This window comes from Methylobacter svalbardensis, from assembly GCF_037671525.1.
In the GTDB taxonomy this organism is placed as follows: domain Bacteria; phylum Pseudomonadota; class Gammaproteobacteria; order Methylococcales; family Methylomonadaceae; genus Methylobacter_A; species Methylobacter_A svalbardensis.
The window spans coordinates 1-57,671 of record NZ_JAWPOH010000015.1 but is presented as its reverse complement, the minus strand read 5'-3'; the positions used below and the strand labels follow the sequence as shown (position 1 = coordinate 57,671).

The window sequence follows — 57,671 nt, the reverse complement described above, 5'->3', positions numbered from 1 at the left end:
GTTTAATTAGCCAAAGGCCGGTTGTTGCGCCTGTTGCCTATCATTCAGGGCAGTATTATTCAGCAACGCAGTTTGCTAACGCGGTCAAATCCTGGGCCGATAAACTGCGAGCGCAACCGTTCCGGCATTACGCCTTGTACACCGAAGACGCCTATCCGTTTGCCGTGCTGTTGTTTGCGCTGTTGCACGCCGGTAAACAAATCTGGATACCTGGCAATAATCGCCCCGGCACCGCTGAGCAACTAGCACCAGACTGTCAGTTGTTGGGCGATTGGAAAAATGGAGAAAGTTTCGATGACTGCCTGGAAGCACCGGAGTGTTCCAGTCGGTCTTTATCGCCGTTAAATCCGTTGGATAAGCAGCTGGTTATTTTTACCTCCGGTTCTACCGGGCAGGCCAAACCGATAGTCAAATGCCTGAACCAGTTCCAGCTTGAAATCGCCACGCTGGAACAACGCTGGGGCGAACAGCTGGGCGAGGCGGCGGCACTGGCAACGGTCAGCCATCAGCATATCTATGGCTTGCTGTTTCGGGTGTTATGGCCGTTGTCGGCAGGGCGATGCTTTCATAGTCAGGCTTATATCAATCCTGAAACGCTGGTTCATGCGTTGCAACGCGAGCCGGCTTACTGGGTAGCCAGTCCTGCGCATTTAAAGCGCTTGGACCTACATTCACCCTGGGGCGGCATTGCCGAACTAAAGGGCATTTTCAGTTCCGGCGGTGCGTTACCGGAGACTGCCGCACACCAGATATTAACCGATGGCGGGCAGGCGGTGATTGAGATTTACGGCAGTTCCGAAACCGGGGGTATCGCCTGGCGTCAGCAGGATAAAGCATGGACGTTATTTCCCGGAATGAGCTTAAGTTGTATCGGTGGGAAATGGTTGCTGCATTCGCCTTATTTGCAAACAGAAAACGATTTTCAACTGGACGATAACATCACCCTGCTGGATGATGGCCGGTTTATGCTGCATGGACGCTCGGATCGCATCGTTAAAATCGAAGAAAAACGCTTGTCCTTGGTCGAGTTGGAGCAACGCTTGATGACTGCGCCGTGGATAGATGACGCTCATGCGTTGGTGATAACCAAAACCAGAGACACCGTCGCGGCGGTCGTAGTGTTAAGTTCTCTGGGTTTAGAACAGCTGGCAATCCAGGGCAGAAACCGGCTAATCAGGCAATTGCGCCAGGTACTTGAGCCATGGTTTGAGTCGGTGGTGTTGCCCAGAAAATGGCTGTTTGTCAACATCATGCCGCTAACGACTCAGGGCAAAATCAGGCAGCCGCTGTTAACAAGCCTGCTGGATTTTGATAACCGGAAACTCCCTCAGGTGCTCAATCTTGTAATAAATTCCGACGGCGTTCAGCTGGGTCTTAGAGTGCCGGAAGACTTGCTTTATTTTCCCGGCCATTTTCCCGGTTATCTGATCTTGCCGGGCGTGGTGCAACTGGCTTGGGTCGAACATTTCGGCAAACTGTTTTTTATTATCGATAAACCGTTTTCACATATGGAAGTCGTTAAATTTACCCAAGTCATCCAGCCGGACGATGAATTGACATTGTCGCTCGACTGGAACGCAACATCGGGAAAACTGTATTTTAAGTTCAGCTCAGAGCTCGGTATGCATAGTTCAGGGCGCATGGTTTACGAGGGAAATAAATGAAACCCTGCATCATAATCCCCGTTTACAACCACGAAGCCGCGATTTCCCATGTGCTTGCCAAATTAAAAAACTTCGGCATTCCGACGATACTGGTGAATGACGGCAGTTCGACGCTTTGTACTCAAGTCCTGGCAGACTGTGTCGAACGGGAACCGGATTGGCTCACGTTAATCCATCGTTTGGAAAATGGCGGCAAAGGCGCCGCCGTGCTGGACGGTTTTAAGGCGGCAGTGGCTTTGGGATTTAGCCATGCGCTCCAGATCGATGCCGATGGTCAGCACGAGGCTAACGATATTCCTGCCTTTCTTGAAGCAGGAGCGCAACATCCTGATGCGCTGATTTTGGGTCGGCCGCTGTTTGATAAAACTGCGCCCAAGAGCCGGGTTTTCGGTCGAGCCATGACCAATCTGTGGGTATGGATAAACACCTTGTCGTTCGAGATTGCGGACAGCATGTGCGGCTTTCGCTTGTATCCGTTGGCGGCAGTGGCTAGGTTAATCGGCGTTACCCACATGGCCAAGCGCATGGATTTTGATATCGACATACTGGTGCGCTTGTACTGGCAGGGCATCGATGTTGTCAATATACCCACTCGCGTGAATTATCCTTACGACGGCGTATCGCATTTCAAGTTGTGGCGGGATAATCTGATGATCTCAACAGCTCATGCCAAACTGTTTTTCGGCATGCTCACCCGCATTCCTCAATTGCTGGGCAGGCTTAGGTCATGAAAAAACCGTCGCATTGGGCAGACATGGGTGAATGGAGCCTGATTTGGGGCATACGTTTTTTGCTGCGCGTTTACCTGTTATTCGGGCGTAGGGTGTTGCAGTGGTTTTTATATCCGGTCGTCAGTTATTACTGGCTGGCGAACAAGCCGGCTAGAACGGCCAGTCAGGCCTATCTACAGCGCGTTGCAACGCTTTCGCCTGAATCCGATTTAACAGGAAATCTCCGGGACAGCTATCGACACTTCATCGGCTTTGCCAACGCCGTTATCGATAAATTGGCGGCCTGGTCAGGCGCGTTGTCGCTGGTCGACGTGGAGTATCGGGGGCGTGATGCCTTGCTGGCTCAGATCAAGACGGGGAGGGGCGCTATCCTGTTAGGTTCGCATTTGGGTAATCTTGAAGTCTGCCGCACGATTGCCGACCTGGATGGTGCGCCTCGTATTAACGTGCTGGTACACACCAAACATGCTGAAAAGTTCAATCAGCTGTTAAGGCAAACCAACGAGAACAGCGGCTTAAACCTGATCCAGGTGACCGAAATCAACGCTGCCACGGCAATGTTGCTGAACGATAAAATCGATAACGGTGAGTTGATCATTATTACCGCCGACCGGACGCCGGTCAGTCAAAGTTCGCGCGTGAGCCGGGCGGAATTTTTGGGTGCTGATGCGTTGTTTCCGCAAGGCCCGTTTATCCTGGCCGCATTGCTTAAGTGTCCGGTTTACACGCTGTTTTGCCTGAAACAACAGGGCAGGCAGGTGATCTATTTCGAGCATTTCAGCGATGGCTTAACGTTCCCCAGAAAAAACCGTGAGCAAGCCATGCAGCAAATCATTCAGCGTTATGCTCAGCGATTGGAGCATTATTGCTTAATGGAACCGTTACAATGGTTTAACTTTTTCGATTTTTGGCGGCTGGATGAATAATAAAAATACCGTGGTTTTTGATGGTCAGGCCTTGACCATTGAAGACATTTGTCAGATAGCTAAGCAATACGCGCAGATTGAATTGAGTCGGCAGCCGGACTTTATCGAACGCATCGACAAAGGCGCCCGCTTTATCGATAGCTTATTAAAGGAGGAAGGTTTTGTGTACGGCGTAACCACCGGTTACGGCGAGTCCTGCACGGTCTCGATTCCGCTGCATCTGGTCGAGCAACTGCCCAAACAGCTGTACACTTTCCATGGCTGCGGGCTGGGCGATCATTTTGATGTGGAGCAAACGCGGGCTATTTTGGCGGCACGCCTGACCAGTCTGGCGTGCGGTTTTTCGGGTGTGCGCTACAGGTTATTGCAGCAGCTGGCTGAATGTTTAAAACAGGACATTCTGCCGATGATTCCGCAAGAAGGCTCGGTCGGTGCCAGCGGTGATTTGACGCCATTGTCTTATGTGGCCGCCGTTCTGGCCGGTGAACGGGAGGTGTTTTATCAGGGCGAACGTCAACCCACGCAAAGCGTTTTTACGAAGCTTAAGATCGAAGCGCTGAGCTTAAAACCCAAAGAGGGTCTCGCGATTATGAACGGTACGGCCGCCATGACCGGCATCGCCTGTCTTGCCTATCAGCGCGCCGAGTATTTATCCCGCTTGACCACGCGCATCACCAGTCTGGCTTCGGTCGCCTTAAACGGCAATGCCTATCATTTTGATGAAAAACTGTTTTCGGTCAAGCCGCATCCCGGACAAAACCGCGTCGCCAAAAGGCTGCGGTCGGATCTGCAGTTGCAGCACAGTGCGCCGCGTCACGATACCCGCTTGCAGGATCGATATTCCCTGCGTTGCGCGCCGCATATCATCGGCGTGCTGGAAGATTCATTGCCCTGGCTGCGGCAGTTTATCGAAAATGAATTAAACAGCGCCAACGACAATCCGATTATCGATGCCGAAGGCGAACATGTCCTGCATGGCGGCCATTTCTATGGCGGACATATTGCCTTTGCGATGGATGCTCTTAAAACCGCGGTAGCCAATCTGGCCGATTTAATGGACCGGCAAATGGCGCAGTTGATGGATCCCAAATTCAATCAGGGCTTGCCCGCCAATCTGTCCGGCGCCACCGGCGAACAGGCCTTGTTGAGCCATGGCTTCAAGGCCTTACAAATAGCCGTATCCGCCTGGACCGCAGAAGCCCTTAAACTGACCATGCCCGCCAGCGTGTTTTCCCGCTCCACCGAATGCCACAATCAGGACAAAGTCAGCATGGGCACCATCGCCGCCAGGGATTGCATCCGCATTTTGGAGTTGACCGAACAAGTCGCCGTGGCGGTATTGTTAGCCGTTGTCCAGGGCGTTGAGTTGCGGGGTAATGTGGATAAGTTAAGCCCGGCTTTGCAAAAGACTGTTGAGCAACTGCGCGAACATAGCCCGTTTCTGACTGCTGACCGGGCGCTGGAACAAGAACTGCGGCTGTGTCTGGAGCTGATACGCAAGCAGCATTGGGATCTATATGACTAAAGGTAGGCATCAAGCAACTTCTCGTTCCCACGCGCCGCGTGGGAATGCAGTTCAGGGCGCGCTGCGCCCCGAGGATTAAACACGATGGGCTGTAGCCGCTACCGAATCTGCCATGAACAAGCCCCGCACTTTCTAACCTGCACCGTGCTGAACTGGATACCGTTGTTCACCCATCCGCAAACTGCAGGCATCATTTTGGACGCGCTACGATACCGGCACGAAGAACACGGCTGGAAAATATACGGCTATGTCAACCTGGAAAATCACCTTCATATGATTGTACAAGCAGAAAATTTGGCTTTGGAATTGCCGCACTTCAAATCCTACACGGCTCGCAAACTGATCGACCACCTGAAAGAATGCCGCGCCGAGCGGTTGTTGCAGCAGCTTGCTTTTTTCCGCAAGGATCATAAACGGCGGGATCGGGATTATCAATGCTGGGAAGAGGGATCGCACCCGCAGTTAATCGAAAACGAACAGGTGCTTCGGCAAAAGCTGGAGTATATCCATCAAAACCCGGTGAAACGGGGGTATGTGGATGAGCCTACGCATTGGCGGTATTCCAGTGCCAGGGATTACGCAGGTGTTGCCGGGTTGATTCCTGTTTTTAAGGGTTGGCTGTGATTCGCGGCGCAGCGCGCCTGGGCTGCATTCCCACGCAGCGCGTGGGAACGAGAGAAAAATTATGATTCACCAAACATCAATCGACCTACAAATTCCCTTCCATGATGTCGACATGATGGAAGTGGTCTGGCACGGGCATTATGCCAAGTATTTTGAAATAGCCCGCTGCGCGCTGCTGGAAAAAATCGATTACAACTATCCGCAAATGCGCGACTCGGGTTATGCATGGCCGGTGATCGATCTTAGCATCCGCTATGTGCAACCGGCGGTGTTCGGGCAGGTCATTACCGTAAAAGCACACATCGTCGAATGGGAAAACCGCTTGAAAATAAACTACCTGATCACCGATAAAAGCTCAGGCTTAAGACTGACCAAAGGTCATAGCGTTCAGGTGGCTGTAAACTTGGCAACGCGGGAAATGTGCTTTGCATCGCCTGCGGTGTTGTTTGAAAAACTCGGCCTGGAGATTGCTTGATGTTAATAAAAGCGCTGTTGCTGTTTTTATTGGCATTCGGCCAAGGCGTCGCGGGCGATATGGTATTGTCTGAGATCGCCGCACGCTTGGCGAAAACGCCGATTACCCAGGGCGATTTTCACCAGCAAAAACAGCTGAAGGTTTTGCGCAAGCCTTTAATTTCCACGGGGTCGTTTACTTACCATCAAAGCAATGGCGTTATCTGGAAGACCTTGACGCCGGTTGTTTCCTTGCTGTTGGTCAATGAATCGAAGTTGCTGACCGGGCAGGGCGAACAAGCGGTGCCGGCGGCTTTCGGCAAGGTTTTCAAGGCTATGTTGGGCGGTGACTTGGCGGCATTAAGCGACGGTTTTGTGATCACCGGAACCGATCAAAAAACGTCCTGGCAGCTGGCGTTAATCCCCAAGGATGAGATGCTGAAAAAGATCATCAGCACGATGGTGCTGTCGGGCGATACCGAGCTGCGTGATCTGGAAATACGCGAAGCAGGGGGTAATGTTACCCGCATTACTTTCGATAACATCACCCACCCGGAACGATTAAGCGATGAACAGGAAGCCGATTTTGAACGTTTATCACCCTAAGTTGACCGCAGGGCTTTGGCTGGTCGGAATGCTGGTCATCTGTATTCTCGGCAGTCAGGCTTTGACTAAAGACTGGCTGGAAACCAGTTTTTTAGCGTTATTGCCGACCAGCGAACAGCAGCCGGAAATCGCCAAAGCCACCCGGCAGCATAATCAGCTGCTGAACCGGAAAATAGTCTGGCTGGCGGGTGCTTCGACTTCCGGGGAAGCTATCAATCATGCGCAAAAACTTAAGCGGCAACTGGAACAAAGCCAGCTGTTTAACAAGGTGGTACTGGAGTTTCCCCAACAGCAATATATCCAGCAATATCAGCAGCTGTTCCCGTATCGCTATCAGCTGCTGGATGCGCAATCCCAAGAGATGCTGGTTAAAAACCCAGAAGATTTAATCAAACAAAATCTGGAGATACTGAACAGCCCTATCGGGCAGATGCAGGCGGCCGATCTGGAGCGCGATCCGTCGTTGCTATTCAGCCGTTATTTCAGCGCGCAACATCCGATCAAGTTAAATTTGGAGCAGGGTATCGTGGTGTTGTCCGACCAGCATCGGTTTTGGGCGCTGTTATTGACCGATTTGCAGGATGAAAGGTTGCAGCTGGATAAGCTGGAAACCCTGTCGAGCCTGGTTGACAGTACAACCGGGCAAGTCAAAGCGGCTGGCGGCGAGTTGCTGGCTTCCGGCATGCCGTTGTTTACCGCGCATGGCGCTGAGTCGGCCAAACAGGAAATTTCCACGGTCGGCATAGGTTCAAGTCTCGGCATTATCGTGTTGCTGTGGGTGACTTTCCGCAGCGTGCGGCCATTGCTGTTATCGAGCCTCGCAATCGGCAGCGGCCTGTTGGCCGCGTTGGTTATCTGCGTGCTGTTTTTCGGCAAGATACATATTCTTACCCTGGTTTTTGGAGCCAGCTTGATCGGCGTTGCTGATGACTATGCGCAACATTTTTTGTGCGACAGTTTTGGCGAGAAGGACTGGAATCCCCGAAAAGGCTTAAAGTTTATTCTGCCGGGACTGTCTTTAGGACTGTTAAGCAATCTGTTAAGTTACGCGGGCTTGGGATTTTCGCCGTTTCCAGGCTTGCAGGAAGTGGCGTTATTTTCCGCGATGGGGTTGCTGGTCGCCTGGCTGACGGTGGTATTGCTGTTTCCTTTACTGTTGGCGGGGTTCACATTCGATCATCAGCCGGGCATACTTAAACTAACAACCTATTGGGAGCAGCATTGGCCGCTTTGGGTAAGCAAAAACCGGCGCTGGCTAAGTCTACTGTTGACGGTTTTTATCGCGAGCGGTCTCTGGATGCTGACGCCGCAGGATGATGTACGCTTGCTGCAATCGCCACCGACCGAGTTAATCCGCACAGCCGATAAAATCCGGTCTTTGTTTCCGATGAGTCCCGACAACCAGTTTTTTCTGGTGTCGGGGAAGGATCAAAGCGACTGGCATCAAAATGAACAAAGACTGATCAAGCGTCTGGAAGCGTTAAAACAGCAAAAAGCGCTGGCTGCTTATGAAGGTTTGAGCGACTATTGGCCCGATGCGGATCGGCAGCAGCAAAATTATCAGCTGTTAAAGCACAAACTGTACGACTCAGGCTTGCTTGAGCGCTACATGACTGATCTCAGCTTTGACGAGACGGCTGTGAAAACTGAACTCAAGCAGTTTGCTGCAGCCGAGCGCAACACGCTGGCTTTGTCGGAATGGCTGGCGACTGCCGATGAAACTAAGCGGCAGTTATGGCTAGGCTGTGATTCCGGTCGCTGTCAAAGCACGGTGGCATTAATCGGGATCAGCGATGCTGGCGCATTAACGGCACTACAGGATTTGCCGGGCGTCATCTGGGTGGATCAGGTCGAGTCTTTATCATCCTTGTTTGCGCGTTATAGAATTAGGGCCAGCGGTTTGTTGCTGGTTGCGTTTTGTCTGGCATCGCTAGGCTTGGGTTTCAAGTTCGGTTGGCGCAATGGCGTAACCATCATGTCGGTGCCGGTTGCTGCGCTGGCGGTTTCGTTAGCTATGCTGGGCTGGTTCGACCAGTTATTCAGTCTGTTCAACCTGTTTGCATTGTTGCTGGTGTTGGGCATCGGCGTCGATTACGGACTGTTCTTTTTTATGGCGGGTGACAGGCGCGCCAGCACTTCTCTGGGGGTTACACTTTCGGCATTGACGACCTTGCTGGCGTTCGGCTTGTTAGCGGCAAGTTCTACCGAGATCGTGCATGCCTTTGGGTTTACCGTAACTGCCGGTATTGTAACGGCGCTGATGTGTGCGCCATTGATTGGGCTTAAGGAGTATAAAAATAAATATGACAAATAATAAAGGCGAAATTATCATTATCGGCGCCGGGCCATCCGGGAGTATCGCCGGTGCATTACTGCAAAACCAGGGCTTTCAGGTAACCATTCTGGAACGTCAGCTGTTTCCGCGATTCAGCATCGGCGAAAGCCTGTTGCCGCAATGCATGGAATTTATCAAACAGGCAGGGATGATGGACGCGTTAGTCAACGCCGGGTTTCAGTATAAAAACGGCGCGTCTTTCGCCTACCGGGACCTGAGAACCGAGTTTTCCTTTGAAGACAAATTCAGCCCCGGCATGGGCACCACGTTTCAGGTGCAGCGCGGCCGATTCGACAAACTGCTTGCCGATGAAGCCGTGCGCATGGGCGTCGACATACAGTGGCAGATGGAAGTGATAGCGGCCGATTTTGCAGCTAGCCGGCCGGAGCTTACGGTGCGCAACAGCCTGGGAGAGGTGATGACCTACCGTGCCGATTTTGTGCTGGATGCCAGCGGTTTCGGACGTATTTTGCCCAAGTTGCTGGATTTGGAATCGCCTTCCGGTTTTCCGGTCAGGCAAGCCTTATTCGGGCATATTGAAGACCGGATCGGGGATAGCCAATTTGACAGAAACAAAATCCGGATCACGGTGCATCCCGAGCATAAAGACGTCTGGTATTGGCTGATCCCGTTCAGCAATGGACGCAGCAGCGTGGGCGTGGTTGCCGAACCTGAATTTCTTCAAGGCTGGGACAATAACGATCAGGCCCTGAAGGACATCATCAATCAGGACCCCAGCTTGGCCGGCTTGCTCCAGAACGCGGTGTTCGATGAAAAAATCAATACCATTACCGGTTATTCCGCCAATGTCAAAAGCCTGTACGGCAAAGGCTATGCGCTGCTGGGCAATGCCGGTGAATTTTTAGACCCGGTGTTTTCATCCGGCGTCACTATTGCGATGAAATCGGCCAGCTTGGCGGCGGATGTTTTGGTCAGACAGTTTAACCATGAAGCCGTGGACTGGCAGCAGGATTACGCAGTACCCTTGCAGCGCGGCGTCGATACTTTCCGGGTGTTTGTCGATGCCTGGTATGACGGACGCTTTCAGGATGTTATCTTTCACTCAGGGCAGCAACCCGAAGTTAAGGCGATGATCAGTTCTATATTGGCCGGTTATGCCTGGGATGAAAATAACCCCTATGTCAAAAATGCCCAATCCAGGCTGGATACGCTGGCCGAGTTATGCCGATAAGCTTTATATTGTGGGGGCGACTTCAGTCGCCCAGTCAGTCATCACCTGCTGCTCAATACCGCATGGGTTGGGTTATGCTGATAAGGTTTCCAATGATTATTTCTTTACTATGGCTGATGTCCGGCTGTGCGCTGATGCAGCCAAAACAAGTTGCCGTTAAACCGGAATTGATGCCGGTCGCGCAGCCTTTAGGCCCGACCAGACGGATAGTGCAGCAAATAAACGCGGTGTGGGCGGATCGTGAGGAATCCCTGTTGGCGGTTCTGGAACTGGATGCGCAGCATATCGCGATGGCCGGGCTCAGTGATTCCGGCTTGAGTCTGTTCAATTTGACTTATGACGGCAGCACCGTGGTATCCGATAGGAGTCCGTTATTGCCGGAGTCGGTCAACCCGGAATTTATTATTACCGATCTGCAACTGGTTTATTGGCCGATTGCGATGTTGGAAAAAAATCTTCCGGCCGAATGGCGCTTGGAAGCCGGTCAGAACAAGCGCTTTTTATACGTCGGTGGTAAAAAACAAGTTGAAATTCATTATTTATCCGCCGATCCTGTTTGGCCTAAGGTTGTTGAATTGGTTAATTTTCGATACCACTATCGTCTACAGATTAAAACGATAAGTTATGACCTTATACCTGAATGATGTAGGTTTGTTGTGTGCGCTCGGCAATAGCAAAGCTGAGATTTTAAAGCGCTTGCTGGCCGGTGAACGGTCAGGCTTGACAGTAAGCGATGAGTTTGGGACTCGCTGTATTGTTGGTGCTGTAAGTTCCGATCTGCCTCAGATAGATGAACGTTACCGTATTTACAACTGCCGGAATAATCGCCTGCTGCTGGCCGCCTTAAGCCAGATCGAACCGACGGTGACCGACATGATCGCCCGGTTCGGCGCGGATCGTATCGGCATTGTGCTGGGCACCAGTACTTCGGGGGTGCGTAATACCGAACTGGCTTTGGCTTTTATGTCCAAAAACGGTGTATTGCCGGATCAGTTTCATTACAAGCAACAGCAAATGGGCGCCGGAGCGGATTTTCTGGCCGATTTTCTGGGCGTGAACGGCCCGGCCTACACGATTTCTACGGCCTGTTCTTCCAGCGGCAAGGCGTTTGCCTCGGCGCGGCGCTTAATCGGGCTGGATTTGTGCGATGCAGTGATAGTAGGCGGGGCCGACAGTTTATGCGGCTTGACCGTTAACGGCTTTGCGGCGCTGGAATCGATCAGTACCGGGCTGTGCAAGCCGTTCGGTCTGCACCGTGACGGCATCAATATCGGCGAAGCGGCCAGTTTGTTTGTGTTGAGTAAAGAGCCGGGACCGGTGGTATTGCAAGGCATAGGCGCAAGCAGCGATGCCTATCATTTTGCCGCGCCAGACCCGGATGCAACCGATGTGATCAGAGCCATGAAGCTTGCGCTGGACGATGCGGGCAAAACGCCGGCGCAAATCGATTATCTGAATTTGCACGGTACCGCCACGGTATTGAACGATGCGATGGAAAGCAAAGCGGTTAATGCCTTATTCGGATCGACAGTGGCCGCCAGTTCCAGCAAAGGCATGACCGGGCATACCCTAGGTGCCGCCGCCGCATTGGAATTGGCTTTTTGTTGGTTGTTACTGAGCAGTGACGATGAGCGAGGTACGCTGATTCCCAATAGTAACGACGATGAGCCGGATCCTGTTTTGTCTGCGTTACATCTGGTGAAACAGGGCGAAACATTGGGGCGTAGAATCGATATTTGTCAAAGCAACTCGTTTGCGTTTGGCGGCAATAACTTGTCTATTGTTGTGGGGCGGGCATGAACGCTATTGCCGACGACTGCATGGATGCAGGAGGTAGAGCAACGCAGGGAGCAGTTGCCGAGCTGATTCCGCATGCCGGCAGCATGGTGCTGCTGGATCGCATTATCGATTATGATGATCAGGGTTTGACTGCCGAACTTGTGGTGCGCGGCGATGGCTTGCTGGGCGATGATCAAAGCGTTCCCGCCTGGGTCGGTATTGAATACATGGCCCAAACCATAGCCGCCTATGCCGGGGTGATGGCAAAGAAAGTCAATGAGCCGATACGACTGGGTTTTCTGTTGGGAACCCGGCGTTACCGCAGTAATGTTGCCGCATTTAAGGTCGGCTCAACGTTAACGATACGGGTGAAAAACATCATGCAGGATGATAATTTAGGGGTTTTCGACTGCCGGATTCTAGGAGAGGGTGTGGAAGTTACGGCCAATCTCAATGTCTATCAACCTCCGTTAAACAATACATGAGTACATTATGAATAAAACTGTTTTAGTGACCGGCTCCAGTCGAGGTATCGGTAAAGCCATTGCGTTATATCTGGCCAAGCAGGGCTTTGATTTGGTCATCCATTGTCGCAGCCAGCATCTGCAAGTCGAGGAGGTCAAAGTCGAAATCGAGCAGCTGGGCCGGCTAGCCCGGGTTTTACAGTTCGATATTGCCGATCGCGCCCAATGCAGCGAACAAATCAATCGGGATATTGACAGCCACGGCGCTTATTACGGCGTGGTGTGCAATGCCGGTATTACGGCCGATAACGCCTTTCCGTCGCTGACCGGCGAACAGTGGGATAGCGTGATTCACAGTAATCTTGACGGCTTTTACAATGTGTTGCAGCCTGTAGTGATGCCGATGGTCAGACGGCGCAAGCCTGGGCGTATCGTCACCTTATCTTCGGTTTCCGGCTTGATGGGTAATCGTGGACAGGTCAATTACAGTGCGGCAAAAGCCGGTATTATCGGCGCGACCAAGGCGCTGGCCTTGGAATTGGCAAAGCGCGACATCACTGTCAATTGCGTGGCTCCGGGTCTTATCGAAACGGATATGGTCAGCGAGTTGCCGCTGGAGGAAATCAAAAAAATGATTCCGGCACGCAGGGTAGGGAGCCCCAAAGAAGTTGCTGCGGTCGTGGCTTTTTTAATGTCCGAGGATGCCGCGTATGTGACCCGGCAGGTCATTTCCGTCAATGGTGGTTTATGTTAAAGCGCGTGGTAGTGACCGGCATGGCCGGGATTTCGCCGATAGGCAATGACTGGACGCAGGTTGCCGAGCGCCTTAAAAACAAGGCTACCGGCATTCGCTTCATGCCGGACTGGGACAAGTACCAAGGCTTGAATACCCGCTTGGGTGCGCCCGTTGATTTCAGCAGGCCCGAGCATTATTCGCGCAAACAGATTCGCTGCATGGGGCGCATCGCCTTAATGGCGACTTATGCAACCGAATTGGCGCTGAATGACGCCGGTTTGTTAGATGATCCCTGTCTTAAAGACGGGCTTACGGGCGTAGCCTACGGTAGTTCATCGGGCAGCCCCGACGCGATTGCCGAGTTCGGCAACATGCTGCTCAACCACACTATCGACGGCTTGAATGCAACCTCGTATATCAGGATGATGGGCCATACCGCCCCGGTTAATATCAGCCTGTTTTTTGGCATAAACGGCAGGATTTACACGACCTCAAGCGCCTGTACCTCGGGCAGTCAGGGCATAGGTTATGCTTATGAGGCGATAAAATTCGGTCAGCAAAAACTGATGGTGGCGGGCGGTGCTGAAGAACTTTCGGCTATCCAGTCCGCAGTATTCGACACCTTGTTTGCAACCAGTCTTCGTAATGAGACGCCGGATAAAAGTCCCAGGCCGTTTGACCGTGATCGGGATGGTCTGGTCATCGGCGAGGGTGCCGGTACCTTGATATTGGAAGAGCTGGAACATGCCTTGGTGCGCGGCGCTCATATTCATGCCGAATTGGTGGGATTCGGCACCAATTCGGACGGCTTGCATGTTACCCAGCCTAACAGCGGCAGCATGCAGGTTGCGATGCGTCTGGCCTTGCAAGATGCCCAATTGGAAGCATCCGCGATCGGTTACATCAGTGCGCATGGCACGGCAACAAGCCACGGCGATGTCGCCGAAAGCCATGCGACCGCCGCGGTATTCGGCGATAAAACGCCGATCAGTGCGCTAAAAAGCTTTACCGGCCATACTCTGGGTGCTTGCGGTGCGCTGGAGGCCTGGGTGGCAGTCAATATGATGAATGAAGGCTGGTTTCATGCCACGGCTAATCTTGACAACATTGACCCTGAATGTGCCCGGCTGGACTACATCAAAGAGGATTTCCGCAAGATCGATTGCGACTATGTGATGAGCAACAATTTTGCTTTTGGAGGCATCAATACCTCTTTGATTTTTAAGCGTTGGGATAGCTAAACTAGAATAAGAAACCGGCAAGATCGATCAGTCAGCAAGATAGACAGGTTTTTTGTCCCACCTCTTGGCTGGATGATGGCAAAGAGTAGATGTTGTTTTGCAGTCCAAGGTTATCCACATTTTCTGTGGATAACTCTGTGGGTAAGCTGGAAATAAATGTCCTAACTATTCACTTCTTAAGCTCTTTTGTTAAATCGGTCAGATTGTAGCCAGTGTCTGGTTACATCTGATCATAATTTTAACAATCAATAGCTTAGCTTAAGTAATGGTGGTTTTATTGCCGTTTTTACATAGGTGGAATGAGGTTTTGAAGCTATGCTGCTGAAACAAATATATATTGCACTCGCCTGTGGAAAAGGCGGTGGCATGAATTTGTTGTCAAGCATTATTTTTTGAAATATGCGGGACTTGATTATTCAACCTAGGGATTGGATTTGTTGACGGGTTGAAGTCAGTGTTCGGCTAAAGGGGGCTATTTAACAATAGAAAGTGTCAGTGGAGAGATTGTAACAAGAGTCAGGATGAGGCCTAAAAATCCTGCAAATGCAAGGTCTTTGATGTTCTTGAAGGGGAGTTATTACTGCTGCTAACATTCGGGGGGGCGACCGGGTAGGCTGGTCGCCCAGATAGCTCAGCTATATTCCCGAGTCGCTGCTAAGGCAGCTGAGTAATCAGGTGGATAGTGGCTTATGTCATTAATGCTTTAATGGCGTCTGCCATTTTTGCCGGCAGTCGTATCTTCAAATTTAACCTTTAAAGGTTTTCCGCAATATAGATTGCCATCCAGTGCGGCGATCGCGGCTCTTGCTTCGTGCCCTTCCATTCCGATAAAACCGAATCCTCGGCATTTTCCGCTAAATATATCGGAAATAAGTTGAATGGAGCGAACTTTTCCGTATTCGGAAAATAAAGCCTGTACAGTTTCTTCAGTGGCTTCGCTAGGTAAGTTTCCTACAAAAATTCGTTTCAAAAGACATGTCCTAAATTAGGGGGTGAGTTGATTGACCGGGTTATCCGGTTATGCCACAACCCCGCTTATTATTAATACGCGGGGTTGTGTGTCGGAACGTAAGGCGGATTAAGCTGCGCTTACTTGTGATGCTTGTGGGCCTTTAGGGCCTGATTCTACGTCATACTTAACCGCTTGGCCTTCAGCCAATGTGCGGTAACCGCCGTCGCTTGCGATTGCAGAAAAGTGTACGAACACGTCTGCGCTACCATCGCTAGGAGAAATAAAACCGAAACCTTTAGATTCGTTAAACCACTTAACAGTACCTGTTGCCATGTAAATTACCTATATATAAATCAATGAAAATGTTTGATTGAAAATCATGCTGGGCAAATTTAAAGAGAAAAGCGAATGGAATTTCTGAAAAGTGCTGAATAACATGAAAAACTTACAGTAGAAGCCTCACGTTTGTATGGAGTGCTGTCTACTAGGAGTTGCATTATAGAGACTAATCCCCCGTATAGCCATTGAAAGTTTATAATGTGGTGTTTTCAGTAGGGATTAAGGATGCTGATTAGCAAGCTGTTTCAGCCGGGTGTGATTAAAAAATACAGGGAATTGATGGCAATATGATGTAGCGGAGACCTTGCCATTCATGCCGGTGCTGGCTGATGTTTTGTGCTAAGGGTGTTGATGCGTAACAATGTCTCATTGATCCTTTATCCAGTTTATAACTTGTTTTTTCTTACCATGAAAGACATGAAGATAATGAAGAAAAGAGGATTTGGCGATGTGTCGAATAAGGATTTCTAATCAACTTTACTGTAAATCTATTAAAGCAGGGACTAAAAAGTGTTGTTTTATAAAATCATCTCTATAGAAAACGCAGGAAGTCAATGCAGTAAATTCTTCAAACCCTTCATGCTCTTCATGGTAAAAACAAATGACATTCCCTGAAATCAAGGCCCCGTGCTAATCAGGAAAAGGTATTGATTGATAAACCGTTAATGATGGTTTCTACGGTCGGCGTTATTGTCATCGTGACGATCATTACTTCTATCGCGTTGTTGCTGATGTTTCTGGTAATTATTGCCCTGGCGGGGGATGGTATTGTGCTGATCATGACGTTCATGACGTTCATGACGTTCATGACGATCATGCTGATCATGCTGATCATGATCGTCATGATGTGGAGAATAGGCTCTGCCATGGCCTCCTTCATAATGATTTGGTCTTTCGCCGTAATAGTTTCTGTGCACAACGGTATATCCGCTGCTATAACCTCTATTATCAGGATAATACGAATGCTGCTGTGGATGATGGGCACAAGCGGAAAGCAGCAGCGCAAAACCGACGAGCAGTATTTTTTTAACGATGGTATTCATGCTTATAGTCCGTGATGGTTAATCCGAGCTAAAGAATATCCGGCATTCGATGAATGCCGAATGAACAAAAATAGTGTGATTACAGGTAATCACATGCACATAATTAAAAGGAATATCATGAAACACCAAGTAGTTGACGCAAGAATCACCCCTGAAGGCCGTCTGGATGTATTGTCCATGGCCGAAGTCACCAAATTGCTAGACACCAGTCAGGGCGGGTTGTACCGGTTGTTTCGCAATTGCTCGCTCGCGGTATTAAACTGCGGCAGCACCATGGATGACGGCAAGGAATTGCTGGAACGCTATCCCGATTTCGAGATACGCGTCGTTCAGGAGCAGCGCGGAATCAAGCTGGATGTCAAGTCTGCCCCCGCTCATGCTTTTGTAGACGGAAAAATGATCAAGGGCATCAATGAGCATTTGTTTGCGGTGCTGCGCGACATTATCTACGTCAGTGACGAGATCAATAATAATCCGAGGTTTGATCTGGACAGTTCGGACGGCATCAGCAGCGCCGTATTTCATATCTTGCGCAATGCCAATATTCTGCGCCCGATGACCACGCCAAATCTGGTGGTGTGCTGGGGTGGGCATTCAATCAGCCGTAAGGAATATGATTACACCAAGACCGTCGGTCACGAGATGGGGCTACGCGGGCTGGATGTTTGCACCGGTTGCGGGCCGGGTGCGATGAAAGGTCCGATGAAGGGAGCGACCATCGGTCACGCCAAACAACGGATAAAAAACGGCCAGTATTTGGGGATAACCGAACCCGGCATTATTGCCGCCGAATCGCCTAACCCGATAGTCAACGAACTGGTGATCCTGCCGGATATTGAAAAACGTTTGGAAGCCTTTGTTCGTACCGGGCATGGCATCGTGGTGTTTCCCGGCGGTGCAGGTACGGCGGAGGAGATACTTTATCTTCTCGGTATTCTGTTGCATCCTGATAATAAAGACATGCCGTTTCCGCTGATATTTTCCGGTCCTGACAGTTCAGCAGAGTATTTCAAGGAAATAGACCTGTTTATTGCGGGCACCTTGGGTAAATCGGCACAACAGCGTTACAAAATCATTATTGATAATCCGGTGCTGGTCGCTCGGGAAATGCATGCAGGCATCCAGCAGGTACGCCAATTTCGCAAAGAAAATGGCGATGCCTACTATTTCAATTGGCTGCTTAAGATCGACCATGGGTTTCAACAGCCGTTTATACCGACGCATGACAACATGAGAAATCTGGCCTTGCACAAGGATCAGGAAAATCATCAGCTCGCCGCGAACCTGCGCCGGGTGTTCTCTGGCATCGTGGCGGGTAATGTAAAAGACGAGGGCATACGCGCCATCGAACAATACGGGCATTTCGAAATTCGCGGCGATGAAGACATTATGGCGCTGATGGATTCGTTGTTGGCCTCATTTGTCGCACAACATCGAATGAAGTTGCCGGGGAAGAAATATTTGCCGTGCTATAAAATTGTCAAATAATGAGGGTTATTTGTAAGGTACGCTACGCGTACCTTTCCAAACAAGACGCTGCTGCATTCCCGCGTTTGAGCGTGGGAACGATACTTTTATGAAAGTCATCCTGACCGAAAAACCCTCAGTCGCTCGCGACATCGCCAAGTGCCTGGGAATCAACAATAAACGTGACGGCTATTTTGAGGGCAACGGCTATCAAATTACCTGGGCGTTCGGTCATCTGGTCGAATTGAAAGAACCGGATGAATACGACAAATCATGGAAACGCTGGTCGTTGGAATCCCTGCCCATCATACCGGAACCATTCGGCTTAAAAGCCCGAGGCGATGCCTCCGCGCAAAAACAGCTCAACATCATCAAACACTTGTTCAAAGCGGCCGATGAAATTATCTGTGCGACCGATGCGGGAAGGGAGGGGGAGTTGATTTTCAGGTACATCTTGTCCTGGACAGGATGCATCGATAAACCGTTCAAACGCCTTTGGATCAGCTCCTTAACCGACGATGCGATACGCAAAGGCTTTGCCGGCTTGCAGGAAGGTCGTGCTTACGACGGACTATATCGCGCCGCCAAATGCCGCAGTGAATCGGACTGGATAGTCGGCTTAAATGCCACTCGGCTGTATACGCTGAAGTTCGGTCAGCAAGGCAGCTTATGGACCATAGGCCGGGTGCAGACGCCGGTATTGGCGCTGATCGTGCAAAAAGATGCGGATATCAGTAGTTTTATACCCAAGGATTTTTGGGAATTGCATACGCTGTACCGGGATGCCGATTTTCAATATGTCGGCGGGCGATTCGATCACAAAACCGATGCAGAAACACGACTAAGCCAAATCGAGGGACGGGATTTTCAGATTACCGAGGTCAAAGGCAAGAAGGAAACACTCAGTCCGCCGTTATTGTACGATTTGACCGATCTGCAAAAAGACATGAGCATCCGTCATGGTCTGACTGCCGATCAAACCTTAAGCTGTACCCAGCAGTTATACGAGAAAAAACACGTCACCTATCCGCGTACCGACAGTCGTTGTTTAACCAACGACATGAAGCCGGGCATGAAACCCTTGTTAACCAAATTAAGCGCGAATTTTGGACCGCAGATTGAGCCGCTCAATCTCGATAAACTGACGCTGAGCAGCCGCATATTTAATGACGCCAAAGTCACGGATCACCATGCGATCATACCCACGACCCTATTGCCGGGTTCGTTGTCGGGTCATGAAGCCAAAGTCTATGAAGCGATAGTCCAGCGCTTTATTGCGGCGTTTTATCCGCCCTGCATCAAGCAAATTACTACCGTGCTAGGCGAGGTTTGTGGGGGCGAGGCTAGGTGTCCAGTCAGTGAGAAACCTGTTGGTCAAAGGGCGACTGAAGTCGCCCCCACAGCCGCAGTAAAATTTAAAACCACCGGCACGATCATCGAAGCGCCCGGTTGGCAGGTATTGTATAAAAACGATGCGGCTGGCCAGCGTTCCCACGCGGAGCGTGGGAACGAGATAAAAATCCTGCCCAACTTTGTCAAGGGCGAAACCGGCCCGCAACGGCCGTCGATCAGTCAGGGCAAAACCACGCCGCCAAAGCCCTATAACGAAGCGAGCTTGCTGAGCATCATGGAATCGGCCGGTAAAACCTGCGACGACGAACAACTCAAGGAAGCGTTAAAAGAAAAAGGCTTGGGCACGCCGGCAACCCGAGCCTCGATTATCGAGGTGTTAATCAAGCGCAACTATATTCAGCGGCAAAAAAAGGCCCTGTTAAGCACCGAATCGGGACGGCATTTAATCTCCATCATCGCCGACAACAGGTTAAAGTCAGCGGCCATGACCGGCGAATGGGAGGCCAAGCTCAAAAAAATAGAACACTACGATTACGACCCTGACCGGTTCATGGCCGAAATCATTCAATTTACCCAGAAAATAAAAGACGAGTCGGACAAGCCGCTTTACGATCAAAGCCGCTTCGGCGACTGCCCGTTGTGCCAAAAACCCATCATCGAAGGCAGAAAAGGCTACGGTTGCAGCGATTGGAAAGCCGGTTGCCGGTTTGTGCTATGGAAGGAGATGTATGGCGCGCCGGTTACACGTGACATGGCTTGCCAATTGTTACAAAACAGCCGAACCCTGCACAGTTACGCGATCAAGCTGGACGATGAGGTGTTTAATGCTCAATTGACGCTCAATAAACAGGGCGAAACAGGCTATGTTAAAGCCGAGTCAGGGCAGCGGCCAGTCGTAAAAGAAGCTCTTGCCGATTGCCCTCTCTGTAACGGAAAAATCATTGAAACCGCAAAAGCCTACAGCTGTAGCGAATGGCGTAGCGGCTGCAAAATGACGATCTGGAAAACCGTTGCGCATAAAAAAATCACTGTAGCGATGGCTAAAAAATTACTCGGCAAGGGCGAGACGGGGATCATAAAAGGCTTTAAGTCCGCTAAAGGCACAGAGTTTGAAGCCAACCTGAAACTGGTCGAGGGGAAGGTTGAAATGGATTTTGCGGGGCGTTAGTAACGTGCATCAAGTAAGTTGGCAATTTCAGCCAATTAAATGATGCACGTTCCTAGGAGGCTGTTCGAGCGTCGCTGGTATGCGCGTGAGTAATAACAGTTATTAAAATCTCGCTGTTTATTTATCTACTTTAATCGCCAGAAATATTGGATTGCCCTGACGCTGGATCAAAACAGCAACTGATTTACCTGCAGGGAGTTTTTTGACGGTTTTTTCAAAATCGGCTGCATCCCGGATGACGTTGTTCTGAATGCGTAAAATGACATCGCCACGCTGAATTCCGGCGTTTTTGGCGGGACCTTTAGCGACATCCTGCACTAATACGCCGTTTTTAGTCATCTGCAAAGCATCTCTTTGTGCATCGGTTAAATCAATGACGTTAACACCCAGTCGGTTACGGGGCAGTTTTGGCGCTGTTTTAGCGTCGGCCAATTTATTAATTTCATCCGGCAACAGACCGACTTTAAAGTCGATGGTTTTAATCTCACCTTGCCGGATGATTTTTAAGGTGGCTTTTTCATTAATCGGCGTTATGCCGACCATGGGCGGCAAAGCACCTGAACTGTCAATCGGCTGACCGTTAAATTCGGTAATAACATCGCCGATTTGCAATTCGGCTTTTTCTGCAGGACTGCCGGGCAGGACTTTGGAAATCAACGCTCCCAGTGGTTGTTTCATACCGAACGATTCAGCCAGTTCTCGGGTGACGTCTTGTATCTGAACACCTAGCCAGCCATGCGCCGCTTTACCGGTAGCTTTTATTTGATCGACAACATTCATCACCACGTCCATGGGTATGGAGAATGAAAGCCCCATAAAACCGCCGGTACGGCTGTAAATCTGGGAGTTGATGCCAACGACTTTGCCTTCCATATTAAACAACGGCCCGCCTGAATTACCCGGATTGATGGCTACGTCGGTCTGTATGAACGGTACATAGTTCCCGCCGGGCAAACTGCGCCCTTTGGCGCTGACGATACCGGCTGTCGCTGATTGCTCAAAGCCAAACGGTGAGCCTATTGCCAGCACCCATTCGCCTACCTGTAGTTTGTTGGGGTCACCAATGGTCACGGCGGGCAAGTCTTTAGCCTCGACCTTTAGTAGCGCAACATCGGTACGCGCATCGGAGCCGATGAGTTTGGCTGTCAGTTCTCGGCGGTCGGAAAATTTAACCACAATTTCATCGGCATCTTTTACTACATGATGATTGGTTAACACGTAACCGTCCGCTGAAATAATAAATCCCGAGCCTAAGGACGTTGTATCTCTGGGAGTATAGCCATCGCCCTGCTCATTTAAAAAACGTTTAAAAAACTCTTCCAGTTCGGGAGGTATGCCTTCCGGCAGCGGCGGCTGTTCTTCTTCAGGGGCATTTTCAGCCTCAGGCAGCGCTTTTTGGGTGGTGCTGATGTTGACCACGGCTACGCCACTGGTTTTTACCATTTCGGTAAAATCCGGTAATTGTGCTATTGCGCTTTGAGTAAACAAAACAATCAGAAAAAAATACCACTTAACATTCTTGAGCATAAAAATCTCCATTTACTACTTAATGAAATAACTTATATTAAAAAATAACGTAACTATTCAGCAGATGCTGACTTTATGAATGGAACACGGATAGCACTGCACGACGGGGTTGAATGGTTTTTTAAAAAGGCCGAAGCCAAGTTCGGCATATACTTTAATGGTGTTTCAATGATTTTATCGGTTATCGTAATGAACAGATTCTATTCTATCAGTCTACTCCGGGTCACCGGTGTACTATTTTCTAATTATTGAATAGTTGGGTATATTCTTCGCAGGAAATCCCCTTATTCCAAGTATTTGATATAAAATTGTGCTATCACACTAAAAAGCTTTATTATCCACCAATCACAACTTAAGCGTGTTAGTACATAATCTTCCTCTCATTTGCCCGGCTGGCTACCTTTAATCTCAATGCCCAATTCCCAAAATTACGATGTCCTTATTATTGGCAGCGGAGGCGCTGGCCTAAGCTTGGCTCTCAAGCTGGCGGATCATTCAATGCGTATTGCCGTGCTGTCAAAATTCGCCTTGACGGCGGGTAGCACCTATTATGCGCAAGGCGGCATATCCGCGGTTTTCGGTGCCGATGATTCTATTGAATCGCACATCGAAGATACGCTGGATGCCGGTGCCGGACTCTGTGATCCCGAAATTGTACGCTTGACTGTGACTCATGGTAAAAGTTCCATAGACTGGTTGAGGGAACAGGGTGTTGTTTTTACCGAGGAGCAGACCGCATCCGGGGAATCAAAGCTGCATTTAAACCAGGAAGGCGGGCATTCTCACCGCCGCATCGTGCATACCGCCGACGCTACGGGTAAGGCGGTGTCTTTATCGCTGATTGAACGCGCCCGGGAACACGCCAATATCGAGCTGTTCGAACACCATAATGTGGTGGAGTTAATTACCAGCTCCAAGGAAGCTAAAAAACGGATTTTGGGCGCTTATGTTTTAGACTCAACAAAGCAGCAGGTCAGGACGATAGCGGCTCGCGTCGTGGTTCTGGCAACCGGCGGCGCAAGTAAGGCTTATCTTTACAGCACCAACCCGCAAAGTGCAACCGGCGATGGCATCGCATTGGCTTGGCGCGCAGGTTGTCGCGTCAGCAATATGGAATTTATGCAGTTTCATCCGACCTGTCTTTATCATCCGCATGCACATTCTTTTCTGATCAGTGAAGCGGTAAGAGGCGAGGGCGGCAAGTTAATCCTGCCGGACGGCTCACCTTTCATGCAGGATTTTGATCCGAGAGAGGAATTGGCGCCTCGGGATATTGTGGCCCGAGCCATCGATCATGAAATGAAAAAACGCGGCATAGACTGTGTCTATCTCGATATTAGTCACAAATCAGAACAGTTTATACGCGAGCACTTTCCTACGATTTACCAGCAGTGTCTTGAGTTTGATATAGACATTACCAAGCAGCCTATTCCCGTCGTTCCGGCTGCACATTATACCTGCGGCGGCGTGTTGACCGACAGCTATGCCCGTACTGACATTGCCAATCTTTATGCGATAGGCGAAGTTGCTTGTACCGGTTTGCACGGCGCTAATCGAATGGCCAGCAATTCGTTATTGGAGTGTCTGGTGTTCGCAGAACGGGCCAGCGAGGATATTTTGCAGAACTTGCCCTGCATTTCGCCGCCACCGCCTATCCCGGATTGGGATGAGTCACAAGTTAGTGATTCCGATGAAGAAGTGGTTGTTTCTCACAACTGGGATGAATTGCGCCGTTTTATGTGGGACTATGTCGGCATCGTCAGAACGGATAAGCGCTTAAGTCGGGCAATGAATCGCGTCGAATTGCTTAAAAAGGAAATTGCCGAATATTACAGTAATTTTCGTGTGACCAGTGATTTGCTGGAATTGCGCAATCTGGTCATTGTCGCCGAATTAATCATCCGTTGCGCACAGCAGCGCAAGGAAAGCCGCGGATTACATTGCACGCTCGACTATCCTGAAACCGATAACAGCAAACCTGCACAAAATACAGTTTTGACACCGTGTCCGACTGACCGCCGTTGATGCGCTAAGGGTTCAACAGCGGTTTGATAGCCATTGCCGCTTGTTCGCAGTCGATAGCTGATTTCTCAACCCGCCGACGCAAAAAAAGCCCGCTGCTTAAGCCGTCTATATCACGAGAAACATATTCGTTGAGATCAGCGCATATCTGTTGCATATGTTGCTCAGCCTGCATCAATGCCTGGTATTTTTTGGCCTCCTCACTTTCCAGCATCATCATCACCTCACTGGTCATTCGATTTTGCAAACGGAAAATTTCTTCTACGTGATACTCAAACTCTTCAAGTGACTGACCGTTGGTGCCATACCCACTCAAAAACGGAACAGCGCAGCCTGATATTAATGAAGCAATAGTAAACAATACCAAGCTTCGATGAATAACCAAACTCTTCACATACATCATTTTATTTGTTAAACCATGCTTACAATATTCAATAATCGAACCACAATATACTATGAAATAAGCTTATTCGGGTGTAAAAAGATCAATATTTTTTAATTTTACGGCAATAGAACGCCTTATTTCCCCTCCTTGTTTTTTGTATTGCTCGCCCATTCTAGGTGTATACTTTATTAACTTTGTATCCATAAAAAATCAACAAATACGGTGTCAAACAGATGACTAAAAAGACAGCAAGCAAATATCTGCTTAACCTTGAAAAACATTTCGCCGCTGACAATCCGATATTACTGAAAGCCTCAAAAGTCTTTCAGGAGCTCGATCAAATTGAATATGATCTAGGGCTCATCGACATGGATGAAACGACTGCCAGTAAAAATTCATGGTGGCCAATAATTAGCTTCATTGGCGGCAATTCAACGGCTAAATCCCGGTTTATTAATCATTATCTGGCGGCGGATAGCCAGTTTTCCGGCATTCAAACAGCCAGCCATAAATTTACCGTGTTGCTGCATAATAATCAGTCCAACCCGACAACCTTGCCCGGTACTGCACTGGATGTAGACCATCGGTTCCCCTTTTATCAAATTAGTCATAAAGTCGAGCAGCAGCAAAAAGGCGAGGGGGACCGGATTAATTCTTATCTGGAATTAAAAACACTGAATAGCGACCGCCTGAAAAGTAAGTTATTTATTGATGCGCCCAATATCAGTGCAGCACCGCCTAATCCGGTTACGTCGCTGTTGACAAGACATATCATTGAAACTTCGGATCTGGTTTTTATTTTTACCGATGTCTTTGATTCAATATCGCCGCTGGTCGATGAGCTAATAGAAAGCATCATTTTCCATCAGGATTCCAATAAATTTGTTTATCTGATAGATAAGCCTGCAGCGATGATGAATTCGACTACAAACAGCGAAATCATCTCTTCATGGCAAAGAAAATTGGCCGGATTGGGATTAAATACCGGTCAATTCATGGTTCTGCCTGGCCAGGAAGGCAGTGTCAGTCCTCAAACCCCTGTCGACTTCTCAGCGATAGACCAGTGTATAGCCAATGTAGGGCATGACCGTACTTACCGCGTGTTGAATTCACTGGAAAAAAATATTCGTGAGATTAATGACGTGGTGATACCGGAAGTCAAAGAAGCTATCGTGAAATGGAAAGAGCGTGCAGCATTTTCCAGTCTGGTTGTGCTCGGATTTATTGCTACCCTGGCCATTTTCGCTGAAATACAAGCCGGTATTCTGGAGTTATTGCTAGATCCTATCATCGGGTCTGCAATAGTTATTACGCTGGTAGCAATCATGACGCCTATGCACATTATGTTCAGCAAGATCCATGCGAAATCAACAATCAATCAACTGAATAGACGTCAAAAAGAACTCCATTTAATGGAAAATTTAGCGGGTATTTTTGAAAAAAATATGACCTTCAGTCGCATGATGCTGCCGATCTCCGAACCCATCGGCTGGAATAAAAAAACAAAACTCCGCCTGACTCAGGTATCCAATAAAACCAAAGAACTGGTACAGTTATTGAATGATGATTTTAGTACCTATGATGGAGAATCCTTAACCAATGATTCGGATTAGGCGGGTTTTAATTAAATATGCTCATGTTCACCGGGGTATTTGTTACTCGGTGGATATAAACAGTTTGTAAAAGTAAAACTCTAGGTAGCTATGGAAGTTTTAAAGCAATACTTGCCGTTATGCTGGCTAAAAAACAACCCGTTGGAGTTGCCGAGATCACTCGGTTTTTTTAAACAGAATCTGTTGTTCTATTTCGTGATTGCGTATTTCATGCAAACCAACATGACTACCGACCCGCTGGAATCATTTGTTGAAGTTAGCATAGAGACGTTATTAGCACTGACATTTATAGGTGTGATGCTGTTCTTTAATAGGACGTTATATGCTTATATACAAGTGGCGACAGCGATTTTACTTTGTGCAAATATAGTCGCCCTCCCTCTCATACCGGTGTTGATTTGGCTAACCGTCAGCGAAGATATTTTAAGTTATTATTTTTTGGGGTTGCTTTTGTTGTGGGAATTTGTTTTGGTGACAAATATTATCAGGCGAGTTCTGTCCATCAATGTTTTCGCCAGTCTAATCTTGTCTTTGGTTTATTTTATCGTTTCTTATTTAGGTGCCTTTGGACTGGGGCAGCTGTTGTAACCAGTCTACCCCTGACTCGAAAACAGCCCGTAAGTTGGGTTGCAACTGCATGGACAGGAAATGATCCCGTCATTTCTCTGCATTCCCCACATCCCTGTGGGTTATGCAGGAGCGTTAGCCGTAACCCAACACATGGGTTACGCTAACGAGACTGTGAAAGTATTCGATATAGAAGAAATAACCATGAAGCACATGAAGAGCATGAAGATTTAATGCATTGATTGACTTGGTCTTTTCTTCATGTCCTTCATGAACTTCATGGTTAATAGTACTTTTTATGCCGTACTCATTCATTCTTTCATAGTCGCTAACGCTAACCCAACACACTACACGTCAGCGGCGTCACAAAGAAACCGGAGAAATCCCGACTGCTTTACGCAATTCCTGCATAAACGGCACGCTGACTGCGCGTGCTTTTTGAGCGCCTTCCTGCAATTGCTCTTCTATATGTTCAGGTGCCTGCATCAATGCCTCATAACGCTCTCTTGCCGGTGTGATATGTTCATTAATATACTCAAACAATGTCTGCTTCATTTCCCCCCAGGCGATGCCGTCTGCATAACGTTGGCGTATTTCAGCCACTTCGGCCTGGGTAGCAAAGGCCTGATAAATGCCGAATAAAGTGCAACCCTCGGGATCTTTAGGCTCGCCCGGTTCCAGTGAATTGGTTTTAATCTTGTTAATGAGTTTTCTTAACTTTTTTTCAGGCTCGAATAACGGGATGGTGTTGTTATAACTCTTGCTCATCTTGCGCCCGTCCATGCCCGCCAAGGTTGACGCATGTTCTTCAATGACCGCCTCCGGCAGCACAAAATGTTCACCGTAAATATGATTAAACCGTCCGGCAAGGTCTCTGGCCATTTCGATATGCTGAATCTGATCTTTGCCTACCGGGACTTTATTGGCATTAAACATCAGCATATCTGCGGCCATTAATATCGGGTAACTGAACAAGCCCATGGTGATGCCCTTGTCGGCATCGCCCTCGCCGCCCTGCTCATTTTCGGCAACCGCTGCCTTATAGGCGTGAGCTCTGTTCATTAGGCCTTTTGCCGCAACACAGGTCAACATCCAGGAAAGTTCCATGATTTCAGGTACATCCGACTGTCGATAGAAAACCGCATTTGACGTGTCCAGACCCAAAGCCAGCCAGGTTGCGGCAATTTCAAGGCTGGACTGTCTGACCCTTTCCGGCTCCTGGCATTTGATCAGCGCATGATAGTCGGCCAGAAAATAAAAGGGCGTGACATCTGCGTTCTTGCTCGCCGCAATGGCTGGTTTGATAGCGCCGACATAATTACCCAAATGCGGCGTACCTGTGGTGGTGATTCCGGTTAAAATGATTGCTTTATTCATTAGACGATACTCAGAAGTCTGTTTATTTAAGAGCTAAAAGTTGACACCATATTACCTAAATTCAGGTTAATATCCAGCGGAATAGCTCAATTTATAGCTCTATTGCAAATCATGCTCTATTATTTGCTTTTTATAGTAAACTTCGCAGCCAAGGCCATACAGCTCACCTAGTGAGCGCCATAACTGTAAATTTGACCGGAGAAATGACATGTTAGGGTATGATGAAAAACGAAATTATATTCGAATGGAAATAGACTGTGAAGTTACCTACAGACTTGCGGGTTCAGATGAGTTATATCAGGGACGCTGTTCATCCATCAGTGGCGCCGGCGTTTCATTTATTGCCGACCGTTCTTTTGATACGGGTAAAGCAATGGAAATAAACGTCGTTCCCCAAAATACACTCACTCCCTCGATGACCGCTTTTATCGAAGTTATCAGAAGTACCCAACAGGACGACGGCAGCTACGAGATTGCCGCCACCATAAAGAGTATAAAAGGGGACTAAAATTCATGTCCATTGCTTACGTTTATCTAGGCAAGGCTCCTGTTATTGATTATCACTAGAACTGCTTGTATTTTAATTATGTATACGATTACCAAAGAGGTGTATTTTTGTTATGGACACCGGTTAATGAATCATCCCGGCAAATGCCGTAATTTACATGGACATAGCGTTAAGGCCTCGATTTCCATAGAGCAGGAACAGCTTAACGACCAAGCCATGGTCTGCGATTTCTCCGATATTAAGGACTGTGTTGAGGCCTACATAGATCTACAGCTCGATCATAATTTCCTGCTGCATAAAGATGACCCGATCATCCCCATGCTCATTGCAAACAAGGAGCGCTTTCTTGCCCTTGACGAACATCCCACCGCAGAAGTCCTGAGTAAAATGATTTATCAGCATCTCAAACAGGCCGGTTTTAACGTTGCTCAGGTGGTGTTATGGGAAACCGCCAGCGCGGCAGCCTGCTACCGGGAAAGCTGATATCGATCATGAGTTTTGTCAATCCGGTCAACAAATCAATCTGCCTGGAACAAGTCTGCGAATCAAACTATCAAAAGTTATTTAAGTTAATTCCAGATTTAATGGTGTTTAAAGAAACAGCCATTGGTCTTGCCCCTCATCATACGACGCTGCATCTTGAAATCATTGAGCGTACGCCGCATACCTTAACCGTAGAACTTAGTCACTGTTTTAATAAAAACAGGGATGAATTTATGGCGCCCGCTGTAAAAATCAGGGTTTACCTGGATGCACAACTGGCCGAAGTATTAAGCGATCATGCCCGAGCCGGTGTGGCGCAAGTTTTTAAAGATCCCGGATTAAGCCGTGAAATCATGAATTACAAATGGCGATTAAATTATTTTTTGCAAAAATGGTTGGATCATTGTTTAAAAAATGACTATCTATTCAGCCCTAACGTTGCAAAGTTAGTATTAGCTTAAGCCGTTCGTGGGGTAAGCCTTGTCGAATCGCTCTTTTAAATAACTATTCGCTAATGCGCAAAAAAAACTCATCGCTCAGCCTGCTTAAATTATTGCTCCGCTTATTCAGCTTAGGCCGCAAACATCCGGTATTGCTGCTGATTATTCTTGTCATTGGCTTGGGCGGCTATGGTTATGAAGTCAAAATTGCCCGTCCCGCATTGCTTTATCAAGGCGTGCCGCAAGTCCGCGATGCCCGAAACATCGATACCTGGTTTCGTATATTGCGCAATCATGGCTTTATCCTGGGTTATTCGGATTTGCGCGGTAATCCGCTGTGGGTGGAGTATGCATTGACCACGGAAGCCAGTACGCCGTCCTTAAAGCGCCCCAATCGCTTTGAAACCGACTGGCGTGGCATCAATCGCGTCAGTCACGACAGCTATCAAAAAAGCGGTTACGACCGAGGACACATGGCACCGAATTACGCGATCAGTCATCTGTACGGCAGGGAAGGTCAGACCGACAGTTTTTTGATGACCAACATCACCCCGCAAAAACCCAAGCTCAATCAGCAACTGTGGCAGCGTTTGGAGGAGGCGGAAATAAAGCATTTTGCCAAAGTATTCGGCAAAGTGTGGGTGATTACCGGTCCGGTTTTTAGCGGGACGGTTGAGCGCTTGAGTTCGGATTGGACGGTGGAAATACCGGATGCATTTTACAAAATTTATATCACCGAAGCTGCCCCCGGAAAGCAGTCTATTGCTCTGGCCTTTTTAATCCCGCAAACGGTCAACGGCAAAGAGCCGCTGGCGCAATTTGTGACCAGCATCGATGTCATAGAAGCGCAAACCGGCCTGGATTTTTTTGCCCGACTGGATGATCGCACCGAAGCGGCTTTGGAGGCGGCAGTTAAGCCGCAGCCATGGAATTTTCAAGCCGTCAGCAAGCTGCATCCACATCATTAACGGCAGTTAGTATGCAGACCGTCAACAACACGTTCATCAAAATAAAATGGCGGGGGTTCTCGGCAACTACCCGATGTAGTCGTTCGAACCTTGTCGCAACCAATCCTTAATCCTCAGGCTGCATTTTGGGTAGAATCCAATAAACAAACATTTGTTGATCTGGCTCAATTTTTTTATTGCACACTTTGTTTAAATAGCCGCACGTTGATGCCAATCAACTGTTGTCCTTAATCAATAGATGGAGAGTTACTATGAGTGAAATACAAGAAAAAGATAATTTCTGGATTTATGTAGCCGGCCTTGTTGTAGCCGTGGTTGTTACTGTGGTTATGATTAAAAGCGGTGAGCATGATAAGTACGAATCAGCAGCAAAAGCAATCGCTGAAGATTCCTCTCATTCAGCGTATAGAAACTAAAGGGCTTTCTCCTCTTAGCCGTAGTTTTCGTTTTACCGCATATAGCGCAACTTAAAGCCTGCCTGAGTTGTGTTGCCTGCGGAAGTTTAATTAAATCCTCGTAAGTCTGGGCTGTTTAGTGATCAAGTTGTATAGAAGCTAAACAGCCCTTTTTTGTTTGTTATTTTCAATTGTTTGGATTTAACCTCTATCAGCTTCCGCGCTTGAAGGAGATGAATGATCCGGCTGACCGTTTCATGCGCGATTCCCAGATAATTTCCTATTTCTTCCCGTGACATGCTCAGGCGAAATTCCAGCTTGGAGTAGCCTCGTATTCTCAAACGATCTGAAATATGCACAATGAAGCAAGCTACGCGCTCTTCAGCAGATCGGCGACTTAGCATCATCTTTTGTACTTGAGCATCAAATTGATTACAGGATCTTTGCAGCAACACTTGGCTTAAACCAGGGGTATTGATGGCCAATATCTCTATTTTATAGGCAGGCAAATGGCAATAATTCACTGTCTCTAATGCTATAGCGGTACAGTTATGGATTTGCGACGACAAGCCGTCAAATCCAAGTAATTCTCCAGGAAGAATGAAATCAACGACCAGCTCATTGCCATTCTGGTCAAAACTCAGTAATTTGGCGCTTCCGGAACGCAAGGCAATTATTCCCCTGAATGGGCTGCCGACATGATATATAGCCTCACCCTTTTGACGTATATTGTTTCGATTGACCAACAAGGCGAGTTCACCCACTTCCGACCGAGGTAGTCCTTTAGGAATGCACAAATTATCCAAGTTACAGTTTGCGCAAGTGACTGCTGTTTTAGTGGTTGATGAAGTGGACGTTGTTGAATTTAGCATTATTTTAAAACGGGAAAGAGAGTGCTGAGATAAAAAGTAAATTAATTAAAATTTAACTTGGTCACAAGAAATCCGTATGCACTTTCTGATGACCAACTTATCGGAGGAATTCATTATCTCATCTAAAAGCATATAAATTAAATGGTATTTCTCTTGTTCGCCGCAGCATAGCGGGTATTCCGCTGCAGTTAGTGATGGCAAGCATCATCCGGCTATTTTTGCCCAAGGTGACTATTTGAGTGAAATAACGCATCCTTGTTACTATCAACGTTTTGCCGATGCTATCGATAGCGAACTTTGTAAGACCGTTAACATATGAGATGCATTTTAAATCGACAGGAAGTATTTCCTGCAGGCTATTTTTTCTGCATTGCCGCTTCAATTTGCTTGCATAAGGTTTTCAAGATCTTGATTCGTGCAAAGTTTTTGTCGTTGGCTTCCACCAGCGTCCACGGCGCAATTTCGGTGCTGGTGCGATCAACCATATCGCAGACTGCATGTTCATAGTCATCCCATTTGTCACGATTGCGCCAGTCGTCTTCGGTAATCTTGAAGCGTTTAAAACCGATTTTTTCGCGCGCATTGAAGCGCTCAAGTTGTTCATCCTTGCTGATCGCCAGCCAGAATTTGACCACCACAATATTGTGGCGCACCAACTGAGCCTCAAAATCATTGATTTCGCTGTAAGCACGCATCCAATCAGCTTTTGAGCAAAAACCCTCAACACGTTCGACCAATACGCGGCCATACCAGGAGCGATCAAAAATCAGTACCCGTCCGCGTCGGGGAATGTGCCGCCAAAAACGCCATAAATAAGGTTGGGCTCGTTCTTCCTCGGTCGGTGCGGCAACCGGAATAATATTGTAGTAACGCGCATCCAGGGCGCTGGTGATGCGGCGAATGGCGCCGCCTTTGCCGGCGGCATCATTGCCCTCGAATAGGGCTATTACGGTGATGTCCTTAAACTTGGCTTCGCGGGTCAGTAACGCGAGCTTGCCCTGATATTTTTCCAGTTCAGCTGTAAATGTTTTCTTGGTAATCTTCTGGTTGAGATCGAGTGTCTTTAAAACGTCAAGTTGGTCAATTGAGGGCAGCGGGGGCGGTGCAATAACTTCTAGCGTTTTGTTGTCGACATCGTCCAGGCGTCTGCGTATCGCGTCGAGAATCACCTTGCCTATGGTCAAGCTGCGGTAGCGCGGATCGTAGCCCTCAACGATAGTCCACGGAGCTTCAGCCGTGCTGGTGTGCCGTATCACGCTTTCATGCACGATACGGAACTTGTCGTATAGCTTGAAATGCTTCCAGTCGCGATTAGTCACACGCCAGCGGGTTTCCGGATTTTTCTCCAGCAGTTTCAAGCGTTTTTCCTGACGGTCTTTGGATAAATGCATCCAGAACTTAAGCATCAATGCGCCTTCGTCGGTCAGCATCTTTTCCAGGCGTTTGGCGCGCTCCATACTTTGGTCAAGATCAGCCGCCTTGGTGCTACCCGTCACGCGATTGAGAATCGGCCAGGTATACCAGGAACCGAGAAATACGCCGATCTTGCCTTTAGGCGGAAGCTCACGCCAGAATCGCCACATCATAGGCCGATCAAGCTCCTCATCCGAGGGTTCGCCCATGCCGTGAGTTTGGATAAAACGCGGATCCATCCATTCATTGAGCAGGTTGACGGTCTCGCCCCGTCCCGCGCCATCCAGGCCGCCAACCAAAATAATGACCGGAAATTTAGCCAGCTTTGCCAAATCAATCTGCGCTTCCAGCAGCGCCTCGCGCAGTGTGGGCACTTCCAGATCGTAAGTTGCTTTGTCTATTTTGTGTCCAAGCTCTGCCGATTCAAACATGACGATCTCCCGGGTGGTTTATCCGAAAATCAAATACAAAGATTATAGATGCTATCATTTAAGTTTATTGTTAATAAAGCAACGGCATCTCGATTGATTTTTCGACGAGCTGTTGCGGCGTTAACAGCATCATGAAGACCTCATCAAAAACCGGTTCATATCCGCGATAATATTTCTTCAATCGGTTAAACCCTCTATAATGTCTCGCATACAAGGACTACAGGGCATGCACCCATTCTATGACTGATTTGAATAACGCGCTTTCAACACGCTTGGATCAACTGAACGCAAGCGGCCAGCAGCAGTTGCTTTGCGGAGGACTTAAAGGGATAGAGAAAGAAAGTCTGCGCATAGCCAAAGACGGGTTTATTGCCCAGACACCCCATCCCAAGGCATTGGGTTCCGCGCTGACGCATCCGTGCATCACTACCGATTACTCCGAAGCGCTGATCGAATTGATTACCCCGCCGTTTGCCGATATAGAAGACTCGCTGGGCTATTTGCACCGCACACACCAATTCGTTTATCAGCATCTGGATAATGAAATGCTGCTGAGCGCCAGTATGCCTTGTGGCATTGACGGCGACCAAAGCATCCCTATTGCCGAATACGGATCGTCCAACATAGGCAGGATGAAGCATGTTTACCGGCACGGTTTATGGCATCGCTACGGCAGAACCATGCAGTCCATTGCCGGCATTCATTTTAATTATTCCGTGCCTGAAGCTTTGTGGCCGGTTTTGCATCAACAACAAAACAGCCGGTTGAATCTGGAACAGTTTACAGCCGATGCCTACTTTGGCTTAATCAGGAATTTCCAACGCATGGGCTGGTTAATTCTGTACTTATTCGGCGCATCGCCAGCCATTTGCAAAAACTTCTTCAACAGTCGCCCGGCATTAATGGCGCAATTTGAAGAATTCGACCACGGCACACTTTATCATCCTTATGCGACGTCGTTACGGATGAGCGACATCGGCTACAAAAGTAAAAACCAAGCTAACCTGAGAATCGATTACAACTCAATAGACGGCTATGTCAGCAGCTTGAGTGCGGCCATTAATACGCCTTATCCCGAGTACGAAAAAATCGGTACGCTGGTCGATGGCGAATACCGTCAACTGAATGGCAATATCCTGCAGATTGAAAACGAGTTTTACAGCACTATCCGGCCTAAACAAATTACCGAATCCGGCGAAAAACCGACCCTGGCGCTTAAACGTCGCGGGGTTCGTTACGTTGAAATGCGCTCCCTGGATTTGGATGTGTTTAATCCTATCGGCATCGATGAAGATAAAGCCCGTTTTATAGAGGCGCTGCTGCTCACCTGTTTGTTGCAGGATAGTCCGAAAACTTCAGATCAGGAACATCAAGTTAACAACGCCAACCAATTGGCCGTTGCCCATTACGGCAGAAAACCGGGGTTGGAACTTGAGCTAGGTCAGCAGAATATACCGTTGCAGGAATGGGCAACTGAAATCCTGGAATCCATGCAGCCGGTATGTGCCATTCTCGATCAAAATGATGCGGATAAATCGTATAGTTCAGCGTTGGCAAAACAGCAGCGGCTAGTCGAAAATCCAGATTTAACAGCCTCTGCACGAATACTGGAGCAGATGACGCAGCTTCAACAGCCGTTTGCCCGTTTTGCATTAAACACCTCTGCTGAACACGCGCAGTATTTTAAAAGTAATATACTGGATGAAAACAACAGCCGACAATTTAACGAAATGGCCGCAGAATCCCTTGCCAAACAGCAAGAAATCGAAAGTAAAGATCAAATACCGTTTGATGAATTTTTGAAACAGTATTTTTTGCAAGCGTAATTGGATCCAGTTACAAAGCCGTATGGCGTAGCAACAAGGAAAACATCATGACACTCTTCAACATAGAGCAACTACAAGCCGAACTGGATCATAAAAATCCGCGCGTCATACTGAAAAAGGCGTTAGAGCTGTTCGATAATATCGCCATCTCTTTTAGCGGTGCAGAAGACGTGGTACTGATCGATATGGCCTTGGCTATCAGAAAAGACATACCGATTTTTTCCCTGGATACCGGACGCTTGCATCCTGAAACCTATCGTTTCATAGAAAAAGTCAGGAAACATTATCACATCGATATTGAATTATTGACGCCGGACAGAGACGTACTGGACAGCTTCGTTAAAAACAAAGGTCTATTCAGTTTTTATGAAGATGGACATCAGGAATGTTGCGGTATCCGCAAGGTTGAACCGTTAAAACGCAAACTGGCGCAGGTAGACGCCTGGATTACCGGTCAACGCAAAGATCAAAGTCTGGATACCCGGCAAGCCGTTCCCGAAGTACAGATAGACACCGCCTTTTCCACCGCCGAGCATCAATTGGTTAAATTCAATCCCTTGCTGAACTGGAGTTCGGCGCAGGTCTGGGATTATATTGAAGCCTACCAGGTTCCTTATAACGAATTACATCAAAAAGGCTATACCAGTATAGGCTGCGAACCCTGCACCCGTGCCGTACTGCCCAATCAACATGAAAGGGCCGGTCGTTGGTGGTGGGAAGAGGGAACAAAAAAAGAATGCGGATTACATGCGGGAAATTTGAAAAAGTAATTGTCGATAGATGATTGGGTCGTTGTGGCAATAATACTGGTTAGCCAGTCAATTTGACATATGTTGAAGCAAAAAAAAAGCAACTTACCAAAGGTAAGTTGCTTTTTTTTGTATATGGCGGAGAAGCAGTCCGCCCAACTGTAATTCAGCAAGATTCAATAAGTGCTTAAATCACTATTAAATAACAGCAAGTTATAAAAAGATTGTTCAACGATATTCATTAAAATATACTGTAATCCAGCGCCAAAGGTGGGGCAAGAGGTGGGGCAAGGATTGGGGGTATAGCATGAGCAGAATTAAAAATAAGTTGACAGCGCGAACCGTCGAAACAAAAAAAACACCGGGTTATTTTTCAGACGGTGGAAATCTGTATTTAAGGGTGAGCCAAAATTTAACTAAAACCTGGGCGCTTTATTATAAAAAGGACGGTAAGCGCGTCGAGATGGGCTTGGGTTCAGTAAGTGATATGACCTTGGAACAGGCGCGAGATAAAGCGGACCTTTTGCGAAAACAGCTAAAGAGCGGCATTGCTCCATTAATCGAAAGGCAGCGCCAAGCCAACGAGGACAAAGCACAACGAGCCAAGTTTATGACCTTTCAGCAATGCGCGGATGCTTATATCAACGCGCATAGAGCTGGATGGAAAAACCCAAAACATATTCAACAATGGCAAAATACGCTTTCACAATACGCTTTCCCTGTATTCGGAGATTTGGACGTTAAAGCCATTGATACCGGATTAATCACAAAATGCCTTGAACCGATTTGGTTAACCAAGAATGAAACAGCTGGGCGGGTACGTGGGCGTATTGAATCCATTTTAGATTGGGCTACCGTTCACGAATATCGAGGGGGCGTGAACCCTGCACGATGGCGCGGCCACCTTGATAAGCTCCTGGCTAAACCAAGCAAGATTCAAAAAACCGAACATCACAAGGCGCTTCCTTATACAGAGGTCAGCGGGTTTATTGGGCAGTTACACCAGCAGAACGGAATAGCCGCTCAATGTCTTGAGTTTACTATTTTGACAGCAGCAAGAACCGGGGAAACCATCGGCGCTACTTGGGATGAAATAGATTTGGACGCGAAAACCTGGACTATTCCAGCGGTTCGAATGAAAGCAGAACGGGAACACCGGGTGCCATTAAGCGGCCATGCTCTAAATATCCTGAATGAAATGGCAGCTGTTCGCCTTAATAATTATGTTTTTCCCGGCAATAAAAAAGGCTTGAGCAACATGGCAATGCTGGCGGTATTAAAACGCATGGATCGGTCTGATATTACGGTGCATGGTTTTCGTTCAACATTCCGAGACTGGGCGGCAGAATCCACGGCATATCCTGGCGAAGTGGTAGAAATGGCGTTAGCCCATGCCATTAAAAATCTAACTGAGGCAGCATATCGACGTGGTGACTTGCTGGAAAAGCGCAGCCGGTTAATGGAAGAATGGGCGCGGTTTTGCAATACCCCAAGGCAGAGTGCTGATGTAGTGCCGATTAATAAAATGGCGCTCAGGTGATAGCGTTTAAGAAGATCGGGTAACTCATACTGATGCTGGAGCAATGCGAAAAACTGCAATCCTGATATAATTATTCAACCGGATAGGCTTAGCGGCTAATAAGTGGGATTCGTCCCCCGCTTCCGGTTATTCCCTTTCAGGACGGCTTACGCTTTGACGGAGTGTTATCTGTGGCGGATGATCTTGATACAAGCTGGTTTGATTTAAAAAATTACGAAGAATTAAAAATTAAGTCGTTTGAGGACTGGGCAATTCTGCTTAATGATCGCTGGATTTTTTATAAGACTGTAGAAAAATACGAGAATTATGTTCTTCCGAATAACATCGTGGATGGTAATTTGTTAGTGTTCCTTGACAATGCAGTAGCTTGTTTGAAGGAAGGATTTTCTTCAATTTTTATTGATGATAAGCCAAAATTTCCACGGAGTTCAGTTTGTGACTTAACACTATATGAGGTATGGGATATGGCTCAGGACGAGCGCCTTATTCATATACAGCCGGATAGATGCAAAGATGAGTTTGTAGAAACAATTGCCTTTGAGTCTTACGGCATTGACAACTGGGAGCGAAAAACAAGAGTAACTATCAATTTATCGGCAACCGACGAACAGATTAAAAACGATTTTAACCGTTGGCTGATAGATTGCCGACAGGTTACTGGTATTGAGTCACAGAAAAAGCTATTTACTCAGGATGATTTTGATTACTGGATTCGTTATGGCGTTATTCCATACCTTGATTTATTACTTATTGCAAAAATTGAACGTAAAAAAATCACCCAAAATAAATTAGCTAAACTAATTTTTCCCGATGAATATAATGTTGATATTGTTGGTCGCTTACGTCAAGTCACCAAGCCAGAGGCAGAAAGGTTAATTAGTCAGGAAATACATAGAGCGTTACAGTCTCAGTTAGACTATGAAAAAATAGGGATGAAAAATATCCAATATTATCCCGGTACGTAAAAACACTTATATTGTCCCGTTGTGAATTACCCCTAATTCCATCTCTTCAAATAGAAAAAAATATGCCTATAATGCAGAACCTTGTTAATCAACGAGGTGCAAAGCATGTCTGTAAAAACCAACCCGCAAAAACCACGAAACAAAATCACATATACTCCCGCACCGTTACCCATTGAGGGTTATGTTCGCTTGCCTTCCGTTCTTGCTGTTTTGGGTATTTCAAGAACAAGTTTTCACAACGGCATAAAAGCAAAAATATACCCGGCTGGAAAACTACTATCCCCGCGATGCCGAGTTTGGGATGTGTCGGTCATTCGTTCCTTACTGGCTTCAATTGGCGGTGCATCATGAGCCTATCTACAAAACCAAAGTATGAAGTTTTCGCCGTCAATGACATTGAAATTACCGTTGATGTTTCTTTGCTGCTAAAAAGCGAGGAGCTTTATTTTAACGCGACGGATATAGCCAAGCAGTTTGGAAAATTACCCGCTGATTTTTTACGGCTTCAGTCCACTAAAGAATATATTGAAGAGATTATTAACGATTCTGGAAACGGGATTTCCCATAACGAGAATTTAATCAGAATAACCCAAGGTGGAAAATATCAAGGCACTTGGTTGCATCAAGAGCTTGCCTATGAGTTTGCCGGATGGTTAAGCGCGACATTCCGGCGCAACCTGCACAAATGGGTTGATAGTCGCCTGAAAGAAGAGCATCAACGCCAACAACAACGGCTTGAACTAAGGACAGGATTCTTACCGCTGACCAACGCAATTCAGGCGGCGCACCCAGACCTTAAGCCTTATCATTTCAGTAACGAGTGCGACCTGATTAACCGCTTGGTGACGGGTATGTCCGCCAAGAAATTCAAACAGACTCGCGACATAGAAAACGTCCGGGACGGATTGACCTCCGCCGAGTCACAGTTGATGGATAAACTCCAGATGCATAACACCAGCTTGATTGAGCTTGGTTTTAGTTATGAAGAGCGTAAATGCTTATTTATGAAGCAGGCCGATAAACAGAGCATGGCTGACGGCAATCGGGTTAAAACTTACAAGGCATTAGGTAGCTGATATGGCAAAACCACTAATAAAGCAGCGGTACATTGCCCAGAATATCGACATGATTAGAAGCCCAGCGTATGAGTCTTTATCTGGAAATGCAGTTAAGTTAATGATATTAATACAGACTCAATGGCGACAATATGAGCCTGTAGCCTACAGCATTAGCGAAGCCCAGAAAAGGATAGGTTGCTGTCGTGGAAGTGCGCAGAAAGCTTTTCAAGAATTAGAGTCTCATGGATTCATTAAGTTGATTCTTGATGCTCATTTTCATAAGCAACTGGCTAGACGGTGGCGCATCACTTTTCGTGATTATAACGACCAGAAGCCTACCGATGATTGGAGGAAATGGGTAGCTGAAAATTAAATAGGTTGTTCGTTATATGAACGCTACGTGTCGTATAGTGAACTCTTCATGCCGTATGGTGAACAACTGTTCATATAATGAACGCTGGCTTATATGAATCAATGACTTATATATGTCAATTTTAGGTTTAGTGTTCATTATACGGGATGTACCTATTGTATTTACCATACACCACCATTATTCATTGCAGCATTATCAAGTCAGTCAGCAAGATAAATGGGGCAAGGTTGTAGCAAGGGTCGGATTCAACAATCACTAGCTCAAAACTCAACCCTGTGAACAATTTAACCCTAATGTGATACAAAGGGTACAGATTCATATTTTAAGTCTGTGAGCCAGTCCTGGCGCGGTATACTGAAGTGAATGGCTGTATACAAGACCGTTACCGAACCCCAACCACCTACAAAGCAATTATTACGTCTACGAGTGTGGCTGATGTATCCACCTACCCCTTGGTTACCACCCTAAGATAAATCACGAACGCAGATTTTGCGCCAGTAAAAAAGGTCGGGCTACCCTTACAAATCCATTGCCAATTTTAAGGTAGTAATTAGTGTAATATTCAATATTGAGTGCAAGTTGTTTCCACTGATTTTGAAAGTGATGAATACGCGGAATTACAGTGTGCCGTTGTTGGCTGATAAGATGGAACAGGAGCTGATTGTTGCCGACCTTGACTATATCCTTGAGCAGCAGCGCCTAATAGTTGAACGCCAGAACCTAAGACTTGCAGTAAGGTCGTGCCGCTACCCGCTTCATTTTGCTGCTGTACTGGTTGTTTGACAAATGATTTTCCACAAGCGATTCCCCATACAATTTCTGCTGAACTTCCATGTTCGATTGATTTCCATTGACCAGGTTGATTAGATTCGGAATGAACAATATCACCTTTACCCATGTTGCCAGATAACACTGAGCCAGCCAGTGGTCGAAATTGATCTTCCTTGCAGTCGTATTCCATTTGAATCTTAGCTGACAAAAATCTCATTCCATTAATTTCCTTGGTTTTTTTAAAGTCACCTAATGTCCACATTTTCACTAGATAACCATTTTCTTGAATAGAGCCTTGATCATAATAGACTATTTCTTCATCACTTGAACCAACCATAGTCCAATGCTCCAATGCACCATTCATTGAAGTCGAGCTGCTTGCGGGAATTTTTGGTTCAGCTTGTGCAGTCTGTTGGTTTACGTAAGCTTCTTGTTGGTCGGCTTCCTTAGCTTGCTGATTTGCAAAACGTTTCATTAATCTAAGAACACATTTCCCGTTGGCTGGTGTCTTCATCTTAAAGCCAATCTCTGCACACTGTTCTTGCAATATCCCCATGTCTACAGCATAGCTATCATTAGCTAGTAGAAATAAACTGGTAAAACAGAAAATAATCAGCTTGTTACTAGGCTTATAGTTGTTCATATTCATCAACTTATTTGGTGTCATTGAGTTGCAATACGCAATTGCCGAAATCTGTACTGCCAACCTTAAAGCCCAACTCTTTGCATTGAGCCTTAAATCCATCGAGAGGTACTCCTTGCTTTTGTCTTTCAGCTTTCAAATCCTCTTTTGCCTGTAACTCCCTGAGCTTTGATTCTTCTTTATCGCGCTTAACTTGCACGATTTTTATTCTTTCTTCCTCAGCATGGCTGGCTTTTTGGGACTCTGCCAATGACTTTTTTATTGGCCTAAAGTCATGAGTTAGCACAACATTAATTTTTCTGTCTTTATAAAGATTTTGCTCTTGTGATCCCAGCAGATCACAATCCAAACAGGTAATCTTAAGAGTTGTATTTTTGGTTAACTCAGTGTTTGATATTGCTGAACTTAGATCAATCTCGGAGGGCTTTTCCCTTCCTTTATCATCAAGAACAAATTCATAATCCTTATCAAAACCTGAAACTAGGATTCTGTGGCTCTTCTGAATATCTTTCCATTCAGATTTACCTGTTTTTACTTTTCTTGTTTTGTCTGGTTCTGAACTCAAAAAAGTACTTTCAGTACATCCAAATGTAAAAGCATTCATTGTTGTTGGATTGAACAACCACACGAATATCCCTACTGGTGTGAAAGTTCCGGTGAACGGATGCGCTTCGTATCGTGCCTGAATCGTTGAATTTACAACTGGTGCGGAATACTGCTCAAACAAACCGCTGTCAGTTATTTTTAGCGTTAAATAAACCTTATTTAAATTTGCTGATTCAATACCGCTAAAAACTTTTAATGGTGTTAGTTCATAAAACTCACTTTTTTCAGAGGTTTCTACTTTTATAACTTCTTTATCTATGCTTGTAGTCCTGCCAAATTTTCTAGTAGTTTCAGAAGAATGTTTGCAGATGTCTGGATCTTCTTTAGTATTTGTCAATGCACATCCACCAAGCAATAGAGCCATAACTGCAACATAAAATAACTTCATTTCAATTCCTTTAATTGTTAATAATGCATCCAGCCCTAGAGTGTTAATGGGCATGAAAATTATAAAAGTCACTATTATTCAGTTTTGTAATTTTTAGTCTCATAACTCTCAACCTTAGCGGTTGAATCCACTCTAATCGAAGTAGCCCATACTCCAGTCTTCAACCACACTCTCATAAAGACAACCTTTCCTTTGTCAAACACCTGAGTGGTAATTTCTCTGATCATAAAGGCAAACATGCTTACATCAGGATCAACGTATATATCGTGAGACCCAGGATCAACCAATACCTTCAATGGCGTCTTTGGAGTTACTTTACCAATCAATTGCTTATCAAGAAAGACATCACAAGACCCAGATATACATCCTTCCTCATGATAAACGATCAAAGTTGATTTATCCTGTGATAAAGATGTTGAGCCAATTGGAACTGATATGGTTGGTATACAGCCGCTCAATAGGAGCAAGATAAAAAGCAATACGGTGAGCCTTAGTCGTTTTTTCATTTCAATCCCTATAATTATTAAAAGTGCATCTAGCCCAGGTTCTTAATGGGATGAAGTAAGCAAAACTTGAGGGAGTGTAGTTCATGAAAAGGTCTAACGCCTAGACCTTTTCACATTGCAAGCGCATGATTATGCGAATTTAGCAGGCAAGATGCACGCTAAAGACTAAATTTGATCGAAAAACGCCACAGTCCAGAATGGAAATAGCAGAACCAAAGACGATGCAGGATAGCCCCCATACCCCGCTTTTCATTTTGGCAAAAGTGAAATCAGAATACCGACTTTAGACAAACTCAATTTTTAAGAAAAATGCGTACCAATGGGATTGGCAGCAGGATTAGGTAATCGGAATTGAAGATTTTGTTTGGAGTACAGGAAAAGATTAGCGCGGGGTAAGACCTGCTTTTTTGTTAAACAGTAATAAAACTGCGTAACGGATACTTTTTTTATTTGCAGTATTGGCAGATGTTGCCGTTGGATTGTTCAATGAGATTCAATACGAGCCACCGTTCAAGGTGGGGCAAAAGGTGGGGCAAGCAGGCATAAAAAAACCGATTGTCTTTAAAAAACAATCGGTTATTTCGTGTATATGGCGGAGAAGCAGGGATTCGAACCCTGGGAGGGGATAAACCCTCAACGGTTTTCAAGACCGCCGCTTTCGGCCGCTCAGCCACCTCTCCATACCCGGCGTATTATATATAATGTTATATTTATTGCAATAGTAATTCTTTATTTAAGGCAGATATTACGCTCTTTGAAGCCTGACTAAAGGAATGCATTTTGAACGGTTTCATAACAAACTCATTGTCGGCGTTTGTCTTATTGGACATGCATTGCGGTTTTCAGTTCTTGCGGTAATGAATATCAACGACTGTATACCGAGCTTCTTTAAGCTCGTTTTTAATGGCGACTTCATCATCAAAATTTTTTTTAAGTAGCGCTCTTGCCAACGGCGAATCAAGGCTAATATAGTGTTTTTTAGGATAAAGTTCGTCAGATCCGACTATGCGGTAGGTCACTTCCTCGCCCACTTCATTTTCCAAGGTCACCCAGGCGCCAAAAAAAATCCTGTCCTGATCGTCGGGGGGCAGCGAGACGATATTAAGGTCGGGCAATCGTTTCTGCAGATAATGGATGCGCCGGTCTATACCGCGTAATTCTTTTTTACGGTAGATGTATTCGGCATTTTCCGAGCGATCGCCTTCCGCTGCTGCCGCAGATAAAGCTAGAGTCACTTCTTTGCGTTTGCTCCACAGCTCTCTTAATTCACTTTCCAGCGCTTGATAGCCTTCAGGCGTGATGTAAGGGGATGACTTAGGCCCCGGCGGTTTCCAACGTGACATGATTGATTTCCTGCGGATAAATTACGATGAATTGACATATTTTTTCAGACAAAAGAGCTGCAATTCTTTATCATAGTCGGCTTTTAAATGACGAAAAAGGTTTTATCATGCAAATAGCTGACAATATGGCTGTCTCAATTCACTATACTTTGACTAACGATGATAGCGAAGTATTGGATAGTTCAACAGATGGTGAGGCTTTGGTTTATCTACACGGCACAGGAAATATCATTCCCGGCTTGGAAGATGCGTTGCTCGGCAAAGCTGTCGGCGATAAATTTAAGGTGCGCATTGCGGCCAAAGATGCTTATGGCGAACAAAATGATGAGATGATTCAGGTCATCCCGCGAGCAATGTTTGAAGGTATTGATGAAATTGAAGTCGGTATGATGTTTCATGCCGATGTCAGTTCCGGCTCCGGCGAGGTCACCATCGTTAAAATAGAGGGCGATGATATTACTATTGACGGCAATCACTCGCTGGCAGGAATGGCCTTAACGTTTGATGTTGAGGTTGTTGATGTTCGACCTGCAACTCAAGAAGAAGCCGAGCATGGGCATATCCATGGTGCGGGTTGCCATCATTAAGTTGGCTGTGGCGGCGACTTCGGCTACAGCCTACTGTTGGTAGTCGCCGCCACAATTCTGTCCATGTGTTAACTTAATGGCGGTCTTGCCTGCACTTTATCTAGCCCACAAAAACCTTCAGTAATTCAGCGGTATTCGCCATGCCTTTATGGAGATGCCGCTCAATTTCCGCCATGGTTATTTCACCTGCCGTTTTTCCTGCTGCCCAATTGGCGACTACGCTGATTGCGGCATATTCCATGTCGAGTTCTTTGGCTAACGCGGCTTCCGGCATACCGGTCATGCCGACCAGATCGCAGCCATCTTTTTCCATGCGTTGTATTTCTGCGGCGGTTTCCAGGCGCGGACCTTGGGTGCAGCCGTAGGTGCCTAGCGGGCTGATTTTTATGTTGGCATCGCGCGCGGCGCTAATTAAGCGGGAGCGCAGTTTCTGACTGTACGGATAGGTAAAGTCGATATGGGTGACTGCTTCATCGTCAAAAAAAGTATGCTGGCGGCCATAGCTGTAATCAATAATCTGATCGGGGATGGCGATATGCGCCGGTATCATTTCGCCGGTAATACCGCCTACGGCGGCAACGGCAATGATCTGTTCGACACCGAGTTGCTTTAGTCCCCAGATATTAGCCCGGTAATTTATTTTGTGCGGAGCAATGCTGTGCGGGTCGCCGTGCCGGGCCAGGAAGATAATCCGGGTATTGTTCAGTTCGCCGGTAACGAATTCGGCAGAAGGCGAACCGTAAGGCGTGCTCAGCTGTTCCCGTTTGATGATGTTTAAGTCGCTAAGTTGGGTTAGGCCGGTGCCGCCGATGATGGCTAATTGAGTCATGATGATTATTCCTTGCAGGCAAAAATGCCCGGTGCGTTGCGTAAATAGCCTTTGTAGTCCATGCCGTAGCCGAATAAATAACGGTTTTCCACGCTCAGTCCGACAAAATCGGCGGTTAAGGGTTTTTCATGGTCGAGGATTTTATCCACCAACACGGCGCTGTAGACGGCTGCTGCGCCTTGTCCCCGGCAATATTGATAGATCGCTTGAAGGGTGATGCCTTCATCAAGGATGTCGTCAATAATCAGTACAGTTCGTCCTTTAAGCGGTGTTTCCGGTTTAAGCAGCCATTCGATGCTGCCGCCCGAGGTCTGGTTTTGATAACGGCTGGCGTTGATTGAGTCTATGGTCAACGACATGGTTAAGCGGGTCAGCAATTTACCGAAGGTCGGGATGCCGCCGTTCAAGACGCAGAGTAATAGCGGGTTGCGATCCGCAAGTGCGATGTTGATTTCCTGAGCCATGTTATCGATAGCGGCTTCAACTTGCTGTTCGCTGTGCAGCAAATCGGCAGTTGCCTGGACGTGTTTTATTTCTTCAAGCATATTGATGAGTGTTGATGAGTGTTGATAGTTGCAGCCATTTCTCGTTGCGCATCAGTTGTTCGCGGTTCATCTGCGGCTTGCCTTGCATACGGCTAAGGCGCTGCTCCCTGATGGGGTCTTGGCTTATCGGCAGAGACTCAAGCACCTGTTCGGCGGCGATCGGATTGTTGCAAACCAGAATCATATCGCATCCGGCCAGTTGCGCAAGGCGGGCACGTTCCGGGAAGTCGCCGACCGATGCCGCGCCTTCCATGCTTAAGTCGTCGCTGAATACCGTGCCGTTAAAGTTCAGTTCCTTGCGTAAAATCTGCCCAATCCAGAACGGCGAGAAACCGGCCGGCTTCGGGTCGATTTTCGGATAAACCACATGCGCCGGCATAATGCCTTCCAGGCCTTCCTCGATCAATTGTTTAAAAGGCAGCAGGTCTTTTGCCCTGATGCTGTCCAGGTCTCTTTCGTCTATCGGTAAGGTCAAATGCGAATCCAGCGTGACTGCGCCGTGACCGGGAAAATGCTTGCCGGTGGCGGCCATGCCTGCTGTATTCATGCCTTTTCTAAATAAGCTGGAAAGACGGGTTGCAAGCTCAGGATCGGTTGAAAACGAACGGTTGCCGATGATGTCGCTGACACCGCAATCAATATCCAAGACCGGCGCAAAGCTGAAATCAACGCCGACAGCCAGTAATTCGGCGGCCATTAACCAGCCTGCCGGTTCAGCCAGTTCCGGCGCTTGCGCATAGCTAGCCGCAGGCGGCAGCCGAGTGAAGCCTTGTTGAAAACGTTGTACTCTGCCGCCTTCCTGGTCGACGGCAATCAATAGCTTGCCATTACGCGCGGCACGAATGCTGTTAATGAGTTCGGTAACTTGTTCGGGATTTTGATAATTGCGCGAAAAAAGAATGACCGCCCCGGTGTTGGGATGGTTTATTTTATCTTTTTCGTCTGCTGCCAGGGTTAAGCCGGCAACATCCAGCATTATCGGGCCGATCGGGAGATTGGTTGTCATTACATGGATTCGTTTTAAAATTGATGGGCTTGTGGCCTATACTAGGCCACTATTTTTTGGCTACACGGAGCCTGTTATGCGTTTATGGATTGTGGTATTAAGTTTTCTGTTCATGTCTGTTGCTGTTGCGAATGAAGGGACAAAAGAATCAGCATCAGATCCGGAATATCTGGAAATGGCTCCTAAGTTTATCGTTAATTTAGCGGAACCCAAAAAATTTTTGGTGATAAACGTGCAATTATTGGTTGAAGGCGCCGGAGCTATTGAGGCAGTAAAAAAACACATGCCTGCATTAAGACACGAATTAATTATGCTGTACAGCGGCAGGTTGTCTGATGAATTGCAAACCATGGAACAGCGCGAGGCGTTGCGGCAAGAAACGACGGCTGTTATTCGTCAGACGCTGGAGAAGATGGAAGGCGGTAAAGGGCATGGCAAGCCAGCTTCGGCCGAGGAAGGCCAGGTTGAACATACCGACGGATTTAAAGACGCTTATTTTACTGAATTTTTGGTTGACTGATTTTTTCTCAGGCTAAGGGCTAAAGCCTTGGCGTCGAGTTATATTTTTAATTGCTCTTTAACGCGGGCCAAGTTTTCTGTAATTTGCTGTTCTGTATAAGGTTCGGCAGCGAATTTCCCCCAGACTGGCGCAGGCCAGGCTTTATCGGTTTGATAGCGGACGATATGGTGGATATGCAGTTGGGGAACCAAATTCCCTATTGCGGCAATATTCATTTTATCCGCTTGATAAAGGTTGGCCAGATTTTCGGCAAGATAGCTCGATTCCTCGATCAGTAACTCACGTTCCGTTTTGCTTAGCTGGTAAATTTCCTGTAGACCCGCTCGTTCCGGTACCAGTATAAACCAGGGGTATTGGCTGTCATTCATCATCAATAAGCGACATAATTCAAAACGGCCAATAGTTATGCAATCCTGCTCTAAGCGTGGGTGCAGCTGAAAACTCATAACACTATTCATCCTAAAAAAATAAAAGCAATGCTTGAAAATGACTAAATAATCAGTTTAACTTAATAGCCAAGCTCAGAATATAACAATAATAAGAGGGTAGTTTCATGTCGGCTAGAACCTTTTCAGATCAGGCCATTTCAGTTCAAGATAGTTCTGATGATAATCAGCTGGTTATTTCGTTTCGGTTGTTGTTGGGGCTGTATGCCATCATTCCCTTGTGTTTATTGCTGCAGTTGTTTGACGGTTGGTTTTGGAACGGGGTTTTACAGCAGCATTTACCGAACAGTCCGAAACAGTTTTTATTGTTTCAAATTCTTTTTGGGACGCCGCATATCGTCGCGAGCTCCATCTTGCTGGCGAGCAATACCGAATATCTGAAAGTGTATAAACTGAAAATCATGTTCATGACGGCGGCTATCGTGATGATTTTCGGCGTGGGCAGCCTGTTCATTCCTTATAAAGTGCTTTACTTGATAGCGGCTGCCTGGACGGTATACCACGTACTTAAGCAGCAAATTGGCGTGGGGCGCGGGCTGTATCGTTTGCCCGATTGGGCTTTTTATCTGCTCTTGTGGCTGAGTGTGACGGCGGGCATTTTTGTTTATATCGGCATATTTTTAAAAAACAGCCTGGATGTGCAACAGTTGGAGTGGATAAAGCTGATTGCGGGCGGTTTATGTGTCGCGATGATTGGCAGCGCATTGCTATGTCAACGCTATGCGACCACGGCGATGGGAAGGTGGTTTTTGTGGTCGAATGTTTTATTGGTCTTAAGCAGCTTTTATCTGTTTGTTCAGCAGTATTATTTCCTCGCGATTTTGGTGCCAAGACTGGTGCATGATGCGACGGCTTATGTTTTCTACGTGGTGCATGATTACAACAAGCACCACCGGCACCCGCAGAATTTTATCTATCGCTATGCGGCGCGTTGCCATCTGCCGGTTTTTATCGTGTTGCCGATAGCGTCATTCTTGCTGGCGTTTGTGTTGCAGTCCTACGGAGACAATGCGGTCAATAGTGTCACCGAGTTGTTTTTCGGCGTAGAGATTCGCAAAGCGATTACCGTGGGCTTGCTGGGTTATCTGGCGTTAATGCATTATTATACCGAATCCTTTACCTGGAAGCACGGTTCGCCTTATCGGCGGTTTATTGCGTTTTCGAAATAGCGACTGAATCTAAAAACCGCAAGCTTTTCGTGTTTTTCGTGGACGAAATGGTTTTTCAAGGCCTAGCCAGTTCTCTGACCGCATCTTCGGTATGGAAGAATACCTTGCCGGGTTTTAGTTGCTCGATAAAATCGGTTTTTTCAAGCTTATCGAGTACCGGGCCTTTTGCTTCCGAGATATGCAAGGTCATATTCGATGCTTGCAAGCTTTGGTTCAGATTTTCCAATACCTCCAATGCCGTGGTGTCTATGTCGCTGATGGAGGTAAAAATCAGCACGATATGTTTAATGTCCTGTTGCTGTCTTAACTCGGCGTTGATGAATTCTTCGATATAATTGATGTTGGCAAAGGTGATGCTTTCATCGACACGCAGCAACAGCAACTGAGGCCAGGTTTCCACGCGATGGCGCTTGATATTGCGGTAATGTTCGCTGCCGGGTAGGCGTCCGACCACGGCAATATGCGGCTTGCTGGTTTTGCGCAAATGGCTGATCAGGGTCAGAATTATGCCCAAAGTGATGCCTTCTTCAATGCCGTAGACTAAAACGCCCAGCAAGGTAGCGATTTCGGCGATGCCGTCGCCGCGGTCGTAGCGCCAGGTGACGGCAATATTGCTGAGTTTAACCAAAGGAATGATGGCGACCAGGATAATCGCAGCCAATGCCGCTTTGGGGATGTTCTCAAACCATGGGCTGAAAAAGATGACCGCCAGCGCAAGCAGTCCGGCGGCGATCAGCATCGCCATTTGGGTGCGCGCACCGGCAGCGAAATTCACCATGGTGCGGCTAAAGCCGCCGGCTACCGGCATGCCGCCGGAAATGGCCGCTGCCAGATTAGCGGTACCCAGCGCAATCAATTCCTGATTGGGGGCGATTTTCTCGCCTCTTAAATTGGCGGTAACCTTGGCAATGGCGACGCTTTCCACATAGGCAATCAGCGCGATAAAACCGGAGTAGGGCAGTAGTAATCGCCATTTCTCAATAGAGCCGAAATTTATGTTTAACGCGGGGAAGCCCGATGGAACGTGGCCGACAACCGCCATTTCCTGATTAAAATAACTAACGGCCAGGGTTGCCAGGATGATGGTCAATAATGGCCCGCATTTGCTGATGGCGGTGATCAGGGGAACTGGAAGACCTGCTTTTTTAAGGATGAAAACGATCGGCTTGCCGAAAAATACCAGTAAACCCAATGCGCTAAAGCCGATGAGCATGACGGCGATATTAAATGTCTGAAAAATCGCGCTGAAGCACGCGGGATTAAGTCCGCAAGAGGGCATTTTTATGCCGAACAGCTGCGGTAACTGGCTGCCGATAATCAATAGCGCGGCACCGCTGGTAAAGCCGGTGAGTACCGGATGGCTGATAAAATTCACCAACCCGCCCATGCGCAACAGCGCCATCAACAACATGATGATGCCGCTTTCTGCGGACAGAATCAACGCGCTTTGTACGGGATTGCCCAGTATGCTGATCTCCGGCGCAGTTAAGGCGCTGGCAATCATGATCGCGGCAATCGATACCGGTCCGACCGACAGTGTGCGACTGGTACCGAGCAGGGCATACAACACCGGCGGCAGGATACTGGCATAAAGTCCCAGTTGCGGCGGAAGTCCGGCCAAGACCGCATAGGCAATACCCTGGGGAACCAGCAAAATAGCGGTGATGATGCCGGCGAACAAGTCGCCGTTAAATTCCTCGCGGGTGTAGGATTTTAGCCAGCCTACAATCGGGAATAACCGGATAAATCGGGAGTTATTGGGTTTTGAATGGGGCATGGTGAAGAAAAAAGGCGAAAGGTACAAGGCGAAAGGCGAAAGATGTAAGGAGCAAAAAGCATTTTTGCCTTTCGCCTTTCGCCTAATAATTTACTCTTCCTTCATGAACTTTTTGGCATAGCTTTCCAGATGGGGAATATCGATGCGATAGCCTTTGAGCATCAAATGCCAGTACAGCCATGGAAAACCGGTAGTTTTACCCCACCACCAGATAGCGCGGCTTTTTCTTGGATCCAGGAAAGGAAAAGAAGGCGTTACCTTGCCGTCGTAGGCAAACTCGGCCAACATCACTTTGTCCAGTGAAGTGGTTAATGGGCAGGAACCGTAACCGTCATAGCCTTCTCTTAGGTTAGTACTGTTCTTCAAACTGAGAATATTGTCGACCACAACCGGAACCTGTTTGCGCACCGCGGCCGCAGTTTTGGCATTCGGTGTCGAACCTGCATCGCCCAGGCCGAAAATATTGCCGTATTGATTATGTTGCAGCGTGTTCGGGTTGACATCAACCCAGCCGGCGGCGTTGGCCAGCGGGCTTTTTTTGATGAAATCCGGCGCACTTTGCGGCGGCGTGACATGAATCATGTCGAATGCTTTAGTAACTCGCTGCTTGTTGCCTTCGCTATCGGTGGTTTCGAAGGTGGCGATTTTGGCCGGACCGTCAATAGCAACCAGATTATGGTTGAAACTGGTTTTAATGCCGTAATCGGCGACGACTTTGCTTAAGGCTTTGGCAAAAAAGGGCACGCCGAACATGCCCGGACCGGCATTTAAAAATTCAATAGTGAATTTGTCCAGCGTGCCTCTTTTACGGAAACGATCCGCCGCCAGATACATGATTTTTTGCGGAGCACCGGCGCATTTGATCGGCATCGGCGGCTGGGTGAACAGCGCCGTGCCTTCCTGGATATTCTGGATGCATTCCCAGGTGTATTCGACGGTCTCAGCAGAATAATTGCTGCAAACATTGTTTTTGTTCAGCGTTTCTTTCAAGCCTTCAATCTTGTCCCAATCCAGTTGCAGGCCGGGGCAGACCACCAGGTAGTCGTAACTGACGGTATCGCCGGAACGTAAACTGACGCTGTTATCGTTCGGTTCAAAGGTTTCTGCGTAATCCTTGATCCAGGTGACGGTCGGGTGGATTAAATCGGCTTCATTGCGGATGGTTTCTTTTAAGGTATAAGCGCCGCCGCCGACAATGGTGAAGCCCGGCTGGTAATAGTGAACTTCGGACGGTTCAACGATCGCGATATCAATCTCAGCGTTTTGACGGCGCATGTTGTTGGCAACGGAAACGCCGGCGGCGCCTCCCCCGATGATTAGCAAGGTATGGTGTTGGTTTGACATAAATTCCTCTTAATTTTGTAGTTAGTGGAAAATTTTGGTACACGACAAAAAAGTGTAAAACAACTCGATTTCTTTGTCATGTACCCATTTTTCTTTTATTGGCCAGCTTTTTAGGCGGTTGGGTTTTAGGCGTTACTTTTCCACGCCTCAAACCCGCCAGCCATAGACAGCACGTTAGTGTAACCCAGTTGCTGCAGGGTCTGCGCCGCCAATGCCGAGCGGTTGCCCAGGCGGCAGTAGATGAGTACCGCTTTCGACTTGTCGGCCAGTTCGGGCATGTTGCCGATTTTAAACTCCAGCATGCCGCGCGGCACCAATAATGCCCCGTCAACATGTCCTGCTGCGTATTCGCTTTCTTCGCGGGTATCGATCAGCACGATATTGCCTTCCTTAAGCAGCTGTTTCGCTTTGGCAACATCGATTTCAACGATCTGTTGCTTGGCCGCTGCCACCAGCGCCGCGCCTGTTCCCGACAGGCTTGCGGCATACACACCATCCCTGGCGATATCTTCGGTTTTTGTTGTGGTACGGACCGGCAATGTTGCATCCCTGAGCGCTACGGCATCCTGACGTTGATCCTCATCCAAACCGCAATAACGGTTGGCGGGTACCGCTTCATCGATTAACCGGGGCTTGGGTAAATTCAGGTTAAGCATAATCTCGATGAACTGCTCGCGGGTCTTGCCGGCCAGACGCGGATTGGTGGTACGTTCCTGCATGATGCTGCTGACCCAGTGCTGCTGATAATCATGGCCCGGATAGACCAGCGTTTCATCCGGCAGGGTAAACAAGCGCTGGGTAATGCTGTCATACTGCGCACCGGCATCGCCGCCCTGGAAATCGGTGCGGCCGCAACCGCCGATCAATAACGAATCGCCGGTAAACAATCGGTCGCGCCATAAAAACGAAATACTGCCGCGCGTATGTCCCGGCGTGGCAATCACCTTGATCTGTTCGGTGTCGGCGAATTTGAAAACATCGCTGTCCTGAATTTGAATGTCAGCGGACTCCGCGCCGCACAGTCCGCTGACGCCCGTTTGTGCTCCCAAACGTTGGCGCAGCAGGCCGCTGGCGGTGATATGGTCGGCATGCACATGCGTTTCCAGCGAATATTTCAGTTGCAGGCCATGTGTTTTCAGCAGCTCAATATACTCTTCAATGTGCGTGTTGACCGGATCAATCAGGATGGCGTCCTTACTGACCGGATCGGCAATCAAATAGGTGTAAGTCCAGGTTTCGTGATCGAATAATTGTTTGAATAGCATGATGTCTCTCCGGTTGTTGTGTGAGGGCTTGATTTAATTGGGTATCACTCCTTTCAAAGGCTGAATCTCTGGATTATCGAGAGCTGGAGCCGGCAAAGGATAGAGCAGATTGATACGATGCCCCTGCGGATTCGCTGTCATTTTAGGCAACGTTTTCAGGTAACGCACCACAATTTCGCTGACGTCCAGCGGCTTGCCATTTTCGTCCTTCACAACATCAATAGAGCTGCCTGGTGTAGCGCAAGCTCCGCAGTTATTGATGGTCTTAGGATCATCGGCATACCAGTAGCCTGCGACGGAATAGGGCACTGATAGCGCATGCGGTGCAACGTATGTGCCTTCATCTTTGGGGTCGATAGCTTCTCCGCCGATCTTGATGTTGGAGCCTTTAAAGCCATAAGGCGCATACACATCCAAATCGAAGCTTACGTTGCTGTAGCCGAACATCCACCCGCCGGTCCAAAGGCCCGGTACAGTAGAGAACGAACCTCGGGTGGAGTTCTCGATCTGCTTTTTGAGCTGATTGCCAAAGACCGGGTAAACCTTGGCAATGCGCGCACCTACAGGCAAATAGTGGTAAATATCCGACATGGTGATCGGGCCTGGCACTACATGTGTGCCGTAACGAAAACCGCGAATGGTCGCAAAATCCGAACCGGCAGCCCAGCGCATCGCATCAACAATCAAATCGTGAGACGTGCCCTCGATGATACCAGGATTATCCGTTTTGCTATCGGTGAAGTTTGAGCGATGCAAAGCCACGTCGGTATAGCCCACCACGGTATCAACCGGGCGCAGCAAGGTGCTGGTGTTGCCGCCGATTGTTACCGTCTGGCCCTCAACAAAAGTGCCGCTTACAAAAGGCGCGCGGACTTCTGCAATCTTGCGCGCGACTGCCGCATTTTCCTTGATCTCGTCTGTGATGATATGCGGCGTCCATTTCCAGGTCAGTTTGCCATCCCCTGGAAACTTATGACCTTTTTTAACCTTAAGGCGAATCTCACCCAGCATGGTGCCGTCCTGGCCTTCTTCTACCAGGACGGTGCCGGTTTTAAGGACAATGGGCTTGATGCTGCGCTCGTGCATGTCCGCGTTCAGAATAAAGTCAACGCCAGGGTATCTGGAGGCAAGATCGATGGTTCTGGCCAGCTCAAGTTCCGAGGTCATCACAATGATGTCAACATGCTCAACATTACGCAGTTCGTTGATGTAGTAAGGCATTTCATTTTCACCATCGGTGTATACGAAACCCTTGGTGACAACCGGACCGACCGCGCGAATGGCTCGCGCTGTAGTCATGCCCAGAACGCCGACTTTTACGCCATTGATCGTTTTCACGACATAAGGCGGTAATGGACGCTGACCTGCGAGCTTGGGATAGGGGGTGGTGGCATCTGTCGATGGAAAATCGATATAGCCCGGCACACCGGTGGTCTTTTTGTCCACGCCAAGCGCCGGGCGATCCGATTCGCCAGGTTCGGCAGAAACCTTGCCAGGACAAAGAGGTTCGGATACCCCGGCGCAGACATAATATAGGTTGGCGGCGACGGTCTTGGCATCAAGCAGTGGCGGCTTGCCGGGTGAGCCGACAAAAGTCTCCAGGAACCGTTCCGGCCCATAGAGATAGTCCCAGTTGCCAGGCTCGTCGAAGTCAGGCTTCAGCAGATTCATTACATCAATCAGCGCCTGACCGCGGGTGAACATGGCTTCGGCAGAGCCTTGCAGGGTATCGCCTGTATTGAAATAGAGTGTCTTTCCGGGATTGGCTTTTTTGATCTGGTTGATGACGGTCGCCATACGCGCAAGACCTCCTTCCATGCGACCGGTAGTATCGCTGCGAACATTGTGCCTGGACACGAGGTGGCCGTGGATGTCGCCGGAATGAATCAGCGTGAGTTCTCCGCTTCCTGCAAAAGCTGTCCCCGAAATTATCAATCCACTGAGTACGGTTAATTTCCCTAAATTGCCTCTAATCATTTTATGTTCCTGTCCAGTTAAAAATGGCCCAACACCTTATCTCATAAGTGGAGTTGTCCTCGAAGTCAGTGGCATCAAGTTCCCGAAGTATCAGTATTTCGTTCATGATTGTATTCCTCAAATATATTTTTATAAAAATTGGCAAGCCAAAATCGCTGCCACTTTCGCTTAGCTAAAATATTTATAATGTGACAGTCAGTTTCTTGTAACCATCACACAGCTACGTAATATTTACAGCTAAAACCATGCCAGTAAATATTAATTTTATAACTCATTGTTTTTATTTTGTTATTAAACAGATTTGTTTAAGCTAGTTGTTTCATGTATTGTTTCGATGAAACAATAATTCACTAATTTGATACGCTAATGAAACAAACGGCACTATTTTTCAAGAACGATCCTGACTGGTTGGCGCAATTCGACAGTACAACTATTTTCTCCAAAATGCTCGATCTTTGTGATTGCGCGGGCATCTATATTGTTGATAAAGATCAACAGCTTCTTCATTGGAGTCTTGGGGCGGAAAAGTTATCGGGACTCAAATGTGCCAATGTCATTGGTAAGGCTTGTTTGCAAGAGTACGCGATTACAGAGGCCGGTAAAAATAAAGAACAGCTTATAAAATTAACCCGGGTCGATGGTTATAAAATTGAAGTGAAAAAAGTTGTTCAGATTTTACATGATAAAGCTGGCTTTTTTGCAGGAGGCATAGGCTTGCTTTTTTCCTGTTCGGAACAGGCGTCAAACACTCTTTTGCCTAAAGTCCCGCTTGAAGCCAAGCAAAGTTTTCAGGGGATATTAAGTCGCTCACCGGCCATGCAGGCGGTTTTTCAGATTATTCAAAATGCCGCAGAAACAGAAGTAACCGTATTGGTCAGAGGCGAGAGCGGTTCCGGCAAGGAACTGGTTGCAAAGGCCATTCACGATCTGAGCGCCCGGCACAACGCGCCTTTTTTGGCGGTCAATTGCGCGGCCTTGTCCAGCAGTCTGTTGGATAGCGAGTTGTTCGGTCATGTGCGCGGCGCGTTTACCGGTGCGGTCAAGGATCATAGCGGCCTGTTTCAACGCGCGCACGGCGGAACCCTGTTTCTGGACGAAGTGGCTGAACTGCCGCTTGAATTACAGGCCAAGCTGCTTCGGGTCATACAGGAAAGAAACTTTATCCCGGTAGGCGGCGACCGCTCGATTGATGTCGATGTGCGCATCGTTGCTGCAACCCACCGCTCATTGCGAGAGGAAGTCAAGATGGGCCGCTTCCGGGAAGACCTGATGTACCGACTCAGGGTCGTGCCCATCTTTATTCCTCCGTTACGGGAGCGCCGGGAAGATATAAGCTTGTTGATCTGGCATTTTATCCAGCAGCACAATGCCGCCAATTTCAGGAAAATCGAAAAAATCGATCCGCTGGCCATGCGGGCGTTGCTGGACTATGCGTGGCCGGGCAATATCCGGGAGCTGCATAATGTCGTCGAATATGCGTTTGCGGTAGGCAGAGGCACGACCTTGCGCTGGTCAGAATTGCCGCCCGAGTTCAGGGAGCCGCGTACCGTTGGGCTGCAACCAGTGCAAAATCTGCCGTTGTCGGCGGAGGAAGAGTCCGTTGCAATCCGTCAAGCCCTGGAGCAGAGCAATGGCAGGGTTACCCTGGCCGCCCGTTCGCTGGGTATGAGCAGGGCAACGTTCTGGCGTAAGCGTAAGATTTATGGGGTTTAACCCATCTCCTTACACACAAATACTAAACCAGTCCATCTAGCTTGCGGGCTATCTGTATTCCATACACGCAGTCTTGTATTCTCTGGAACCCTTTCCATATGCTTTTAGCGCCGGGCTCTCCATCCG

55 protein-coding genes and 1 tRNA gene (1 of these 56 running past the window's edge) are annotated in these 57,671 nt (G+C 47.8%); 36 read left to right on the top strand and 20 right to left on the bottom strand.

The annotated features are described in order from the left end of the window. The 14 genes from RW114_RS08220 to RW114_RS08155 form a co-directional block, all read left to right on the top strand. On the top strand, positions 1 to 1,664 hold the 3' portion of the coding sequence (locus RW114_RS08220; RefSeq protein ID WP_340122267.1) for an ApeI family dehydratase. Its footprint begins 31 nt before the window's first position; the window shows 1,664 of its 1,695 coding nt (coding positions 32-1,695); its start codon lies beyond the left edge, outside the window; it ends in the stop codon at positions 1,662 to 1,664. Next, positions 1,661 to 2,395: a glycosyltransferase family 2 protein gene (locus RW114_RS08215; RefSeq protein ID WP_340122266.1), complete on the top strand. Its 735-nt coding sequence runs from the start codon at positions 1,661 to 1,663 to the stop codon at positions 2,393 to 2,395. Before RW114_RS08220 ends, RW114_RS08215 begins: the two co-directional genes overlap by 4 nt. After that, positions 2,392 to 3,321: an LpxL/LpxP family acyltransferase gene (locus tag RW114_RS08210; protein ID WP_340122265.1), complete on the top strand. Its 930-nt coding sequence runs from the start codon at positions 2,392 to 2,394 to the stop codon at positions 3,319 to 3,321. The genes RW114_RS08215 and RW114_RS08210 overlap by 4 nt, the downstream gene beginning before the upstream one ends. Then, positions 3,314 to 4,846 (top strand): HAL/PAL/TAL family ammonia-lyase, encoded by a 1,533-nt coding sequence (locus RW114_RS08205; RefSeq protein WP_340122264.1) that lies wholly within the window; start codon positions 3,314 to 3,316, stop codon positions 4,844 to 4,846. The genes RW114_RS08210 and RW114_RS08205 overlap by 8 nt, the downstream gene beginning before the upstream one ends. Positions 4,847 to 4,930: 84 nt before the next feature. Then, positions 4,931 to 5,470: an REP-associated tyrosine transposase gene (locus tag RW114_RS08200; protein WP_340122263.1), complete on the top strand. Its 540-nt coding sequence runs from the start codon at positions 4,931 to 4,933 to the stop codon at positions 5,468 to 5,470. Between the two features lie 61 nt (positions 5,471 to 5,531). Then, positions 5,532 to 5,945 (top strand): acyl-CoA thioesterase, encoded by a 414-nt coding sequence (locus RW114_RS08195; RefSeq protein ID WP_340122262.1) that lies wholly within the window; start codon positions 5,532 to 5,534, stop codon positions 5,943 to 5,945. Then, the gene (locus RW114_RS08190; RefSeq protein ID WP_340122261.1) at positions 5,945 to 6,529 is read left to right on the top strand and encodes an outer membrane lipoprotein carrier protein LolA; all 585 of its coding nucleotides are present in this window, start codon (positions 5,945 to 5,947) and stop codon (positions 6,527 to 6,529) included. Before RW114_RS08195 ends, RW114_RS08190 begins: the two co-directional genes overlap by 1 nt. Further along, positions 6,510 to 8,843 carry an MMPL family transporter gene (locus RW114_RS08185; protein WP_340122260.1) on the top strand — a complete coding sequence of 778 codons (2,334 nt, stop codon included), beginning with the start codon at positions 6,510 to 6,512 and terminating at the stop codon, positions 8,841 to 8,843. The genes RW114_RS08190 and RW114_RS08185 overlap by 20 nt, the downstream gene beginning before the upstream one ends. After that, the gene (locus RW114_RS08180; protein WP_340122259.1) at positions 8,833 to 10,056 is read left to right on the top strand and encodes an NAD(P)/FAD-dependent oxidoreductase; all 1,224 of its coding nucleotides are present in this window, start codon (positions 8,833 to 8,835) and stop codon (positions 10,054 to 10,056) included. The genes RW114_RS08185 and RW114_RS08180 overlap by 11 nt, the downstream gene beginning before the upstream one ends. Positions 10,057 to 10,148: 92 nt before the next feature. Further along, positions 10,149 to 10,700, top strand: a complete 552-nt coding sequence (locus RW114_RS08175) for a DUF3261 domain-containing protein (RefSeq protein WP_340122258.1) — start codon at positions 10,149 to 10,151, stop codon at positions 10,698 to 10,700. Then, on the top strand, positions 10,681 to 11,856 hold the full coding sequence (locus RW114_RS08170; protein WP_340122257.1) for a beta-ketoacyl-ACP synthase: 1,176 nt from the start codon (positions 10,681 to 10,683) through the stop codon (positions 11,854 to 11,856). The genes RW114_RS08175 and RW114_RS08170 overlap by 20 nt, the downstream gene beginning before the upstream one ends. Beyond that, positions 11,853 to 12,320: a hotdog family protein gene (locus RW114_RS08165; protein ID WP_340122256.1), complete on the top strand. Its 468-nt coding sequence runs from the start codon at positions 11,853 to 11,855 to the stop codon at positions 12,318 to 12,320. Before RW114_RS08170 ends, RW114_RS08165 begins: the two co-directional genes overlap by 4 nt. Before the next feature lie 7 nt (positions 12,321 to 12,327). Continuing rightward, the gene (gene fabG / locus RW114_RS08160) at positions 12,328 to 13,053 is read left to right on the top strand and encodes a 3-oxoacyl-ACP reductase FabG (protein ID WP_340122255.1); all 726 of its coding nucleotides are present in this window, start codon (positions 12,328 to 12,330) and stop codon (positions 13,051 to 13,053) included. After that, complete coding sequence (locus RW114_RS08155; RefSeq protein WP_340122254.1) at positions 13,047 to 14,276, top strand: beta-ketoacyl-ACP synthase; 1,230 nt, start codon at positions 13,047 to 13,049, stop codon at positions 14,274 to 14,276. The genes fabG and RW114_RS08155 overlap by 7 nt, the downstream gene beginning before the upstream one ends. Positions 14,277 to 14,979: 703 nt before the next feature. Here RW114_RS08155 and RW114_RS08150 read toward each other — a convergent pair. Together RW114_RS08150 and RW114_RS08145 are read right to left on the bottom strand one after the other, a co-directional pair. After that, positions 14,980 to 15,246 (bottom strand): RNA recognition motif domain-containing protein, encoded by a 267-nt coding sequence (locus RW114_RS08150; protein ID WP_340122253.1) that lies wholly within the window; start codon positions 15,244 to 15,246, stop codon positions 14,980 to 14,982. Between the two features lie 108 nt (positions 15,247 to 15,354). Further along, positions 15,355 to 15,561: a cold-shock protein gene (locus RW114_RS08145; RefSeq protein WP_305269179.1), complete on the bottom strand. Its 207-nt coding sequence runs from the start codon at positions 15,559 to 15,561 to the stop codon at positions 15,355 to 15,357. 653 nt (positions 15,562 to 16,214) lie between these two features. On the opposite strand from RW114_RS08145, the gene RW114_RS08140 reads away from it, so the two are divergent. The 3 genes from RW114_RS08140 (at position 16,215) to RW114_RS08130 (ending at position 20,598) form a co-directional block, all read left to right on the top strand. Further along, positions 16,215 to 16,625 (top strand): hypothetical protein, encoded by a 411-nt coding sequence (locus RW114_RS08140; RefSeq protein WP_340122252.1) that lies wholly within the window; start codon positions 16,215 to 16,217, stop codon positions 16,623 to 16,625. Between the two features lie 102 nt (positions 16,626 to 16,727). Continuing rightward, entirely contained in the window at positions 16,728 to 18,098 is a 1,371-nt protein-coding gene (gene ppnN / locus RW114_RS08135; RefSeq protein WP_340122251.1) for a nucleotide 5'-monophosphate nucleosidase PpnN, read from the top strand. Positions 18,099 to 18,186: 88 nt separating this feature from the next. After that, complete coding sequence (locus RW114_RS08130; protein WP_340122250.1) at positions 18,187 to 20,598, top strand: type IA DNA topoisomerase; 2,412 nt, start codon at positions 18,187 to 18,189, stop codon at positions 20,596 to 20,598. A gap of 117 nt (positions 20,599 to 20,715) precedes the next feature. Here the strand turns inward: RW114_RS08130 and RW114_RS08125 are convergent, their stop codons facing one another. Continuing rightward, on the bottom strand, positions 20,716 to 22,125 hold the full coding sequence (locus RW114_RS08125) for a DegQ family serine endoprotease (RefSeq protein ID WP_340122249.1): 1,410 nt from the start codon (positions 22,123 to 22,125) through the stop codon (positions 20,716 to 20,718). Positions 22,126 to 22,536: 411 nt separating this feature from the next. Between RW114_RS08125 and nadB the strand changes: the two genes are divergently transcribed. Next, a complete protein-coding gene (gene nadB, locus RW114_RS08120) occupies positions 22,537 to 24,150 on the top strand; it encodes an L-aspartate oxidase (protein ID WP_340122248.1) in 1,614 nt (537 codons plus the stop codon). Positions 24,151 to 24,154: 4 nt separating this feature from the next. Here the strand turns inward: nadB and RW114_RS08115 are convergent, their stop codons facing one another. Continuing rightward, complete coding sequence (locus RW114_RS08115) at positions 24,155 to 24,508, bottom strand: hypothetical protein (protein WP_340122247.1); 354 nt, start codon at positions 24,506 to 24,508, stop codon at positions 24,155 to 24,157. 257 nt (positions 24,509 to 24,765) lie between these two features. Between RW114_RS08115 and RW114_RS08110 the strand changes: the two genes are divergently transcribed. Then, entirely contained in the window at positions 24,766 to 26,145 is a 1,380-nt protein-coding gene (locus RW114_RS08110) for a P-loop NTPase family protein (protein WP_340122246.1), read from the top strand. Positions 26,146 to 26,235: 90 nt separating this feature from the next. Further along, positions 26,236 to 26,733 (top strand): hypothetical protein, encoded by a 498-nt coding sequence (locus RW114_RS08105; protein ID WP_340122245.1) that lies wholly within the window; start codon positions 26,236 to 26,238, stop codon positions 26,731 to 26,733. A 342-nt stretch (positions 26,734 to 27,075) separates the two neighbouring features. Here the strand turns inward: RW114_RS08105 and RW114_RS08100 are convergent, their stop codons facing one another. Next, positions 27,076 to 28,089 carry a tryptophan--tRNA ligase gene (locus RW114_RS08100; RefSeq protein WP_340122244.1) on the bottom strand — a complete coding sequence of 338 codons (1,014 nt, stop codon included), beginning with the start codon at positions 28,087 to 28,089 and terminating at the stop codon, positions 27,076 to 27,078. A 208-nt stretch (positions 28,090 to 28,297) separates the two neighbouring features. Between RW114_RS08100 and RW114_RS08095 the strand changes: the two genes are divergently transcribed. The 5 genes from RW114_RS08095 to RW114_RS08075 all read left to right on the top strand — a co-directional run bounded on the left by RW114_RS08095 (position 28,298) and on the right by RW114_RS08075 (position 30,904). Continuing rightward, entirely contained in the window at positions 28,298 to 28,597 is a 300-nt protein-coding gene (locus RW114_RS08095; protein WP_340122243.1) for a PilZ domain-containing protein, read from the top strand. A gap of 78 nt (positions 28,598 to 28,675) precedes the next feature. Beyond that, complete coding sequence (locus RW114_RS08090; protein WP_340122242.1) at positions 28,676 to 29,080, top strand: 6-pyruvoyl trahydropterin synthase family protein; 405 nt, start codon at positions 28,676 to 28,678, stop codon at positions 29,078 to 29,080. Positions 29,081 to 29,088: 8 nt separating this feature from the next. Beyond that, positions 29,089 to 29,541, top strand: a complete 453-nt coding sequence (locus RW114_RS08085) for a DUF1249 domain-containing protein (protein WP_340122241.1) — start codon at positions 29,089 to 29,091, stop codon at positions 29,539 to 29,541. Between the two features lie 53 nt (positions 29,542 to 29,594). Then, on the top strand, positions 29,595 to 30,488 hold the full coding sequence (locus RW114_RS08080; protein WP_340122240.1) for a DNA/RNA non-specific endonuclease: 894 nt from the start codon (positions 29,595 to 29,597) through the stop codon (positions 30,486 to 30,488). Between the two features lie 251 nt (positions 30,489 to 30,739). After that, a complete protein-coding gene (locus tag RW114_RS08075) occupies positions 30,740 to 30,904 on the top strand; it encodes a hypothetical protein (RefSeq protein WP_340122239.1) in 165 nt (54 codons plus the stop codon). A 122-nt stretch (positions 30,905 to 31,026) separates the two neighbouring features. On the opposite strand, the gene RW114_RS08070 is transcribed toward RW114_RS08075, so the two are convergent. Next, on the bottom strand, positions 31,027 to 31,647 hold the full coding sequence (locus RW114_RS08070) for a helix-turn-helix domain-containing protein (protein ID WP_340122238.1): 621 nt from the start codon (positions 31,645 to 31,647) through the stop codon (positions 31,027 to 31,029). A gap of 464 nt (positions 31,648 to 32,111) precedes the next feature. Then, complete coding sequence (gene pap, locus RW114_RS08065) at positions 32,112 to 33,599, bottom strand: polyphosphate:AMP phosphotransferase (protein WP_340122237.1); 1,488 nt, start codon at positions 33,597 to 33,599, stop codon at positions 32,112 to 32,114. Between the two features lie 239 nt (positions 33,600 to 33,838). On the opposite strand from pap, the gene gshA reads away from it, so the two are divergent. From gshA to RW114_RS08030, 7 genes are all read left to right on the top strand, one after another. Next, the gene (gshA, locus tag RW114_RS08060; RefSeq protein WP_340122236.1) at positions 33,839 to 35,425 is read left to right on the top strand and encodes a glutamate--cysteine ligase; all 1,587 of its coding nucleotides are present in this window, start codon (positions 33,839 to 33,841) and stop codon (positions 35,423 to 35,425) included. A gap of 47 nt (positions 35,426 to 35,472) precedes the next feature. Next, complete coding sequence (locus RW114_RS08055) at positions 35,473 to 36,195, top strand: phosphoadenylyl-sulfate reductase (RefSeq protein WP_340122235.1); 723 nt, start codon at positions 35,473 to 35,475, stop codon at positions 36,193 to 36,195. Between the two features lie 286 nt (positions 36,196 to 36,481). Next, positions 36,482 to 37,714 carry a tyrosine-type recombinase/integrase gene (locus RW114_RS08050; RefSeq protein WP_340122234.1) on the top strand — a complete coding sequence of 411 codons (1,233 nt, stop codon included), beginning with the start codon at positions 36,482 to 36,484 and terminating at the stop codon, positions 37,712 to 37,714. A gap of 170 nt (positions 37,715 to 37,884) precedes the next feature. Beyond that, entirely contained in the window at positions 37,885 to 38,679 is a 795-nt protein-coding gene (locus RW114_RS08045) for a DUF6387 family protein (protein WP_340122233.1), read from the top strand. A 105-nt stretch (positions 38,680 to 38,784) separates the two neighbouring features. Further along, the gene (locus tag RW114_RS08040; RefSeq protein ID WP_340122232.1) at positions 38,785 to 39,030 is read left to right on the top strand and encodes a helix-turn-helix transcriptional regulator; all 246 of its coding nucleotides are present in this window, start codon (positions 38,785 to 38,787) and stop codon (positions 39,028 to 39,030) included. After that, on the top strand, positions 39,027 to 39,755 hold the full coding sequence (locus RW114_RS08035; RefSeq protein WP_340122231.1) for a KilA-N domain-containing protein: 729 nt from the start codon (positions 39,027 to 39,029) through the stop codon (positions 39,753 to 39,755). The genes RW114_RS08040 and RW114_RS08035 overlap by 4 nt, the downstream gene beginning before the upstream one ends. A gap of 1 nt (position 39,756) precedes the next feature. After that, positions 39,757 to 40,110: a hypothetical protein gene (locus RW114_RS08030; RefSeq protein ID WP_340122230.1), complete on the top strand. Its 354-nt coding sequence runs from the start codon at positions 39,757 to 39,759 to the stop codon at positions 40,108 to 40,110. A 562-nt stretch (positions 40,111 to 40,672) separates the two neighbouring features. Here RW114_RS08030 and RW114_RS08025 read toward each other — a convergent pair. The 5 genes from RW114_RS08025 to greB form a co-directional block, all read right to left on the bottom strand. After that, positions 40,673 to 41,530, bottom strand: coding sequence for a surface-adhesin E family protein (locus RW114_RS08025; RefSeq protein ID WP_340122229.1), 858 nt, complete (start codon positions 41,528 to 41,530; stop codon positions 40,673 to 40,675). A 4-nt stretch (positions 41,531 to 41,534) separates the two neighbouring features. Beyond that, a complete protein-coding gene (locus RW114_RS08020) occupies positions 41,535 to 42,590 on the bottom strand; it encodes a hypothetical protein (protein ID WP_340122228.1) in 1,056 nt (351 codons plus the stop codon). A gap of 2 nt (positions 42,591 to 42,592) precedes the next feature. Next, a complete protein-coding gene (locus RW114_RS08015) occupies positions 42,593 to 43,024 on the bottom strand; it encodes a hypothetical protein (protein ID WP_340122227.1) in 432 nt (143 codons plus the stop codon). Positions 43,025 to 43,614: 590 nt separating this feature from the next. Further along, positions 43,615 to 43,704: transfer RNA gene (locus RW114_RS08010), tRNA-Ser, on the bottom strand. Positions 43,705 to 43,866: 162 nt separating this feature from the next. Further along, on the bottom strand, positions 43,867 to 44,367 hold the full coding sequence (gene greB, locus RW114_RS08005; RefSeq protein ID WP_340122226.1) for a transcription elongation factor GreB: 501 nt from the start codon (positions 44,365 to 44,367) through the stop codon (positions 43,867 to 43,869). Between the two features lie 107 nt (positions 44,368 to 44,474). Between greB and RW114_RS08000 the strand changes: the two genes are divergently transcribed. Beyond that, positions 44,475 to 44,954, top strand: coding sequence for an FKBP-type peptidyl-prolyl cis-trans isomerase (locus tag RW114_RS08000; RefSeq protein ID WP_340122225.1), 480 nt, complete (start codon positions 44,475 to 44,477; stop codon positions 44,952 to 44,954). Between the two features lie 100 nt (positions 44,955 to 45,054). On the opposite strand, the gene RW114_RS07995 is transcribed toward RW114_RS08000, so the two are convergent. Genes RW114_RS07995 through nagZ form a run of 3 tightly spaced genes read right to left on the bottom strand, consistent with a single transcriptional unit; the run spans position 45,055 to position 47,334 of the window. Beyond that, the gene (locus RW114_RS07995) at positions 45,055 to 45,783 is read right to left on the bottom strand and encodes an S-methyl-5'-thioinosine phosphorylase (protein ID WP_340122224.1); all 729 of its coding nucleotides are present in this window, start codon (positions 45,781 to 45,783) and stop codon (positions 45,055 to 45,057) included. A 5-nt stretch (positions 45,784 to 45,788) separates the two neighbouring features. After that, positions 45,789 to 46,328: a hypoxanthine-guanine phosphoribosyltransferase gene (locus tag RW114_RS07990; RefSeq protein ID WP_340122223.1), complete on the bottom strand. Its 540-nt coding sequence runs from the start codon at positions 46,326 to 46,328 to the stop codon at positions 45,789 to 45,791. Continuing rightward, complete coding sequence (nagZ, locus tag RW114_RS07985) at positions 46,321 to 47,334, bottom strand: beta-N-acetylhexosaminidase (RefSeq protein WP_340122222.1); 1,014 nt, start codon at positions 47,332 to 47,334, stop codon at positions 46,321 to 46,323. The genes RW114_RS07990 and nagZ overlap by 8 nt, the downstream gene beginning before the upstream one ends. Between nagZ and RW114_RS07980 the strand changes: the two genes are divergently transcribed. Then, entirely contained in the window at positions 47,324 to 47,854 is a 531-nt protein-coding gene (locus RW114_RS07980) for a flagellar basal body-associated FliL family protein (RefSeq protein WP_340122221.1), read from the top strand. The two genes, nagZ and RW114_RS07980, sit on opposite strands and share 11 nt — an antisense overlap. Positions 47,855 to 47,892: 38 nt before the next feature. Here RW114_RS07980 and RW114_RS07975 read toward each other — a convergent pair whose 3' ends face one another. After that, positions 47,893 to 48,300, bottom strand: coding sequence for an HIT domain-containing protein (locus tag RW114_RS07975; RefSeq protein ID WP_340122220.1), 408 nt, complete (start codon positions 48,298 to 48,300; stop codon positions 47,893 to 47,895). A 107-nt stretch (positions 48,301 to 48,407) separates the two neighbouring features. Here RW114_RS07975 and RW114_RS07970 point away from each other — a divergent pair, with 107 nt between their 5' ends. Then, on the top strand, positions 48,408 to 49,469 hold the full coding sequence (locus tag RW114_RS07970) for a hypothetical protein (RefSeq protein ID WP_340122219.1): 1,062 nt from the start codon (positions 48,408 to 48,410) through the stop codon (positions 49,467 to 49,469). A gap of 55 nt (positions 49,470 to 49,524) precedes the next feature. Here RW114_RS07970 and RW114_RS07965 read toward each other — a convergent pair whose 3' ends face one another. The 4 genes from RW114_RS07965 to RW114_RS07950 form a co-directional block, all read right to left on the bottom strand. Beyond that, on the bottom strand, positions 49,525 to 51,246 hold the full coding sequence (locus tag RW114_RS07965; protein ID WP_340122218.1) for a SulP family inorganic anion transporter: 1,722 nt from the start codon (positions 51,244 to 51,246) through the stop codon (positions 49,525 to 49,527). Positions 51,247 to 51,336: 90 nt separating this feature from the next. Beyond that, complete coding sequence (locus RW114_RS07960) at positions 51,337 to 52,590, bottom strand: NAD(P)/FAD-dependent oxidoreductase (protein ID WP_340122217.1); 1,254 nt, start codon at positions 52,588 to 52,590, stop codon at positions 51,337 to 51,339. 125 nt (positions 52,591 to 52,715) lie between these two features. Further along, positions 52,716 to 53,855 (bottom strand): MBL fold metallo-hydrolase, encoded by a 1,140-nt coding sequence (locus RW114_RS07955; protein ID WP_340122216.1) that lies wholly within the window; start codon positions 53,853 to 53,855, stop codon positions 52,716 to 52,718. A 33-nt stretch (positions 53,856 to 53,888) separates the two neighbouring features. Beyond that, on the bottom strand, positions 53,889 to 55,832 hold the full coding sequence (locus RW114_RS07950; protein WP_340122215.1) for a bifunctional metallophosphatase/5'-nucleotidase: 1,944 nt from the start codon (positions 55,830 to 55,832) through the stop codon (positions 53,889 to 53,891). Between the two features lie 366 nt (positions 55,833 to 56,198). Between RW114_RS07950 and RW114_RS07945 the strand changes: the two genes are divergently transcribed. Further along, complete coding sequence (locus RW114_RS07945) at positions 56,199 to 57,545, top strand: sigma-54 interaction domain-containing protein (RefSeq protein WP_340122214.1); 1,347 nt, start codon at positions 56,199 to 56,201, stop codon at positions 57,543 to 57,545. Positions 57,546 to 57,671 lie beyond the last annotated feature (126 nt).

Bases quoted from the DNA above. Each gene is read 5' to 3' on its own strand.
- RW114_RS08215 (WP_340122266.1), top strand. From the start codon at position 1,661: ATGAAACCCTGCATCATAATCCCCGTTTACAACCACGAAGCCGCGATT.
- RW114_RS08210 (WP_340122265.1), top strand. From the start codon at position 2,392: ATGAAAAAACCGTCGCATTGGGCAGACATGGGTGAATGGAGCCTGATT.
- RW114_RS08205 (WP_340122264.1), top strand. From the start codon at position 3,314: ATGAATAATAAAAATACCGTGGTTTTTGATGGTCAGGCCTTGACCATT.
- RW114_RS08200 (WP_340122263.1), top strand. From the start codon at position 4,931: ATGGGCTGTAGCCGCTACCGAATCTGCCATGAACAAGCCCCGCACTTT.
- RW114_RS08195 (WP_340122262.1), top strand. From the start codon at position 5,532: ATGATTCACCAAACATCAATCGACCTACAAATTCCCTTCCATGATGTC.
- RW114_RS08190 (WP_340122261.1), top strand. From the start codon at position 5,945: ATGTTAATAAAAGCGCTGTTGCTGTTTTTATTGGCATTCGGCCAAGGC.
- RW114_RS08180 (WP_340122259.1), top strand. From the start codon at position 8,833: ATGACAAATAATAAAGGCGAAATTATCATTATCGGCGCCGGGCCATCC.
- RW114_RS08175 (WP_340122258.1), top strand. From the start codon at position 10,149: ATGATTATTTCTTTACTATGGCTGATGTCCGGCTGTGCGCTGATGCAG.
- RW114_RS08170 (WP_340122257.1), top strand. From the start codon at position 10,681: ATGACCTTATACCTGAATGATGTAGGTTTGTTGTGTGCGCTCGGCAAT.
- RW114_RS08165 (WP_340122256.1), top strand. From the start codon at position 11,853: ATGAACGCTATTGCCGACGACTGCATGGATGCAGGAGGTAGAGCAACG.
- fabG (WP_340122255.1), top strand. From the start codon at position 12,328: ATGAATAAAACTGTTTTAGTGACCGGCTCCAGTCGAGGTATCGGTAAA.
- RW114_RS08155 (WP_340122254.1), top strand. From the start codon at position 13,047: ATGTTAAAGCGCGTGGTAGTGACCGGCATGGCCGGGATTTCGCCGATA.
- RW114_RS08145 (WP_305269179.1), bottom strand. From the start codon at position 15,561: ATGGCAACAGGTACTGTTAAGTGGTTTAACGAATCTAAAGGTTTCGGT.
- ppnN (WP_340122251.1), top strand. From the start codon at position 16,728: ATGAAACACCAAGTAGTTGACGCAAGAATCACCCCTGAAGGCCGTCTG.
- RW114_RS08130 (WP_340122250.1), top strand. From the start codon at position 18,187: ATGAAAGTCATCCTGACCGAAAAACCCTCAGTCGCTCGCGACATCGCC.
- RW114_RS08125 (WP_340122249.1), bottom strand. From the start codon at position 22,125: ATGCTCAAGAATGTTAAGTGGTATTTTTTTCTGATTGTTTTGTTTACT.
- nadB (WP_340122248.1), top strand. From the start codon at position 22,537: ATGCCCAATTCCCAAAATTACGATGTCCTTATTATTGGCAGCGGAGGC.
- RW114_RS08110 (WP_340122246.1), top strand. From the start codon at position 24,766: ATGACTAAAAAGACAGCAAGCAAATATCTGCTTAACCTTGAAAAACAT.
- RW114_RS08105 (WP_340122245.1), top strand. From the start codon at position 26,236: ATGGAAGTTTTAAAGCAATACTTGCCGTTATGCTGGCTAAAAAACAAC.
- RW114_RS08100 (WP_340122244.1), bottom strand. From the start codon at position 28,089: ATGAATAAAGCAATCATTTTAACCGGAATCACCACCACAGGTACGCCG.
- RW114_RS08095 (WP_340122243.1), top strand. From the start codon at position 28,298: ATGTTAGGGTATGATGAAAAACGAAATTATATTCGAATGGAAATAGAC.
- RW114_RS08090 (WP_340122242.1), top strand. From the start codon at position 28,676: ATGTATACGATTACCAAAGAGGTGTATTTTTGTTATGGACACCGGTTA.
- RW114_RS08085 (WP_340122241.1), top strand. From the start codon at position 29,089: ATGAGTTTTGTCAATCCGGTCAACAAATCAATCTGCCTGGAACAAGTC.
- RW114_RS08080 (WP_340122240.1), top strand. From the start codon at position 29,595: ATGCGCAAAAAAAACTCATCGCTCAGCCTGCTTAAATTATTGCTCCGC.
- RW114_RS08075 (WP_340122239.1), top strand. From the start codon at position 30,740: ATGAGTGAAATACAAGAAAAAGATAATTTCTGGATTTATGTAGCCGGC.
- pap (WP_340122237.1), bottom strand. From the start codon at position 33,599: ATGTTTGAATCGGCAGAGCTTGGACACAAAATAGACAAAGCAACTTAC.
- gshA (WP_340122236.1), top strand. From the start codon at position 33,839: ATGACTGATTTGAATAACGCGCTTTCAACACGCTTGGATCAACTGAAC.
- RW114_RS08055 (WP_340122235.1), top strand. From the start codon at position 35,473: ATGACACTCTTCAACATAGAGCAACTACAAGCCGAACTGGATCATAAA.
- RW114_RS08050 (WP_340122234.1), top strand. From the start codon at position 36,482: ATGAGCAGAATTAAAAATAAGTTGACAGCGCGAACCGTCGAAACAAAA.
- RW114_RS08040 (WP_340122232.1), top strand. From the start codon at position 38,785: ATGTCTGTAAAAACCAACCCGCAAAAACCACGAAACAAAATCACATAT.
- RW114_RS08035 (WP_340122231.1), top strand. From the start codon at position 39,027: ATGAGCCTATCTACAAAACCAAAGTATGAAGTTTTCGCCGTCAATGAC.
- RW114_RS08030 (WP_340122230.1), top strand. From the start codon at position 39,757: ATGGCAAAACCACTAATAAAGCAGCGGTACATTGCCCAGAATATCGAC.
- RW114_RS08025 (WP_340122229.1), bottom strand. From the start codon at position 41,530: ATGAATATGAACAACTATAAGCCTAGTAACAAGCTGATTATTTTCTGT.
- RW114_RS08015 (WP_340122227.1), bottom strand. From the start codon at position 43,024: ATGAAAAAACGACTAAGGCTCACCGTATTGCTTTTTATCTTGCTCCTA.
- greB (WP_340122226.1), bottom strand. From the start codon at position 44,367: ATGTCACGTTGGAAACCGCCGGGGCCTAAGTCATCCCCTTACATCACG.
- RW114_RS08000 (WP_340122225.1), top strand. From the start codon at position 44,475: ATGCAAATAGCTGACAATATGGCTGTCTCAATTCACTATACTTTGACT.
- RW114_RS07995 (WP_340122224.1), bottom strand. From the start codon at position 45,783: ATGACTCAATTAGCCATCATCGGCGGCACCGGCCTAACCCAACTTAGC.
- RW114_RS07990 (WP_340122223.1), bottom strand. From the start codon at position 46,328: ATGCTTGAAGAAATAAAACACGTCCAGGCAACTGCCGATTTGCTGCAC.
- nagZ (WP_340122222.1), bottom strand. From the start codon at position 47,334: ATGACAACCAATCTCCCGATCGGCCCGATAATGCTGGATGTTGCCGGC.
- RW114_RS07975 (WP_340122220.1), bottom strand. From the start codon at position 48,300: ATGAGTTTTCAGCTGCACCCACGCTTAGAGCAGGATTGCATAACTATT.
- RW114_RS07970 (WP_340122219.1), top strand. From the start codon at position 48,408: ATGTCGGCTAGAACCTTTTCAGATCAGGCCATTTCAGTTCAAGATAGT.
- RW114_RS07965 (WP_340122218.1), bottom strand. From the start codon at position 51,246: ATGCCCCATTCAAAACCCAATAACTCCCGATTTATCCGGTTATTCCCG.
- RW114_RS07960 (WP_340122217.1), bottom strand. From the start codon at position 52,590: ATGTCAAACCAACACCATACCTTGCTAATCATCGGGGGAGGCGCCGCC.
- RW114_RS07955 (WP_340122216.1), bottom strand. From the start codon at position 53,855: ATGCTATTCAAACAATTATTCGATCACGAAACCTGGACTTACACCTAT.
- RW114_RS07950 (WP_340122215.1), bottom strand. From the start codon at position 55,832: ATGATTAGAGGCAATTTAGGGAAATTAACCGTACTCAGTGGATTGATA.
- RW114_RS07945 (WP_340122214.1), top strand. From the start codon at position 56,199: ATGAAACAAACGGCACTATTTTTCAAGAACGATCCTGACTGGTTGGCG.